At 38.7% G+C, this 57,671-nt stretch carries 56 protein-coding genes and 1 other annotated feature (1 of these 57 running past the window's edge); of the genes, 9 read left to right on the top strand and 47 right to left on the bottom strand.

The annotated features are described in order from the left end of the window. From H7T98_RS08075 to pepV, 21 genes are all read right to left on the bottom strand, one after another. Positions 1–682: the 5' portion of a glycosyltransferase family 2 protein gene (locus H7T98_RS08075; protein ID WP_201061643.1), read on the bottom strand. The gene continues 389 nt to the left of window position 1, outside the view; the window shows 682 of its 1,071 coding nt (coding positions 1–682); it begins with the start codon at positions 680–682; its stop codon lies off the left edge, out of view. Then, the gene (locus H7T98_RS08070; RefSeq protein WP_037600570.1) at positions 675–1,646 is read right to left on the bottom strand and encodes a DUF6625 family protein; all 972 of its coding nucleotides are present in this window, start codon (positions 1,644–1,646) and stop codon (positions 675–677) included. Before H7T98_RS08070 ends, H7T98_RS08075 begins: the two co-directional genes overlap by 8 nt. Continuing rightward, complete coding sequence (locus H7T98_RS08065) at positions 1,643–2,284, bottom strand: DUF1919 domain-containing protein (RefSeq protein WP_021144217.1); 642 nt, start codon at positions 2,282–2,284, stop codon at positions 1,643–1,645. Before H7T98_RS08065 ends, H7T98_RS08070 begins: the two co-directional genes overlap by 4 nt. Position 2,285: 1 nt before the next feature. Continuing rightward, the gene (locus tag H7T98_RS08060; RefSeq protein ID WP_201061641.1) at positions 2,286–3,434 is read right to left on the bottom strand and encodes a glycosyltransferase family 4 protein; all 1,149 of its coding nucleotides are present in this window, start codon (positions 3,432–3,434) and stop codon (positions 2,286–2,288) included. A gap of 2 nt (positions 3,435–3,436) precedes the next feature. Then, positions 3,437–4,609 carry a beta 1-4 rhamnosyltransferase Cps2T gene (cps2T, locus tag H7T98_RS08055; RefSeq protein WP_201061639.1) on the bottom strand — a complete coding sequence of 391 codons (1,173 nt, stop codon included), beginning with the start codon at positions 4,607–4,609 and terminating at the stop codon, positions 3,437–3,439. Between the two features lie 32 nt (positions 4,610–4,641). After that, positions 4,642–6,009 (bottom strand): sugar transferase, encoded by a 1,368-nt coding sequence (locus H7T98_RS08050; RefSeq protein WP_195917970.1) that lies wholly within the window; start codon positions 6,007–6,009, stop codon positions 4,642–4,644. A gap of 56 nt (positions 6,010–6,065) precedes the next feature. Then, a complete protein-coding gene (locus tag H7T98_RS08045) occupies positions 6,066–6,806 on the bottom strand; it encodes a tyrosine-protein kinase (RefSeq protein ID WP_002890888.1) in 741 nt (246 codons plus the stop codon). Positions 6,807–6,815: 9 nt separating this feature from the next. Then, complete coding sequence (locus tag H7T98_RS08040; RefSeq protein WP_048790943.1) at positions 6,816–7,508, bottom strand: capsular polysaccharide biosynthesis protein; 693 nt, start codon at positions 7,506–7,508, stop codon at positions 6,816–6,818. Between the two features lie 8 nt (positions 7,509–7,516). Further along, on the bottom strand, positions 7,517–8,248 hold the full coding sequence (cps4B, locus tag H7T98_RS08035; protein ID WP_002884982.1) for a capsular polysaccharide biosynthesis protein Cps4B: 732 nt from the start codon (positions 8,246–8,248) through the stop codon (positions 7,517–7,519). Next, positions 8,249–9,709, bottom strand: coding sequence for an LCP family protein (locus H7T98_RS08030; RefSeq protein ID WP_201061637.1), 1,461 nt, complete (start codon positions 9,707–9,709; stop codon positions 8,249–8,251). A 340-nt stretch (positions 9,710–10,049) separates the two neighbouring features. Beyond that, positions 10,050–10,760: a purine-nucleoside phosphorylase gene (gene deoD / locus H7T98_RS08025; protein WP_014634439.1), complete on the bottom strand. Its 711-nt coding sequence runs from the start codon at positions 10,758–10,760 to the stop codon at positions 10,050–10,052. A gap of 398 nt (positions 10,761–11,158) precedes the next feature. Further along, a complete protein-coding gene (locus H7T98_RS08020; RefSeq protein WP_037601325.1) occupies positions 11,159–11,872 on the bottom strand; it encodes a type 1 glutamine amidotransferase in 714 nt (237 codons plus the stop codon). Beyond that, positions 11,869–13,116, bottom strand: a complete 1,248-nt coding sequence (locus H7T98_RS08015; RefSeq protein ID WP_201061635.1) for a chloride channel protein — start codon at positions 13,114–13,116, stop codon at positions 11,869–11,871. Before H7T98_RS08015 ends, H7T98_RS08020 begins: the two co-directional genes overlap by 4 nt. 3 nt (positions 13,117–13,119) lie before the next feature. Continuing rightward, positions 13,120–13,929, bottom strand: a complete 810-nt coding sequence (locus tag H7T98_RS08010) for a purine-nucleoside phosphorylase (protein ID WP_037600556.1) — start codon at positions 13,927–13,929, stop codon at positions 13,120–13,122. Positions 13,930–13,947: 18 nt separating this feature from the next. After that, on the bottom strand, positions 13,948–14,493 hold the full coding sequence (locus tag H7T98_RS08005) for a DUF1697 domain-containing protein (RefSeq protein WP_037600553.1): 546 nt from the start codon (positions 14,491–14,493) through the stop codon (positions 13,948–13,950). Position 14,494: 1 nt separating this feature from the next. Further along, the gene (locus tag H7T98_RS08000; RefSeq protein WP_002884873.1) at positions 14,495–15,706 is read right to left on the bottom strand and encodes a phosphopentomutase; all 1,212 of its coding nucleotides are present in this window, start codon (positions 15,704–15,706) and stop codon (positions 14,495–14,497) included. Positions 15,707–15,827: 121 nt separating this feature from the next. Continuing rightward, the gene (gene rpiA, locus H7T98_RS07995; RefSeq protein WP_037600550.1) at positions 15,828–16,508 is read right to left on the bottom strand and encodes a ribose-5-phosphate isomerase RpiA; all 681 of its coding nucleotides are present in this window, start codon (positions 16,506–16,508) and stop codon (positions 15,828–15,830) included. A gap of 159 nt (positions 16,509–16,667) precedes the next feature. Then, positions 16,668–19,682, bottom strand: coding sequence for a GbpC/Spa domain-containing protein (locus H7T98_RS07990; protein WP_201035875.1), 3,015 nt, complete (start codon positions 19,680–19,682; stop codon positions 16,668–16,670). A gap of 461 nt (positions 19,683–20,143) precedes the next feature. Beyond that, positions 20,144–23,932, bottom strand: a complete 3,789-nt coding sequence (locus tag H7T98_RS07985) for a GbpC/Spa domain-containing protein (protein ID WP_175057579.1) — start codon at positions 23,930–23,932, stop codon at positions 20,144–20,146. Positions 23,933–24,305: 373 nt separating this feature from the next. Continuing rightward, a complete protein-coding gene (locus tag H7T98_RS07980; protein ID WP_195918231.1) occupies positions 24,306–24,890 on the bottom strand; it encodes a uracil-DNA glycosylase family protein in 585 nt (194 codons plus the stop codon). A 40-nt stretch (positions 24,891–24,930) separates the two neighbouring features. Continuing rightward, positions 24,931–26,337 (bottom strand): dipeptidase PepV, encoded by a 1,407-nt coding sequence (gene pepV, locus H7T98_RS07975; protein WP_201061633.1) that lies wholly within the window; start codon positions 26,335–26,337, stop codon positions 24,931–24,933. A 361-nt stretch (positions 26,338–26,698) separates the two neighbouring features. Between pepV and H7T98_RS07970 the strand changes: the two genes are divergently transcribed. Then, on the top strand, positions 26,699–26,884 hold the full coding sequence (locus H7T98_RS07970; protein WP_002885057.1) for a 4-oxalocrotonate tautomerase: 186 nt from the start codon (positions 26,699–26,701) through the stop codon (positions 26,882–26,884). Between the two features lie 71 nt (positions 26,885–26,955). Here the strand turns inward: H7T98_RS07970 and H7T98_RS10205 are convergent, their stop codons facing one another. The 7 genes from H7T98_RS10205 to H7T98_RS07935 all read right to left on the bottom strand — a co-directional run bounded on the left by H7T98_RS10205 (position 26,956) and on the right by H7T98_RS07935 (position 30,777). Then, the gene (locus tag H7T98_RS10205; RefSeq protein ID WP_155123991.1) at positions 26,956–27,477 is read right to left on the bottom strand and encodes a DUF2798 domain-containing protein; all 522 of its coding nucleotides are present in this window, start codon (positions 27,475–27,477) and stop codon (positions 26,956–26,958) included. 85 nt (positions 27,478–27,562) lie between these two features. Continuing rightward, positions 27,563–28,036, bottom strand: coding sequence for a GNAT family N-acetyltransferase (locus H7T98_RS07960; RefSeq protein WP_195918229.1), 474 nt, complete (start codon positions 28,034–28,036; stop codon positions 27,563–27,565). 43 nt (positions 28,037–28,079) lie between these two features. Beyond that, complete coding sequence (gene rplT, locus H7T98_RS07955; protein ID WP_195918228.1) at positions 28,080–28,439, bottom strand: 50S ribosomal protein L20; 360 nt, start codon at positions 28,437–28,439, stop codon at positions 28,080–28,082. Between the two features lie 56 nt (positions 28,440–28,495). Continuing rightward, positions 28,496–28,696 carry a 50S ribosomal protein L35 gene (rpmI, locus tag H7T98_RS07950; RefSeq protein WP_002885093.1) on the bottom strand — a complete coding sequence of 67 codons (201 nt, stop codon included), beginning with the start codon at positions 28,694–28,696 and terminating at the stop codon, positions 28,496–28,498. A 38-nt stretch (positions 28,697–28,734) separates the two neighbouring features. Continuing rightward, the gene (gene infC / locus H7T98_RS07945; protein ID WP_002885108.1) at positions 28,735–29,265 is read right to left on the bottom strand and encodes a translation initiation factor IF-3; all 531 of its coding nucleotides are present in this window, start codon (positions 29,263–29,265) and stop codon (positions 28,735–28,737) included. 13 nt (positions 29,266–29,278) lie between these two features. Then, positions 29,279–29,401: a sequence feature (ribosomal protein L20 leader region), on the bottom strand. 23 nt (positions 29,402–29,424) lie between these two features. Further along, positions 29,425–30,105, bottom strand: coding sequence for a (d)CMP kinase (cmk, locus tag H7T98_RS07940; RefSeq protein ID WP_002885119.1), 681 nt, complete (start codon positions 30,103–30,105; stop codon positions 29,425–29,427). A 21-nt stretch (positions 30,106–30,126) separates the two neighbouring features. Continuing rightward, a complete protein-coding gene (locus tag H7T98_RS07935; protein ID WP_145516913.1) occupies positions 30,127–30,777 on the bottom strand; it encodes an SAG1386/EF1546 family surface-associated protein in 651 nt (216 codons plus the stop codon). Between the two features lie 45 nt (positions 30,778–30,822). On the opposite strand from H7T98_RS07935, the gene H7T98_RS07930 reads away from it, so the two are divergent. Continuing rightward, entirely contained in the window at positions 30,823–31,020 is a 198-nt protein-coding gene (locus H7T98_RS07930; protein ID WP_195918227.1) for a ferredoxin, read from the top strand. Here the strand turns inward: H7T98_RS07930 and H7T98_RS07925 are convergent. The 11 genes from H7T98_RS07925 to queG all read right to left on the bottom strand — a co-directional run bounded on the left by H7T98_RS07925 (position 31,004) and on the right by queG (position 42,842). Further along, positions 31,004–31,504 carry an EbsA family protein gene (locus H7T98_RS07925; protein ID WP_145516914.1) on the bottom strand — a complete coding sequence of 167 codons (501 nt, stop codon included), beginning with the start codon at positions 31,502–31,504 and terminating at the stop codon, positions 31,004–31,006. The two genes, H7T98_RS07930 and H7T98_RS07925, sit on opposite strands and share 17 nt — an antisense overlap. 56 nt (positions 31,505–31,560) lie before the next feature. Continuing rightward, positions 31,561–32,784 carry a peptidase T gene (gene pepT, locus H7T98_RS07920; RefSeq protein ID WP_070578536.1) on the bottom strand — a complete coding sequence of 408 codons (1,224 nt, stop codon included), beginning with the start codon at positions 32,782–32,784 and terminating at the stop codon, positions 31,561–31,563. A 79-nt stretch (positions 32,785–32,863) separates the two neighbouring features. Continuing rightward, on the bottom strand, positions 32,864–34,990 hold the full coding sequence (locus tag H7T98_RS07915; protein WP_201061631.1) for an N-acetylmuramoyl-L-alanine amidase: 2,127 nt from the start codon (positions 34,988–34,990) through the stop codon (positions 32,864–32,866). Between the two features lie 157 nt (positions 34,991–35,147). Continuing rightward, positions 35,148–35,705, bottom strand: coding sequence for a signal peptidase I (gene lepB, locus H7T98_RS07910; RefSeq protein WP_201061629.1), 558 nt, complete (start codon positions 35,703–35,705; stop codon positions 35,148–35,150). A gap of 121 nt (positions 35,706–35,826) precedes the next feature. Continuing rightward, positions 35,827–37,056 (bottom strand): tetratricopeptide repeat protein, encoded by a 1,230-nt coding sequence (locus H7T98_RS07905; RefSeq protein ID WP_201061627.1) that lies wholly within the window; start codon positions 37,054–37,056, stop codon positions 35,827–35,829. Further along, positions 37,046–38,224 (bottom strand): AI-2E family transporter, encoded by a 1,179-nt coding sequence (locus tag H7T98_RS07900; RefSeq protein WP_002890855.1) that lies wholly within the window; start codon positions 38,222–38,224, stop codon positions 37,046–37,048. Before H7T98_RS07900 ends, H7T98_RS07905 begins: the two co-directional genes overlap by 11 nt. 9 nt (positions 38,225–38,233) lie before the next feature. Next, the gene (locus H7T98_RS07895) at positions 38,234–38,716 is read right to left on the bottom strand and encodes an NUDIX hydrolase (protein ID WP_037597740.1); all 483 of its coding nucleotides are present in this window, start codon (positions 38,714–38,716) and stop codon (positions 38,234–38,236) included. Positions 38,717–38,870: 154 nt separating this feature from the next. Further along, positions 38,871–39,800, bottom strand: a complete 930-nt coding sequence (gene ftsX, locus H7T98_RS07890) for a permease-like cell division protein FtsX (protein WP_110981213.1) — start codon at positions 39,798–39,800, stop codon at positions 38,871–38,873. Beyond that, complete coding sequence (gene ftsE, locus H7T98_RS07885) at positions 39,793–40,485, bottom strand: cell division ATP-binding protein FtsE (RefSeq protein WP_049545099.1); 693 nt, start codon at positions 40,483–40,485, stop codon at positions 39,793–39,795. Before ftsE ends, ftsX begins: the two co-directional genes overlap by 8 nt. An 87-nt stretch (positions 40,486–40,572) precedes the next feature. After that, a protein-coding gene (prfB, locus tag H7T98_RS07880; protein WP_096833329.1) for a peptide chain release factor 2 occupies positions 40,573–41,671 on the bottom strand; the annotation gives its coding sequence in 2 pieces (ribosomal slippage) (positions 40,573–41,598 and positions 41,600–41,671; 1,098 coding nt in all). Positions 41,672–41,723: 52 nt separating this feature from the next. Further along, positions 41,724–42,842 (bottom strand): tRNA epoxyqueuosine(34) reductase QueG, encoded by a 1,119-nt coding sequence (gene queG, locus H7T98_RS07875; protein ID WP_201061625.1) that lies wholly within the window; start codon positions 42,840–42,842, stop codon positions 41,724–41,726. A 93-nt stretch (positions 42,843–42,935) separates the two neighbouring features. Between queG and H7T98_RS07870 the strand changes: the two genes are divergently transcribed. Next, positions 42,936–43,793, top strand: a complete 858-nt coding sequence (locus tag H7T98_RS07870; protein WP_198463937.1) for a metallophosphoesterase — start codon at positions 42,936–42,938, stop codon at positions 43,791–43,793. Between the two features lie 23 nt (positions 43,794–43,816). Here H7T98_RS07870 and H7T98_RS07865 read toward each other — a convergent pair whose 3' ends face one another. The 4 genes from H7T98_RS07865 to H7T98_RS07850 form a co-directional block, all read right to left on the bottom strand. Beyond that, positions 43,817–44,563 (bottom strand): NADPH-dependent oxidoreductase, encoded by a 747-nt coding sequence (locus H7T98_RS07865; RefSeq protein ID WP_060972410.1) that lies wholly within the window; start codon positions 44,561–44,563, stop codon positions 43,817–43,819. A 109-nt stretch (positions 44,564–44,672) separates the two neighbouring features. Next, positions 44,673–47,357: a cation-translocating P-type ATPase gene (locus tag H7T98_RS07860; protein WP_201061623.1), complete on the bottom strand. Its 2,685-nt coding sequence runs from the start codon at positions 47,355–47,357 to the stop codon at positions 44,673–44,675. Positions 47,358–47,621: 264 nt separating this feature from the next. Then, positions 47,622–48,008 (bottom strand): DUF1934 domain-containing protein, encoded by a 387-nt coding sequence (locus H7T98_RS07855; protein ID WP_002890847.1) that lies wholly within the window; start codon positions 48,006–48,008, stop codon positions 47,622–47,624. Positions 48,009–48,100: 92 nt separating this feature from the next. Beyond that, positions 48,101–48,958, bottom strand: a complete 858-nt coding sequence (locus tag H7T98_RS07850; RefSeq protein WP_201061621.1) for a GNAT family N-acetyltransferase — start codon at positions 48,956–48,958, stop codon at positions 48,101–48,103. A gap of 178 nt (positions 48,959–49,136) precedes the next feature. Between H7T98_RS07850 and yidA the strand changes: the two genes are divergently transcribed. Together yidA and H7T98_RS07840 are read left to right on the top strand one after the other, a co-directional pair. Beyond that, positions 49,137–49,946 (top strand): sugar-phosphatase, encoded by an 810-nt coding sequence (gene yidA / locus H7T98_RS07845; protein ID WP_073686307.1) that lies wholly within the window; start codon positions 49,137–49,139, stop codon positions 49,944–49,946. Position 49,947: 1 nt separating this feature from the next. After that, on the top strand, positions 49,948–51,162 hold the full coding sequence (locus tag H7T98_RS07840; protein ID WP_145516926.1) for an aminoacyltransferase: 1,215 nt from the start codon (positions 49,948–49,950) through the stop codon (positions 51,160–51,162). A gap of 51 nt (positions 51,163–51,213) precedes the next feature. Here the strand turns inward: H7T98_RS07840 and H7T98_RS07835 are convergent, their stop codons facing one another. The 4 genes from H7T98_RS07835 to yycF are packed head-to-tail and all read right to left on the bottom strand — an operon-like array spanning position 51,214 to position 54,491. After that, positions 51,214–51,573, bottom strand: a complete 360-nt coding sequence (locus H7T98_RS07835; protein ID WP_037597735.1) for a YbaN family protein — start codon at positions 51,571–51,573, stop codon at positions 51,214–51,216. Between the two features lie 59 nt (positions 51,574–51,632). Continuing rightward, entirely contained in the window at positions 51,633–52,445 is an 813-nt protein-coding gene (locus tag H7T98_RS07830) for an MBL fold metallo-hydrolase (RefSeq protein ID WP_201061619.1), read from the bottom strand. A gap of 5 nt (positions 52,446–52,450) precedes the next feature. After that, a complete protein-coding gene (vicK, locus tag H7T98_RS07825; RefSeq protein WP_201061617.1) occupies positions 52,451–53,791 on the bottom strand; it encodes a cell wall metabolism sensor histidine kinase VicK in 1,341 nt (446 codons plus the stop codon). Further along, positions 53,784–54,491 carry a response regulator YycF gene (gene yycF / locus H7T98_RS07820; RefSeq protein WP_201061615.1) on the bottom strand — a complete coding sequence of 236 codons (708 nt, stop codon included), beginning with the start codon at positions 54,489–54,491 and terminating at the stop codon, positions 53,784–53,786. The genes vicK and yycF overlap by 8 nt, the downstream gene beginning before the upstream one ends. 285 nt (positions 54,492–54,776) lie before the next feature. Between yycF and H7T98_RS07815 the strand changes: the two genes are divergently transcribed. The 4 genes from H7T98_RS07815 to H7T98_RS07800 all read left to right on the top strand — a co-directional run. Continuing rightward, positions 54,777–55,544, top strand: a complete 768-nt coding sequence (locus H7T98_RS07815; protein WP_037611663.1) for an amino acid ABC transporter ATP-binding protein — start codon at positions 54,777–54,779, stop codon at positions 55,542–55,544. A 9-nt stretch (positions 55,545–55,553) separates the two neighbouring features. After that, the gene (locus tag H7T98_RS07810; protein WP_201061613.1) at positions 55,554–56,387 is read left to right on the top strand and encodes a transporter substrate-binding domain-containing protein; all 834 of its coding nucleotides are present in this window, start codon (positions 55,554–55,556) and stop codon (positions 56,385–56,387) included. A gap of 17 nt (positions 56,388–56,404) precedes the next feature. Continuing rightward, entirely contained in the window at positions 56,405–57,103 is a 699-nt protein-coding gene (locus H7T98_RS07805; protein WP_002886251.1) for an amino acid ABC transporter permease, read from the top strand. Between the two features lie 11 nt (positions 57,104–57,114). Then, on the top strand, positions 57,115–57,671 hold a 557-nt coding region (locus H7T98_RS07800), incomplete at its 3' end, for an amino acid ABC transporter permease (RefSeq protein ID WP_201061611.1).

Genomic DNA, 57,671 nt, shown 5'->3' with positions numbered 1-57,671 from the left:
GATGAAAACTTGTCAATGCAGAACCACTCCTACCTGCAATGTAATTATAAAGAGTCGAATCAATAAAAAGAATGTTATCTAAATGTTGATAAACTTGAAAATTGAATAATGTGTCCTCTCCTACTGATCTGCTAGGAAATTTTATATCGTATTTTAAAATAAACGATTTGTTATATACTCTTGACCAAACATTATACATCATGTCCGTTTTAAATAAATCTACAAAACAACTTCTAAATTCACCTTTATCAAGAATTCCAGTTTGACTATATGTATGAGAACGACAAGATAAAATATTATTATTATTTTCTTTAATCTCATTGTAGCCAAAACAAAGAACATCCCATTTTTTATTAAATTGAGGGGATATCCTTTCAAAGAAATCATCAGACAAAAAATCATCTGGATCCATAAAGTATAAATAATTTCCCCTTGATAAAGAGATGCCCAGATTCCTAGCTTCTGCTACACCATTATTTTCAATATGAGTAACAAAAACATTCGAATAATGTTTTTGATACTCATCACAAATCGCACCACTATTATCACTTGAATCATCATCAATTAATAGAATCTCATAATTTATTAATGACGGTTGCGACAGAATTGAATCCAGACCTCTTCTTAAATAATTCTCAACATTATATACCGGAACAATAATGCTTAAATCTATATTACTCATTAGCTCTCATCCTTAATTTATGGCGAATAAATTCTAACGACCATTTTTCCATTTTAAATTTTTTAAAAAACGTTGACTTGACATATTCCCAATAGAACTTATTTTTAGTGACTTCTTCGATTTCTTGTATCGAAAGTTCTTCTCCAAATACTAACTTATTCGGAATAACATAAAATGATTCTACAAGTTCAAATTCAGGACATTCAATTGTCCTTTTTTGAAAATGTGTATATAGCGGATGTTTGATAACTATTTTACCATCAATTAAATTAATCGATTTCAAGCCATGTTTCTGTGACCAAGAATAATAACGTTTAGGCTCATCTTCTCCATATTCTCGAAATGAAAAATGGCTGATATCAATATCATCAAAAAACTTATCTTGTAATTGTTCAAAACCAGATTTTTTAAACAATTTTTGAATACCTTCTGCCTCATCAAAAATAAAATTTTGCTCACTAGTAAAGACATTATGATAATCTAATCGATAGTTTAAACCTTGCCCAGACATAAATACATGATTAACTTCTTGTGAATTTTTAAATATTTGGAGATGACCTAAAAGACCATATCGAGCATAGTCATTCTCAAAAAAGCTATGTTCTTCCAGAAATTGATAAATATCACCAAGTAAGACATCTGTATCACAAAATCCCCAGTAGTCATATCCCTTCAACTCCTCTTCAAAGATAAACCCATAAGCAACTTTATAGTCACATAATTTATAAGGTGTTTTGAGAGAAATTTCAAAATCAAATTTAGACTGTACTTTTTTTCTTAAATCATCAAACGAAAGAGTCTTAAATTCAATATTCTCAGCGTTCAAAATTTCCAATTGGTCAACATTTTGATCCGTATAAATTAAGAAATCAATCTTTTGATTACGTTTGGCGGTCAGCAAAAAATATGGGAAAAACTTTGGAAGTTTTCCAAAGTATGGAATAATAAGTCTTATCTTTTTCATTTCGTTAAATCCTCTCCACCCTTATTCAACCAGGTAACAGCATTAAAATAGCGGTGGTAAGTTTTCAAATCTATCCCAACATGCCCTTGCTTCTCTGCTGATTTGAAATGAACCAAGGAAGGTAGATCACTATAATTCTTAGAAGAGAAGATGACCTTACTCTTATATGGAAGTTCTTCAAACTCTTTCATCAGCTCGTAAGTACAAGCATCATTATCATTGAACTTGAAATACAAATTATCCCAATGAATTCTTTCTAAACGACGGTTCCATTTTTGAGTTGCTTCTTCCTCATCTGCATAATGCAGGAAATGAAGTTCAATATCATCAAGAAGTGCTAGAGGATAGGCATTATCAAAGTCTTTGATATATTTGGATTCCTTAACAAATTTCAAGGGGATGTTTCCACTCAAATAGTATTTTAAATTATTGAGCATCTTAATGTAATCAGGCGAAAAGACAAACATCCCTACAAATGGAGTTTGATAAGGCAAGCCCAATTCCTGATAGACTTTTCCAGCCCAACAATTATCACAAATAATCGTAAAATTTTTATTCTTAAGTCTTCGTCTAGGAATAAAATTAATAATTGGATAAACGATTGGTTTTAATTTATTTTTTAGTGTTTCACGGTTCATATTAGTACTTCTTATATAGTTCTGAGAAATTACGAATATAACTTTGTAATGAAAAGAGTTCTTTTTGGCGTTTGACAGAGGCCTTGCCAAATTGCTCTCTCTTCTCAGTGTTATCAGCTAATTCTTGGATGGTCTTAGACAATTCTGCAGGCTGATTTGGTGTGGCAAGAAGACCGTTTTCACCTTCCTTAACCATTTCACAGACACCACCATGACGGTAGCCGACTACAGGTTTGCCACAAGCCATTGATTCGAGAACTACGGTTGGTAGGGGATCTGGATTGGTACTTGGCAAAACAAAGATATCAAACATATTATAGAGCTCTGTTGTCTTACTATAATAATCGATACGCTTGATTTGTCCAGCTACTGGTGAGTCTGATATTGCCTTTTCCAACTCATCAACACGCCACTCTTCACCTTCAAAAGCACTCCCTGCCAGAAAGGCTACTGCTTTTGGATTAGCCTTTAAGATTGGAGTCACTGCTTCCAAGAAATCGCCTTGACCTTTCCAAGCATTCACTCGACCAACCATTCCGATAATCAAGGCATCCTGTGCGATACCAAACTGGTCACGAACTGCGCTGGCATCCATTTCATGATAGACGGCATTGTCAACACCATTATAGATGACCTGAACTTGGTCATTTTTTACAAAGCGAGACTTCTTCACGTGGTTGGCCACAGCATTTGAAACTGTCACAATCGTATCAGCATAACGCCCCATCAAAAAGTTGATGAAATCAGAGATTGCTTTTGGTTTGACGATAATCTCGTGAACATGCCAAATCAAAGGAAGTTTCAACTTACGTTTGAGATAAATTCCCTCAAGCACCGCAGTCGTATTGTTGTGAACGAGAGTAATCCCATTATCATTAGCATATTTAGCAATTTGTTTTGAATAACGATTATAAGAGCCAAAATACTCAAGAATTCCCTTAGGATTAAAATATTTACGGCGCAAGATCGGATAATCGATAACTTTTACCTTAGCCCCAACCTTTTCCAATGCACTCACTAAGACACCATCGTTAGGCAAGATGACATGAGCCTCAAAGGCATCTTTATCCAACCCTTTAATAAGCTCCAACAAAACCTTGTCAGCACCATACATTTCGGCACCAGCGTGAAGATATAAAATTTTCTGCATTCCTATCCTTTAAATACTTTCTCGTAGTCTGTAACAATTTTTTCCCAAGTAAAGACTTCAGCAATACGTTTACTTGATTTTTGATTGAGTTCTTCGATAGCTTGTTCATCCAATTGCTCAGCTTGATCAATGACACTTGCCAATTGGTCTTTCTTCCAATAGAGAGCACCATCTTCACCGACTTCACGGTTAAAGCCTACATCCAACAAGAGGTTGAGTTTAGTAGACTCAAGAGCCTCAAGAAGGGATGGATTAGTACCACCTACTTCATGACCATGGAAGTAAGCAAAGGCATTTTCACGAATGTATTTGAGCAATTCTTGGTCATAAACAGTCCCGACAAACTTCACACGAGGATTCTTGTCAAAACCAGTTTCCTGACGCAACTTGTCGTAGAATTTGTTTTCTTCAACATTGGTAATGAGTACAAAGTCCTTGTCAGAGTTAGATGCCATAAAGCCACGAATCATAGCCTCATAGTTATTTTCAGGCACAAAACGTCCTACAACAAGGTAATAATTATTTTCAATGACACCCTTTTCAAAATACCATGTGCGAACCTTATCATCAACCTTAGTCAATCGAGATTTAGTTGTATCTGTCCCATAGGCAATATAAGTTGTTTGAGGACGATACTTCGCATAATCCTTTTGAATATAAGATTCAATGTTTTTACTATCACAAATCAAAAGATCTGCATGTTTTACCATGAGTTGCTCAGAAATTTTCCAATATTTACGAACTGGAAGGCTCCATTTCGCACGAAGCCATTCATGACCGTCCGGGTTAACCATAAGGGTACCACCGATAGCCTTGATTTTCTTTTTAATACCTGAGATAAATGGACCAATTCGACAGGCCAAAACATAAAAGATCGGTGCTTGGTCATTGTTTTCCTTAGCAATTTCAATGGCCTTATTAAGAGCTGCAATGTCATAAGCGATGGCACGTGCAGGCCCGATATTTGGGACGTCGATATTGTAGCATTTAGCACCGTTATGTTCAAAAGTATCTGCTGTTATACCTGATTTAGCAGAGTTTTCACGCATACAAGCTACATAATATTGGATATCTTTGTCTTGTTGGAACTCTGTTAACTTCTCAACAAAGGTTTCAAATCCACCATATTTTGCTGGAATTCCCTTAGAACCAACGATATAAACTGATTTTGTCATTTAATCACCATTAAAAGAAATGGAGAAAGCCATCACTTTGCTCCATCCTTCATTACTACTACTTTGATTGTTTTCAATAAGATTTTGATATCGCGCCAGATTGTCCATCCGTCCATATAAGCAACGTCTAGTTTTACAACTTCATCAAAATCCGTAATTTCACTTCGACCGCTTACTTGCCAAAGACCAGTAATACCTGGTTTAAAGCTGAGGCGACGTTTTTGTTCCGGTGTATAAGATTCGTACTCATCCAATGTTGGTGGACGTGTTCCAACCAAGCTCATATCACCTTTTAGAACATTCCAAAATTGTGGAAGTTCATCAAGACTCGTTTTACGAATGAAATGTCCGATTTTAGTAATACGAGGATCATTGTCCATCTTAAACATACCACCAGACATTTGATTCTGTGCCATCAAATTCTTCTTGATTTCTTCAGCATCTACTCTCATAGAACGGAATTTATAAAACTTGAAGATACGTCCATTCTCACCCACACGGTCTTGAGCAAAAATGGCTGGCCCACCATCTTTACGAATAAGTGGATAAAGGAAGATTCCAACAATCCCACAGAGCACCAAACCAACTAAGGCTCCACAGATATCGAGGAAGCGTTTCGCCAAGATATCTCCATAGCTATAAAAATGCGTTGAAAACGTAACAACCTTGAAAGGACCCAATTGTTGGATACGTTTTTCACCTTGACTCATAAATTCAAGGGCATTCAAATTAATGGATACTGGAATTCCCATGAGCTCAAAAGGTGATGCATAATCCCAAATCTTATACTGCTCACTTGGCAGATTAATCAAAACTTGGTCTACTACTGAGTGAGTCGCATATTCGATTAAATTTTCAGGTTTAACACTCTTGATAAATGGATCAGTGAAATAAGGATTATCCAAGACACAAACTGCTGTAATCCTACCATCCATATTGTCTTTCATACGAGACAAAACATTTTCTAGACGCGCCTGATCAGAAATCAAGAGAATATTCTTGTTACTTTTACGACGTGTATAAATTGATGAACGGAAATACTTAAGAACAGTATTTGTAACGTATAAGAGAACACCTGAAATCAGGGTGACGTAAAGAAGTCCGCGACGTGAGATTGAAAAACTTCCATCTGCAAAAAACGAGAGGAATGTTGCAATTAGAGCAAATATGAAACAATATTTGACAGTTGCAATGAGTTCATCCAAGTAGCCTCTATACTTAAGATTTTCATAATAACTACTGATATAGTAAGACACTACATGTACAACACCTAAAAGAACAATGCTTCCTTGGGTAATCTCTGTATATGGTAATTTACTAGCTACCATGGCTGAGAAAACAACCACAACTAACTGTATGATACCAATTTCAATGCGACGAATTTCTTGTTTTTCTTTCACTCTAAACCCCTTTTTAATCTGTTAAGGTATAAGGAGCCGCATCATCCCCATTAATGCTATCCTTTTCTACGACGATGTGCTCTTGAATGACCTTCTTTTTGGTCTGATTTTTTCCCGTACTCACCATATGATCCGTAAGAACCATATGATCCATATTTATCAACTGTCATGTCAACTTTATTAAGGACGACACCTAAGAACTGTGAACCACTTTGTTCCAATTGTTCAACGGCCTTAGTAACGAAACGACGTTTAATTTTTCCAGCTGCTGTAACCAAAAGACTGGCATCAGCCTGATGGGCAATAATAACAGCATCAATGACCAAACCAATTGGTGGAGTATCAATGATGACATAATCATAACGACTACGAGCAACTTCCATCAAATGTCTAAAATTGTCATTTTGTAAAAGACTTGTTGGATTAGGTGGTACAGGACCAGATGCAATGACATCCAAACCTGAAATATCAGTTTGACAAATCGTTTCATTTAAATCAGCATTTCCAGAAAGGAAATTTGAAAGGCCTTTATAAGGCTCATTTGATTTAAATGTACCTGACAAAACAGAGTTACGAGTATCTGCATCAATGAGAAGTGTTCGGAGCCCGACACTAGCAAATGAAATCGCCAAGTTAACAGATGTCGTTGATTTTCCTTCACCAGCTTCAACAGAGCTAACCGCAATCACTTTCATCTGAGCACCAGAAAATTGAATATTTGTGCGAATGGCATTGTAATACTCTTCTGTTTGTTTGGCAAAGTTTTCTTTAGATTTTACTAACTTTAATAGAGGCATTTCTTCTCCTTAAATTTTATCTGTATCAGGGACAATTCCAAGAAGTGTCATTCCAAGGGCATCTTCCACATCTTCTGGACGGCGAATGCGATCATCTAGGATTTCACGTACCAATACACCAACCACTGCAAGGAATCCTCCAAGCACTGCTCCAAGAAGCACGTTACGTTTGATATTTGGTGAAGATGGTGACTCTGGCAATTTAGCTTCTTCAAGTGTTGTAACATCTTCAACTTTTGTCACGTTCTTGATTTTTTCTGAAGCAACTTCACGAACCTTATTGGCAAGTGTTTGCGCATCTTGACCAGTTTTAGCATTAACAGAAATTGAAATAAGACGAGTATCAGTAGGAATATTAACTGAAATCATTTTAGCAAGTTCTGCTTCTGTCATATTCAATTTTTCATCTTTGATAACTTCTGACAAGACATCGTTTGATGTAATAATTTCTTTGTAGTCTTTTGTCAAAAATGTACCGGCCTGCAAGTCTTGAGCAGAAAGGTTTTTGCCATCATTAGCTTGGTTAACCACATAGATACGTGTAGAAGACGTATATGTTGGTTGAATGAGGAAATAAGTTCCCAAGAAGGCAAAGACAGCGACATAAAAGGCTGTAAATAAAATAAATACTTTTTTAGTCCAAAGTTTTTGCAATAGTGCAAGTACATCGATTTCAACACGCTTCGTGTTTTCCTGAGTCATAGTTTCTCCTATATATATTGATTTTCAAGTAGTGTTTGTGGATTTTCGATAAAAAGGTTACGAGCACGTCTCGTTCCGTAAGTCTTTTCGATAATAGCGTAAGCATCTTTCATAAATGGTGGTCTTGGACCAAGATTATGCATGTCACTAGCAACCATATGAACCAAATTTTTCTCCAAGAAATAACGAACACGTTTTTTTCTTACTTTATCTTTATCTCCAAAGAGCTTTGGTTTTAGAACATGTGAGCTATTAACTTGAGTATAGCACCCCATGTTGATGATTTCTCGAACACGGTCAGCATTTTCTTCGAGGGCATCATAGCGCTCAATATGAGCAACAATAGGCGTTACCCCCGCTCGCAAAACATTACTAAGCCCACTATGAATTTCTTTCCAAGATGTGCGAGCACTAAACTCAATCAAAGCAAATTGAGTGTTGTGCATACGCGGAATAAGATTCTTTTCAAGTTTCTCCACAATGTCTGAGGTGTAATAAAGTTCACCACCATAATAAATAGTTAAGTCTGGATAAAGTGCTTCTGCTTCTTCTTTTACCTTAGAAAAGTTTGCAAAGATTTTATCCTCTGGGGTTTCAAACATTCCCTTGCGACGATGGGATGTTGAAACAATAGTACGCACTCCTTGCGCATAGCTTTCGCCAATGAGGTCAAGACTTTCTTCTAAAGTTTTAGGACCATCATCAACATCAAAAACAATATGTGAGTGAACGTCAATCACTTATTTTTCCTCCATCAAATTTTTGATAGCTTGAGAGGCGCTTTCCACACTAGAATCATCCAGTTTCATCATGTAGAGACTAGAATTTGGCATAGCATAAGAGGTCAATTGTCCGGTTGAACCTGTACCTGTTACTGCTTGAGAAGTCACCGTAAATTTAGAACCTGAATCAAGTTGTGTATTGGCCAGAGCATTAATGGTATCTAGAGACATATTCGTTTGAACAGAGTCTTGAAGATTGTTAACGATTGAAGTAAAGTTTGATACAGAATTTAGTGAAGCTAACTTGTTTACAATCGCAGAAATCACTTTCTCTTGGTTCTTACCACGGTCATTGTCTCCTCCATCCAAACTATAACGCTCACGAACAAAGCCAAGGGCTTGTTCAGAATTCATTTGGATATCTCCAACTGGGAAATCAAACTTCCCGTGAAGACTCGTGAAGGCTTGATCATTATGAACTGTCACACCACCAAGTTGGTCAATCAACTTAAGGAAAGATGTGAAGTTAATACGTGCATAGTAATCAATCTTAATGCCATAAAGATTTTCCAGAGTTTTTTCAGATGTTTCAACGCCATAAATACCTGCGTGGGTTAATTTATCATACTGGTCTGCCCCTCCATCAGGAATCTTAACGTACGCATCACGTGGAGTGGTCGTCAAGAGGATCTTATGTGTGTTCATGTTAACGGTCATAATGATATTGACATCTGAACGTGACACTGTTGAAATTGAACCGTAGGTATCAATACCACTAATATAAATATTGAAGACTTTTGAATCTACTTGTTTTGCAGAGTTGCTATTCTTCTTTTTAATTTTATAAGTATAAATTGTTTTTAGATTTGAAGCATAATTACTATCGACAGACTCTAATAGGCTAGCATAAGAGCCACTCAAGACCATAGCTTTAGATTTGCCAGACTTAAGATTATCATAAGCTTCTTGATATGAGGCAACATCATCAACTTTAACATCAACTTTTTTATCTTTTTTGAGAGCTGACATCAAGGTCTCGATATTGTTCTTATCAACCTTAGTAGGTGCCTGTACGCTAGTAAGCTGGCTCACATCTTTGATGTCACTTTCCTTAGGAACCACGATGCTCATTTCAACTTCAGAAAATGCTGCCGTCTGATTCATACGGTTAGTGATGTCAATCATTTGTTTAAAACCAAAAATACCAACCAGAGAAACTAGCGAGAAGATAACCAGTACAACCGTTGTCACTAGTGCTGATTTCTTAGTCTTCTGAAGGAAGATGCTAATAGCAAGAACTACCAACAAACCAATGGTGATAATGATGTTCAAAAACCTAAAGGATAGGAAATTATAATTGAACATGGTGAATAATAAGACCAATGCTAAAATAGCATACAGAATGGTCAACCCAACGTTGACCATCCCCCACGATCTATTACTCGTACGTTTTTGCTTACGATTCGTACGCGAACTCATATAAATTGCTCCTATAAATTAAAATTAGACATTTCCCATTATTATTATAACATTACTATAACTTCATTTCAATTGTCATTCTTTTTAAAAAAGAAGAAACCGTTTTTCATTATGATATCAAGCATTTAATTTCTATCATTTTTCATTGTTTTGTAAGTTCTTTTTCACATTTTTAGCGGTTGTTTTTTAAATTGTCGGATATTTACTTATTCCTTAAAAGCATCTTTCTTTCGAATATTTTTATTTTTTTCTAGTAGTTTGAAAAATTTTAACCCATTGTCACTTCGAATAGATATTAGCTACAACACAAAAGGACGACCAAATGGCGTCCTTTTACAAACTAGTCTGCAATTAATGTTTCAAGACCAACTTTCATCATATCAGTGAAAGTATTTTGACGTTCCTCAGCTGTTGTGTCCTCATCTGGATTAACCAAACTATCAGAAATAGTCATGATGGCAAGAGCATCTACTTGGTGTTGAGCTGCAAGGTAGTAAAGTGCTGCTGCTTCCATTTCTACAGCTTTCACACCCCATTTACCAAGCTCGATGTTCTTTTCACCATAGTTCGAATAGAAGACGTCAGAAGACAAGACATTACCAACATGTGTAGTCATACCAAGCTCTTTAGCAATGTGGTAAGCCTTATCTAAGAGATTGAAACTTGCAATTTGTGGGAAATCGTATTGTGGCCAATCGTTACGAATAATGTTAGAGTTTGTCGCTGCCGCTTGCGCTAGAACTAACTCACGAACGTGAACATCCTCATTCAATGAACCAGCAGTTCCCACACGAATCAATTTTTTAACCCCGTAGTCAACAATAAGCTCACGAGCATAGATAGAGATAGATGGCATCCCCATTCCAGTTCCCATTACTGAGACACGTTCACCTTTGTATGTTCCTGTGTAACCAAACATATTACGAACTTCATTGAAACATACAGCGTCTTCGAGGAAATTCTCGGCAATGAATTTCGCACGTAAAGGATCTCCAGGTAGGAGAATTTTATCAGCAATTTCACCTTGCTTAGCAGCAATATGGATAGACATAATATAAGATACCAAGGGCGTTAAAGAGGCAAAGTAAAAATAGGAAATCCGACAAAGATGCTTCGCATCTAGGAGGATTTATCTTTTTTACACAGCCTCTAGCCCGGGTTCAGTTTCAAACCCGAACTACCCTTCCTTTCATTTTTTATATACAGGAGAGGCGACAGAGAACAAAGTAATAATAGGAAACTGACGACGCCTTATAAATGCTAGACAGTTTATCTTTTTACTTCGTTCTCCGCCCGTATTCATTTTAGTGAATACAGTTAACCCGTCCTTTCTATTTTTTGATGGTAAAAGAGCAACCTGAACACACTATCTACCATTCTTAATTTTTATTTTTAAATAATTTATCCACTATTATATAGTTGATAAATTATTACTTTTTTAAAAGTGGATTAAGCTTGAGTCAATGAATCAAGAAAATCATATAACTTCTTGTTCATTTCTGAATAATCGTTGGTACGCAATTGTTCAGGTGTTTGAACAAAAGGTAACTCCTTATTTTGCTTACGCAAGTGTTCTTCGCCATCCGCAGCTATGAGCAAATCAATAGCTTGGGAATCAAACTCTAGGTGTGCTTGGAAGGCATAGTGTTTAGGACTAAAGCGAATAATTTGACGTGGACAACCTTGACTAGTAGCAAGAACAACTGCATTATCAGTCAATCCAGGCATATCACCATGCCAGTGGCCAGTATTGAGAGTTGTGCCAAAACCTTTGACATGCTCATCAGCTAATCCATCATCCGTAAGTGTTATTGGAAACACACCAATTTCGCGTTCTGGACTATGCTCATACTTACCACCATAGGCTACAGACAGAAGCTGAGCTCCCAAACATACACCAACAATATAGATATCAGCAGCAATTGCTTTTTGCATAAATGCAATCTCAGCATTTGGGTCATAATAAGGAAAGGTCTGACGATCCTCATCAGGTGACTGAGGACCACCCATCACAATTAGAAAATCAATACCTTCAACGGTTTCAGGAAGGACCTCTTCCTCATATACCTTGGTTGATGTGATATTATGCCCACGGTCTTGAGCCCATTTTAAATAGGCTCCTGGAACTTCAAACGTTTCGTGTAAGATAAAATGAATATTCATTGTTTTTTCTTCCATCTATTATTAATTATCCTTGATAGTAGACCCGCTAAGATTAGAGGAACTGCTACCAGCCCTCCTTGACCGGTAAAACCTAGAACTAAGGCTATTCCCGTCAGAGGAGCATCCAAAGTTGTTACTAAAAAAATGGTTGCGCCAAGTAACATTCCTAGATTAGGATTTAGGGACAAACCAAAAGTCTCAAGACACCTTGTTAATAAGAAACCCGATCCGACACCTAAAGTAAACGAAGGCGTCAGTGTCCCTCCATAAGTACCTGACCATAGCAACAAGCACACAATAAGCCCTTTGATTACCAGCAAAATCGGAAGGTATTCCGAAGTTCCTCCAGAGAACATCCATTGTGCTAGAACCTGACCATTTCCCATGATTATAGGATAGAAAGCTACAATACCACCTAATATTATAAAAGAGACGGGCATGGTCCAGAGAATATGTTTATCTGTTATACGACTTTTACTCGCCTTTTTAGCTAAAACTTTAAATATAAGAGCAAGCGGAGTTACAAACAGCGTCAAAACAAGAATCTGTATCAAACTAGTAGGATGTAAGCTTACTTTATCAACTAAATATATAGCTTTCCCACCAACAATTGGACGAGCACAATAAGCTGACAAATAGGTTGTCACAAGAATGATACCAATGTTTTTCAGTTTCCAAGCAACTCCCAAAGTTTCCAAAACAAACAGTATACTGGCAAAGGGAACTTGGTAAACCGCAGCTAAACCTGCTCCTGCACCACATGCAATCATGAGTTGTCTTTCAGGAATTTCTAAACCCAGTTTTTTTGATAAACTGCCAGCACATAAGGCACCTAATTCTCGTGGAGCTGCTTCCTTGCCTACTGAAGCACCTGCTCCAACGATTGCTACTTGCACCAAAGCATGTAGACTCTGGCCAAGAAAATTTGGACTCTTCTTACCAATGAGTTGCTTAGCCTTACTAATAGAAAGGAGGGACACTCGTCTCTGAAGGAAATACCAAAATAAACTAGCCAAAACACCTACTACAAGCAATACTGCAAATCGTCGAAAGGGACTTACAGAGTTAAACTGTGACAATAAATTCGATTTATCATTACCAAATACAAGAATTTGTATAAACTCCAAAAGGTAATGACAAAGAATGCCTACCAAACCTGAAGCAATACCGGTTCCAAAAACAGCTAAACTTAACCTAGTCGACTTGGGTAATGACGTTATAGGTTTTATTCCCCGAGCTATCATATTTTAGAGTTCAGCAAGAATCGCTTTTAGCAATCCTTTGAAGTCCCCTTTAACACGCTCTGTCACTTCCACCACTTCTTCGTGGTTCAATTCTTCTTGGAAACCAGCCGCAAAGTTGGTAATACATGAAATACCAAGAACTTTCAAACCAGAGTGAGCTGCGATAATAACCTCAGGAACTGTTGACATCCCAACAGCATCTGCACCAAGTGTCTTATAAGCACGGATTTCAGCTGGAGTTTCATAACTTGGACCAGTCACACCGATATAAACACCATCATCCAATTTGATACCAAGTTTATCAGCCACTTTATGAGCGGTTTCACGGTATTCAGGTGTGTAAGCTTTAGACATATCAGGGAAACGTGGACCAAAATCATCCAAGTTTTCACCGATTAATGGGTTTTGACCAGTCATGTTAATGTGGTCAGTGATGGCCATCAAAGTACCTGGGCCAAAGCCGATTCCACCTGCTGCGTTGGTTACAACAACACCTTCACATCCAAGTGCTTTCATAACACGTACAGGGAAAGTAACTACTTCAAGCGGATTTCCTTCATAAAAATGGAAACGTCCTTGAAGAGCCAAAACCTTACGTCCAGACAAAGTTCCGTAAACAAGTTTTCCAGCATGTCCGACAACCGTTGATTGTCCCCAGTTTGGAATATCCGCATAGTCAATGACAACTGCGTCTTCAACTTCTTCAGCCAACTCACCAAGTCCAGAACCCAAGATTAAACCAAACTCAGGTTTTTCAATTCCTTTGCTTTCCAAAAATGCTTGAGTAACTCTAATTTTTTCAAGTAGCGACATGTTATTTCTCCCTTAATTTTATTTCATGCTTAAAAATTGACCAATTTTTGAAAAAGTTCTCGCATTTCGAATGGTTATATCAGGATAAAAAGGTGTTTTCAATAACTTCTTATGATAAGCGGTTTGACTATAAGTTGATTTATCATATTTTACCCAGTAGACCCCAAGCTGACCAAAATGAAGTATTTCATCTTTCAACTCTAAAGTGTTAATAACCTTCTTCATTTCGTTCTTATCAAGTCTTTCAGTGAATAAGAGGACGTCTTTTCTATAGAAATCATCTTCCCACCACTTGGGTAATGAGACCACTTCATTTTGGTAATCTTCCAGAGTAAAAAGAGAAAATACCTTAATAAATGGATAAGCCTTATTTAGAAATTCCTCTAAAACTAAGAGGAGTTCCTCTTTCATCAAGGTAGAATCAAAGAAAAGATTTCCACTATTTATATAGGACGAAACATGTGACATACCGAGTTCTTCTAACTCACGACAAAATTCTTCCATGACGACCTTGTGACGACCACCAACGTTTATCCCACGAACCAAAAATGCATAGCGCTTCATTTTAGACAAGTTTATCCAAGAAGCTTTCACCAATCATGGCTTTATCTACACCAAAGTTTTCAGCGACAGTTGCTGAGATGTCAGAGAAATGACCTACTGGAATAAGTCCATTTCCTTTGAATGATGGGCTATAAGCCAAGAAAGGAATATATTCACGAGTATGGTCTGTACCTGCATAAGTTGGATCATTTCCGTGGTCTGCAGTAATCATCAAGAGATCATCTTCACGCATAGCAGCAATGATTTCAGGCAAACGTTGGTCAAATTCGTGCAAGCAATCACGGTATCCATGTGGATCACGACGGTGTCCATAAAGGGCATCGAAGTCTACCAAGTTTGTGAATGAGAAACCATGTTTGAAGTCTTCAGAAGTCATAGCTTTAATCAAATTATCAATACCGTGACTATTTGATTTGTTGTGTCCCATATCATGGTTGATACCAGCTCCGTTGAAAATATCATTGATTTTACCAACGGCATAAGTATCGATACCAGCTTCATTCAATTTATCCAAAACAGTTGGTGCAAATGGTGAAACAGCCAAATCACGACGGTTAGACGTACGAGTGAAGTTTCCAGGTTCACCAACGTAAGGACGAGCAATGATACGCCCTAGAAGAGCTGGGCGCTCAAGGGTAATTGAACGCGCATATTCACAAATACGATACAATTCATCCAAAGGAATAACGTCTTCGTGTGCGGCAATTTGAAGAACTGGGTCAGCTGAAGTATAAATAATCAATTCACCAGTTTCCATTTGACGAGGTCCAAAGTCTTCAATAACAGCTGTACCTGAGTATGGTTTATTAGCTTCACGAATGACTTTACGGCCTGAAAATTCCTCAATTTTAGTGAGAATTTCTTCTGGGAATCCGTTCCAGAAAGTATCAAAAGGTTCAGTAATATTGAGACCCATGATTTCCCAGTGACCAGTCATCGTATCTTTACCAAGAGACACTTCCTGCAATTTTGTTGCATAACCAGTTGGGTTACTTTCTGCTGGTACTGTTTTCAAAGGTGTTTCACGAGGAATATTTCCTAGACCAAGCTTAGCCATATTTGGCACATTCAATCCTACTGATTTAGAGATATGACCAAGGGTATCTGAAGCACCATCTGGCACACCTGCATTGACAAAGTCATTGGCATCTGGAGCAGCACCAATTCCTACTGAATCAAGAACGACTAAATGCATTCGGTTAAATTTGGACATAATAACACCACAAAGAGATAAAATCTTTTCGAAATTACCTCTTGCCTTTCTATATTATTTAATAGTTTGACAAAAATTAATTAGTCTTCCTCATTAAAAGTGAGGGGAAATCAAAATTGGACTAGGCCTTGACTTCAACGACCTTAACACCGTCTTTTCCTGCAACGATGACTTTGTTAACCATACCATTGAACAATCCATGATCGACAACACCTGTCATAGCTTTTAGTTCTTCACCAAGAGTTACTGGATTTTCAATCTTACCTAAATCAAGATCGATGATATAGTTCTTCATATCTGTAACAAAGCGATTACCTTCCTCCGTAAGTCGGAATGATGGCTTATAGCCCTTCGACTCAAAGACACGATAGAGACGATCAGCACCATATTGAACCACTTCAACTGGTAATTTGAAAGCACCTAATTGATTAACCATTTTTGACTCATCCACCACCCAGATATATTCTTTCGTAGGTGTAGCGACGATTTTTTCCATCAGAAGGGCACCACCGCCACCTTTAATCCCATTGAGTTGAGGGTCTACTTCGTCGGCGCCATCAACAGTAACATCAATACTGTCAATATCATCCACTGCCTTCAAAGGAATACCTAAACCTTCAGCTTGTTTAGTGGTTTGACTGGATGTCGTTACTCCAACAACACTAAGGCCTTCTTCCTTAATACGACGGCCAATTTCCTCCACGAAGAAATAAGCTGTTGACCCTGTACCGAGTCCAACAACCATTCCATCTTCAACGTATTTGGCAGCGGTTACGCCAGCGATTTTCTTAAGTTCTTCCATGCTCGTCTCCTTGCATCTTTCTATAATAGTCGTTCAAAATAATTATAACATGTTTCAACAGTAAATAGAAATGATACGAGGGAGTAAAACCTAGCAAAAATAAAAACTAGATTCTAAATAGAATCTAGTTTTGATGGGGAACTAATTTAATAGCACCACTTAATCTTCTTTACGACGTTTGAAGAATCCTACAAAGGCTGCAAAAATCATTGAAAGAAGTCCAATAAATCCAGCATTGCTAGTGTGCTCACCAGTTTGTGGCAACTCAGCTTGAGGCACTACAGGAACTTCAGTATCTGGAGTTGGTGTAGTTGGCGGTGTCACTGGAGTTGGAGGAGTAACAGGAGTCGGTGGTGTTGGTGGTACCACGTGAGACTCTCTCTCAACGACATAGTTCTTGTGCCATACAACACTTGGTTTTTCAGGAGTTTTAGGTTCTACTGGTTTAGCAGGAACTTCAACTACTTTCGGTGTTGGTGGCGTTGGTGCCGTTGGACCTGTTGGTGGTGTTGGTTCTTGTGGTTTACCAGGTACTTCAACTACCTTTGGAGTTGGTGGCGTTGGTGCCACTGGCTCTTTTGGTGGTGTTGGTGGTGTTGGTTCTTGTGGATTGATACCAACTGTTTTAATAACTGGTTTAACCGGTGCTGTTGGTGGTGTTGGTGCCTTAGGTTCTTCAGGTTTTTCACCTGGATTCTTAGGCAAACCAAGATTAGAGTTGATTGCGAACCAATATACTGTTGGTGCACCATCAGCATTTGCACCTTCAGCAGTAAATACCAAGTGACCATTTGTCATCTTGATACCTGCACCTCCATAATAGAGGTAAGGTGAATCAGCGTTATCCCAACCTGTCAATTCAGACGTTGTCTCACCATTAAAGACTGCACCATGGTCAATGTATTGGTTATCATTGACTGATGTTACTTCTTTAGTAGCAGCATCATAAGTAACTGATGATTTTGGAATAGCGATGAATTGGTTATCACCAATATTTACATATTCTTGGTGACGTGTTGATTGGTATTTTTTCTTAGGTGTGAATGTAATCAAACCAGTTTCAGCAGAAACGCTGTACGAACCAATAACATCATCTTTATCACCAAATGTATAATCTTGGTTACCAAGAGCGTGTCCATTACCACTACCTGAAGCATTAAGAGTTGTTACATCAGATGGAATTTCACGTGAGACAACCCATTCTGAACCATTCCAGTCAGTGATAGGAACAACTACCTTAAGCGGGTTCTCATCAGAAATGTTAACAGTAGCGCCACCGAAATCAGCGTATCCAGATTTAGTAACAACTTCACCGTTTTGGATTGCCAAAGTAGAGCCATCTGCGTAAGGATTATATGTACCGCGGACAGTATTACCATTAACGTCTTTCGCTTCTACTGTAAGTGGACGTGGGCGTTCAGATGTTTCAACATAAGCTGCACCATTCCAGTGGTTTAGTGAGTTAAGTGCTACGATAGCATTACGCTCACTAAGGTTGAACATTTTACCATCTTTATCGTAAAACTCAACATCTACTGCTACTTTAACTGGTTTATCTTGATCAGTTGATGCACCAACTGTCATAGTTACTGTTGGATCCTTACTGATTTTCGCGATACCTTTTCCGTCATTTGATGGAAGGCTAACAATTTCGTAGCGGTAAACAACACGTTTGATTGCTGATGCTTCATTCTCAACAATCATGCTTGATTGGTTCAAACCATCATAAGTAACAACAAATTTGTCACCTTCTTTAACTTGAACCCACTCGTCTTCAGTATTTGTCCAAGGGCTATTTGAAACAATGTCAGATGCTTGTAACTTGTTAGAGTCATATTGGAAAACATTACTTGTGTTAAGACGCTCTTGTGCTTCTTTTGTCAAGTAGTTACTTACACCTTCAACTTTGTGTGTTGCATCGTTTTCACGTTGGAAGGTCAATTCTTGAACAACTTCAGCATCTTTAAGGTTACGATATACAGGATCATTCATGTATTTATCGTAAGCTGTTTTAGCTTCTTGGTATTGTTTAAGCGCTGTTTGGTAGACAGCTAATTTGTTTTGATACTCAAGGTATTCTTGGTCATATTTAGCTTTTTGCTCATTGTAGACAACCAAGGCTGCTTCGTATTTAGCTTTAGCATCTGCATTGTATTTTTCAATAGCTTGTTTTGTTTCAAGATCTGCTTCATAAGCTGTTTTCTTAGCGTTATAAAGTTCAAGATTCTTGTCATATGCTGCTTTTTCTACATCATATTTAGCTTTTGCTTCATTATATGCTGCCAGCTCAGTTTGATATTTAGCTTCAGCTTCAGCGTTACGTTTTTCAATAACAACTTTTTCAGCTACTTTATTATCATAATTAGCTTTTTCAGCATTGTATTTGGCCTTATCACTATTGTACTGTGCAAGAGCTGCTTCATAATCAGCTTTTGCTTGGTTATAAGTTGCCAATTCTGCTTGGTATTTAGCTGCAGAAAGCGCATTTTCTTTATCAGCGGCTTCTTTTTCTGCTACCTTAGCATCATAAGTAACTTTCTTAGTTTTGTACTCTGAAAGAGCTGAGTCATAAGCTTGCTTAGCAATTTGGTATTGCTCTGAAGCTTTATCATAAGCTGTTTTTTCAGTATCATATTTAGCCTGAGCTTCAGCATTTGTTTTATCAGCAAGTGCTTTCTCAGCTAATTTGGCATCATAGTTTGCTTTTGCTTTATCATAGTCAGCTTTATCTGACTTGTATTGTTCTTTAGCCGCTTTATAATCAGAAACGACTGTATTGATTTTCACTGCTTGTGCTTTATTATCTGCAGCAGCTGCTTCAACAGTTTCTTTGGTTTGAGCAGGTTCTTCCTTAACCTCAACCCCTTCGTTAGTTGCAGCTGTTTTTGCAGCTTCTAAGCTTGTATTTGTTACTTCACTCGTTGTAACAGTTGTGTTGCCTTCTTCAGTAACGTTAACAACTTTCTTTTCAGTTGAATCTGCTACGGCAGAAGTGTTTTCTTCAACAGCATCTGTTGCTTCAACTGCTGGTGTTGCTGAATCTGTAGTTGTTGCTACTTCATCAGCCCTTGCATTTGAAGCGCCTACTGCAAGAACTGCAGTCCCCAAAAGAACAGAAGCCGCACCAAGGCTAGACTTTCTGAGTGAATAACGTTGTAATTCCTTTTTCCCCATTTAAATTACGTCCTTCTATATTTAGTTATGTTCATATTCTAACAAAAGAAAGAACCATGTCAATTTGAGATATCTCATAAAAACAACCATTCCTTTAAATTCGATTAGATTCTTAAATTCAAATACTTTTTAATATCAAAATATTTGATAGACAAAACCCTATTATTAATAGTGTTTACGATACAAATAGGTGGTTTAATTTTATAATATCTAGTCCAATTCGCTTTAATGTTTTTTTATTGAAAAGATTATGAAAAACAATCAACTATAAGCTTTCATTTTACTTTTCATTGCGATATTTAGCTCTGGGATAGCTCTTTCACCTAAATCATGTCCTCTCCTTTCCCCTATTAGTTTTAACATTCAAACTTATTTATACCGATAATATGCAAAGAATAGGTAACAAAAAAAGACTAGATTGTCTTGCATGGCAAAACAACCTAATCTTTCATTTTATCTTATTAATGTTTACGTTTGCGAGCTGACCATAGACCTGAAAGGGCCATTGAAAGCAAACCTAGACCTGTTACAGATGCTAATTTTTGGTTAGAGTCACCTGTTTCTGGCAATACGGCGCTATTAGTTCTTTCTGTTTCTTGCTTAACAACTACAGAAGAAGTTGGTGTAACACTTGGTCCTGTAGGTGTTCCAGGAGTTTTCGGTTTTTGAGGAGTTGGTGGCGTCGTTGGTACTGGACGTGTTACGCGCTCAACAAGATAATTTTTATGCCATTTGACCTTAGGAGCTACAAGTTCTTTAGGTGAAACAGGTTTATTAGGAACATTAACTGTGACCATAGTTGGTGGTGTTGGAGCTGTTGGCTCTGTTGGTGGCGTTGGTTTTGTTGGCTCACCAGGTACCTCTACAACTACTGGTGTAGGTGGAGTCGGAGCCTTAGGTTCTACTGGAGCCGTAATCTTACGTGGCTCTACTGGCACTTCAACTAAAGCTGGAGTTGGTGGCGTTGGAGCTTTTGGTTCTGTTGGAGCCTTAGGTTCCTCTGCATCAACTGTAACCACAGTGTAGTTAGGTTCTGTCGGTGGTGTTGGCGCTTTAGGTTCTTCTGGTTTGCTTGGCTCCGCTGGAACTTCAACAACTGTCGGAGTTGGTGGCGTTGGAGCCTTAGGCTCTGTTGGAGCTTTTGGCTCCTCAGCATCAACTGTAACAACTGTATAGTTAGGTTCTGTTGGTGCCGTAGGGGCTGTTGGCGGAGTTGGTTCTGTTGGTACTGCTGGAAGAACTTCCAGTGTAATCGTTGGTGGTGTTGGAGCCTTTGGTTCTTCAGGAGCTGTTGGCTCTTTTGGTGCCTCACCTGGATTTTTTGGAATACCAACATTTGAGTTAATCGCAAACCAATATACTGTTGGTTGACCAGATGCATTAGCTCCATTGGCCATAAATACCAAGTGACCATCAGCCATCTTCAAGCCTGCTCCACCATAATAGAGGTATGGAGAAGATGGATTGTCCCAACCTTCAAGAGTCGTTGAAGATTCACCATTAAAGATAGATCCATGTTCAATGTATTGGTTATCTTTAAATGATGTCACCTCTTTTGTAGCAGAATCATAAGAAACACTTGAATTTGGAATTGGAATGTATTTATTGTTTCCAACATTTACAGATTCTTGGTGTTCTACATTTTCAAATTTCTTCTTAGGAGTAAAGATGATACGTCCTGAAGTTGAATCAATCGTATAAGAACCGATAACATCATCTTTACCATCTAATGTGAACTCATCTGTTCCAATAGAGTGACCGTTCCCAGCACCTGAAGCATTGACTGAAGTTGCGTCAATAACAGTTTCTTCACTAACTGTAAATTCACTACCATTCCACGTTGCTTTTTGTGCCACAATCTTGATTGGGTTTTCAGCAGAGATAGTGACATCAGCAGTACCAAAGTCAGCTGTTCCATTTTTAACAACAACCGCATTGTTTTCAATGCTCATTGATGAACCATCTGCATACGGATTCCAAGTTCCACGAACAGTATTACCATCTTTATCCTTGGCTTCTACTGTAAGGGCACGAGGTTTATCCCCACTATCTACATAAGAAGCACCTGTCCAGTGGTTAAGAGAGTTCAAAGCAACAATCGCATTGTGTTGTGTCAAATCAAACTTATTGCCATTACCATCATAGAATTCAATATCAACAGCAACTTTAACGGGTTTATTTTGGTCTGTTGAAGCACCGACTGTTAGTGTTACAGTTGGATCCGAGCTAACAGCTGCAATTCCTTTACCGTCATTTGATGGGAGACTCAAAATCTCATAGCGGTAAATCACGCGCTTGATTGGATGCATATCCGTATCTTCACGCATGCTTGACTGATTCAAGTTATCATAAGTAACAACAAATTTATCGCCTTCTTTAACTTGAATGTATTCAGTCTCATTATTAGCCCAAGGACTAGTTGCTACAATATCTGAAGCTTCCAATTTATTGGAATCATACTGATGTACATTGCTTGTATTCAAACGAGATTGAGCATCACGAGTGAGATAAGCACTAATACCATTGATGGTATGAATGGCTCCACCTTCACGTTGGAAAGTCAAATCTTGAACAGTTTCTACATCTTTTAAATCTTGGAAACCATTATCATTCATGTACTTATCATAGGCTGCTTTAGCATCTTTGTACTGTGCCAAAGCTGTTTGATATTCAGCAAGTTTTGTTTGGTAGGTAGCAAAATCTTTGCCGTATTGCTCTAAATCTACATTGTATTTGGCAAGCTCAACTTCGTACTTAGCTTTAGAAGCATCTTCTTCTGCTTTAATAGCAACAAGTTTATCATAGGCTGCTTTATCTTGGTCGTATTGCGTTTTCTTAGCTTGATATTCTTGTAAATCTTTGTCATATTGCGCTTTAGCTGTATTGTAAACAGCCATTTCCGCATCATACTTGGCTTTAGCATCCGCATTTGCCTTATCAGTAGCTGCTTTTTCTGCTACTTTAGCATCGTAGGCTGCTTTAGCTGTATTATAAGCTGCTAAATCAGTTTGATATTTTTCGTAAGCAGTATTGTAAGTAGCAAGATCTTTTTCATATTGTTTTTGAGCAGCCTTATCCGTAATTTCTGCTTGTGTTTTCTCAGCTACTTTCACATCATAGGCTGCTTTTTTTGTGTTGTATTCAGCTAGAGCTGCATCATACAGAGCCTTATTTGCCTTATATTCAGACAAAGCTGCGTTGTATGTGACCATTTCTGCATCATACTTAGATTTAGCTTTTGCATTAGCTGCATCAGCGGCTACTTTTTCTGCTACTTTAGCATCATAGGCTGCTTTAGCAGTCTTGTAGGCAGCCAAATCGGTTTGATATTTTTCGTATGCGGCATTATAAGTAGCTAAATCTTTCTCATACTGCTCTTGAGCAGCCTTGTTTTCAATTTCTGTACGAACTTTTTCAGCTACTTTAGCATCATAAGCTTCCTTCTCGGCATCATATTTTGCCTTGTCTTTGGTATACTGAGCCATAGCAGCTTCATAGTTCTTTTTAGCAGTTTCATAAACAGCCAGCTGTACCTTGTAATCGGCTTCTGACTTAGCATTAGCTGCATCAGCAGCTGCTTTTTCTGCTACTTTAGAATCATAAGTCAATTTTTGAGTATTATACTCTTCCAATGCTGCGTCATAGGCTTTTTTATCAGCTTGATATTTAGCTAATCCTTTTTCATAAGCAGCTTGATCAGTATCATACTGTGCTTTAGAAGCAGCGTTTGCTTTATCAGCTGCTGCTTTTTCAGCCACTTTAGCATCGTACTCAGCCTTAGCTTTCTCATACTCAGCTACATCTTTTTTGTGGTCTTCTTTTGCTTTCTGATAATCATAAACAACTGTATTAATCTCTTTTGATTGAGCTTGATTGTTAGCAATAGCCCCCTCTAGGGATGTATGCGTTTGAGGTGCAGTTTCTTCAACTTCTACCCCTTCTTTTACCGCAGAAACTTTAGCTTCCTCAAGGCTATCAGTTGTTACAACACTTGTTGTTACAGTGGTATTTCCTTCTTCTTTGACAGAAACAACTTGCTTCTCTGAATGGTCAACAGTTGTTGCCGGATCGACAGCAGAATCTGTTAGCACAGAAGCACTAAGTGGTGTATCAGTAGCAGCTGAAGTTGAAACCTCATCTGCATGTACACCAGTTGCACCCATCGCAAGAATGGTTGTACCCAAAAGAACAGAAGCAGCCCCAAAGCTATACTTTCTGATTGAAAAACGTTGTGAATCTTTTCTTCCCATATCACAAATTTCCTTCTATATTTTCTTAACACCTAAAGTCTAACACTTTTAAATTTTCTGTCAATAGAATTATCTTAATTTTCTCAAAAATTTACACTCATTTTCAATTTATAAGTATTATTTAATTGATTATTTAATTTAAAAGGATAGATAGCTTAATTTTATATGTTACTTCTTCTGAAAATTAGAATTAAGCGGCTATAGATAAGTCTAATATTAGATTTTTTATTAATTGTTTTTCCCTAATAATTTATTAAAGCATCAAAAAAAGCCCCAAAGGGCTAAAATCTTTACAATATTTGGGTATTTTCTGATAGTTGCTTCATTGATTTGAAACAATACCTAATAACAATCCGAGTGCAGATATCAGACATCATCGACTTAAGATTTTTTTAACCAAAGCCTTCAACTCTGGAACTACTTCTTCCATAAACCATGGATTTTTGGCTTGCCAAATATTATTTCGAGGAGAGGGATGAACGAGAGGGAAAAACTCTGGAAGGTAATCTTTGTAATGCTTAACTGTATCCGTTAATTTTGCCGACGATTTTTGATGTAAATAGTAACGCTGTGCATAGTTACCTACTAAAATCGTCAATTGAATATCAGGAGCTAAAGCAAGAACTTTCTCATGCCACTTGTCTGCAAATCCTTTGCGAGGAGGTAAATCACCTGATTTACCATGACCTGGGAAATAAAAATCCATTGGTACAATAGCAAACATGCCAGATTCATAAAATTCTTCGCGTGAAACCCCCATCCAATCCCTGAGATTATCACCGCTAGGATCATTCCAGTAAAGGCCGGACTCTTGGGCACGAATACCAGGAGCTTGGCCTACGATATTAATTCGTGCCGTTTTTGGAATGGTAAACAAGGGTTTTATACCTTGTTCCGTAAAAGCTTTATTTTGTTCATCGGACATGATTGCTTGTGTTAATTCTTCAAGTGTTTCCATATTTTCCTCCTCAAAAAAGAGACAAAACTGTCTCTCTTTTTTATTTGATTAACTCATAGATAGCTTCTGCATAAATGGCAGCTGCACGGTACAAGTCTTCAACCTCAGTAAACTCATTGGCTTGGTGCATAGTGTTGACATAACCAGGGAACATAGCTCCATAGGCAACACCACGTTTTAGGAGACGTCCAAATGTCCCACCACCAATAATTTGTTCATGACCTTTAAGCCCTGTTTGTTTCTCATAGACTGAAAGAAGGGTCTCTACCATAGGATCATTAAGTGGTACATAGTGTGGCACATGACCATGTTCTGAGAGACTAACAGCCTTAGGACCTTCAAGTTTTTCAAGGCCGGCCTTAATACCGTCTACATCAACGCCTTGAGGGTAGCGGAAATTCAAAGCAATTGTATTATCTGCTGATTCCTTATTGAAATGAAACACCCCAGCATTCATGGTCAATTCACCCATCTTAGGATCTGTGTAAGCAAGACCTACTTTTTCACCAAAGAAATCTTTATGCAATGTTTCAGCAATTATATCCAAATACGTTTTAGCATTGCCTTGGAAATCAAATTGACTAAGGAAGAGTGCCAAGTAGGTTGCCCCATTAATACCATTTTGTGGCATCATACCATGAGCTGATTTCCCATGAATAGTCACATGGAAAACACCTGCTTCTTCGGTCACTTGACCAGTTACTTCTTGTTCGGCGACAAAGTCTGCTAATTTGGCCTCGAGTTCTTTCAAAGTGATAGGTCCAGTAAAATCTGCACTTGCTGATTCAGGAACCATATTTTCACGTAAACCACCATTAAAGGACACAAGACTAAAGTCCCCATCATTTTGACCTTCAAAATGGAGATAGGCTGTAATATTACCTTTTTCACCATTAATAATTGGGAATTCTGCATCAGGTGAGAAACCAAAATCAGGATCTTTCAATCCATTATGAGCGAAGTAATATTCCATATCGCCCCAACCAGATTCTTCATCAGTACCAACAATGAAGCGCACACGCTTAGATACTGGAAGCTCGAGTTCTTTAATAATTTTCAAGGCATAGTAACAAGCCATTGTTGGGCCTTTATCATCTGATGACCCACGGGCATAAAGTTTGCCATCTTTGATTACAGGTTCGTAAGGATCTGTATCCCAACCGCTACCAGCTGGAACTACATCCAAGTGGGCAAAGATACCCAAAACTTCATCACCTTGACCAAATTCAAAGTCACCAGCATAATTATCAATATTACGAGTTTTATAGCCATCACGTTCTGCTAAAGCAAGAAAATGTTCCAAAGCTTTTACCGGTCCAGGACCAAATGGGTGCTTATCATCAACCTTACTGTCATCACGTTCTGAGTTAATACGCAAAAGACCAAAAAGGTCCTCCATCAAAGCATCTTTGCGCTTATCAACTTCGGCACGAAAATCAATTGTCATAATTTACTCCTTACTGTCTCTAGTTAGCATTATTTTACCATTTTTAGTAAGAGTTTTCATCCCTTATAAACAAAGCCAATAAAAAATGCAATCACTTACCTATCATCACAAGATGCCTTACCATTTTGAATAGCATGTGAAATATTTCTTAAATCAGGAATGATCGAATCAAAAGTAATACTATTGCTTTCGACTAGGAACGCTTTCTCTTAGCTACCTGCCTCTTTTTATTTTAGGCTTTACTATTGAAATCACTCACATTGTAGCATTGCGATATTATCATTTCAAGAATTTCCAAAAACTTTAGAATATTCTCTTAATTAATGCTATAATAGGACTATCAAAACTAAGGAGATGCATTATGCCATTTGTAAAAATTGATCTCTTTGAAGGTCGTACTGAAGAACAAAAAATCGAACTTGCTCGTGAAGTTACTGAGGTTGTATCACGTGTTGCAAAAGCCCCTAAAGAAGCTATTCATGTTTTCATTAACGATATGCCAGAGGGAACTTACTACCCACATGGTGAAATGAAAAAGAAAAACTAATCATCATTAAGCAGTCACATCTGTGGCTGCTTTTAATATTAAAAAACTGGAGTTTCTCTCCAGTTCTATACTTAAATTATAGTTGGTAATTCATCATCGTCTTCAAAATTCTCTACGACTTCTTCACCAGGCAATGGATTTTGCAATTTTCCCAAGATAAAGCGTGAGATGGGACCAACTACTAGAAAATTAAGTGGTAAGGCCATGATCACATTTGTCAACCAAGCACGACCATAGGATAAGAGCGTCACCGACTGACCGTTGTACACTAATCCATAGAGCGACATAAAGGTTACCATGAATAGCGCCATGGTTCCAGAAATCGCCAAAATCTTCGCCCATCGTTTATCATGGGCTTTTACTTTATGTAAAATTGCAAATGCTATTATCTTAGCTAGTGGTCCCACCAAAAGCATATCCAGTAAGAAAGCAACTACAAATCCCGGAAGATAACCTTGGAAAAAGTGACCCCAAGCAAAGGGAACAACTCCAGTCCAATCAAGGATGAGAAGATTCCAGAGACTCATCCCACAGACCATCATTCCACACATTAAAATCGTAAAAAGCAAAGGTTCTTTAAAATTACGAGGCATTAAAATTCTCCATTTCAAAAAGTTCTCTTTCAGCATATCAAAAATTTTTATTCCTCGTAAGTTAAATTTTTCTCATGAAAACGTATTATTTAAGGATAGTTTCCATTTCTGTATATCTCGGTTTCATACCTAAACGTTCGTAAAAACGTACAGCACCCGCATTATCATTCCATACGTGAAGTGTCAGATTATAACAACCTAACTCCTTAGCATAGTCCAAGGCAAATTGATAAAGCTTCTCTCCCAATTTTTGACCTCGAGCATCCTTATCAACGCATAAATCATCAATAAAAAGAGTCTTAACAGCCTTTAGTGGACCATTATTATCAGATACTTCTTTAATCATTAAGAATAGATGACCTAAGATATGGCCTTCTTCATCCTCATATACAAAAATAGGTTTATTTGGATCATTAATCACTGCTTCTAAGTCTGCATCTGTAAATTTACTGCCCTCTGCCTTAAAAACATCAGGACGTGCATAATGATGCACTAGAAGAATCTGCCCCAATAACTCCTGTAATCTTGGAATATCTTCTGCTCTTGCTAAACGAATCATAATTACCTCCATAAAAAAAGATGGGTAAAACCCATCTTAATTCTTATTTACCAATTTTTGCTTTAGCTGCATCTGCAAGAGCTGTGAAAGCTGCTGCATCGTTAACTGCCAAATCAGCAAGCATTTTACGGTTAACTTCGATTTCAGCCAATTTCAAACCGTGCATCAATTGTGAGTATGACAAACCGTTCAAACGAGCTGCTGCATTGATACGTGTAATCCAAAGTTTACGGAAATCACGTTTCTTTTGACGACGGTCACGGTATGCATAGTAGTAAGAGTTCATTACTTGTTCTTTTGCAGTACGGAACAAGATGTGTTTTGCACCATAGTAACCTTTAGCAAGTTTCAATACACGTTTACGACGTTTGCGTGATACAACGCCACCTTTAACACGAGCCATTTATATATTCCTCCGAATTAATTCTAGTTTAGTTAATTTGTAATGCTTGTAGCGGATTAACGCATTTGTGAAAGCATTGATTTGATACGTTTAAAGTCACCTGAATGTACCATTGACGCTTTACGAAGGTGACGACGTTGTTTTTTAGTTTTACCGTGGAAACGGTGAGATGTGAAGGCACGGAAGCGTTTCAATCCACCTGAACCTGTACGTTTGAAACGTTTAGCTGATGCGCGGTGTGTTTTTTGTTTTGGCATTTTAAAATTCTCCTCTTAAAATAGTGTTAGTTTGACAATTATTTTTTGTCAGGAATTGGTGCAAGTTGCATGAACATTTGACGTCCATCCATCTTCGCTCTTTGCTCAATAATCGCAATATCTTGCGTTTTTTCAGCAAATTCCGCCAAGACCTTAGCTCCGATTTCTTTGTGAGTAATCATACGACCTTTGAATCGGATAGAAACTTTAACCTTGTTTCCTTTTTCAAGGAACTTACGGCCGTTACGAAGTTTAGTTTCAAAGTCACCTTTATCAATAACTGGACTCAAACGAACTTCCTTAACGGTAACAACGCTTTGTTTCTTACGTTGTTCTTTTTGTTTCTTTTGATACTCAAATTTGAACTTACCATAGTCCATAATCTTCGCAACAGGTGGCGTAGCTTGTGGTTGGATGAGAACCAAGTCAACATTTGCATCATCTGCAATAGCTTGCGCTTCTGACAATGGTTTAATTCCCAATTGTTCACCATCAAGACCAACAAGACGAACTTCGCGAACGCGAATTTCATCGTTAATGAATAGATCTTTCTTAGCTATGATCTTCACCTCTTTATTTTTTTAGAGAAAAACAAAGCGGACTTGATATACAAGCCCGCACACATAATATCCCTATAGGGATTTGACATGTTGGGCCAGACAACCTAAGTCGCAAGGCGAGAAGTTCTCACTTCTGCTTTTCTCATTGTTAATAGTATAACAAGTGAGTCATCCTTTGTCAATAATTTTTTTTGCTTTTTCTTGAATAAATTCCACAACACCATCAATAGATACACCTGTAGTGTCAAAAGTGATGGCATCTTCCGCTGGTTTAAGAGGTGAAACCTTACGATGGCTATCTTTATAGTCACGTTCAGCAATTTCTTTTTTTAGAGTCTCAAGGTCAGCGGGAATACCTTTTTCGATATTTTCCTTATAACGGCGTTCCGCACGTTCATCAACTGAAGCAATCAAGAAAATCTTAAGTTCTGCATCAGGCAAAACCACGGTCCCAATATCACGACCATCCATGATAATAGCACCATCTTGAGCAATACGTTGTTGTTGGGCAACGAGTTCTTGACGCACTTCAGGAATAGCTGCTACCCAAGAAACATTATTTGTGACTTGGTTATCACGAATGGGGTGTGTAATATCAACATCACCTACATAAACTTGCTGACTACCATCTGCTGCTTTTCCGAATGAAATCGGATGTTGAGATAGTTGCTCCAAAATTTCTGGTACATTTTCTTCAGTCAAACCATTCTGCAAGGCCAAATAAGTTGCAGATCGGTACATAGCACCTGTGTCAAGATAAGTATAGCCAAGATTTTTTGCAATAATCTTGGCTACTGTACTTTTTCCACTTGACGCAGGACCATCAATAGCAATTCTAATATCTTTCATGATGTTCCTTTGCTTTTAAAATTATTGAACGTTAACGACGTCACCTGGGTTAGCATACCAGTAACCACTTGTCATGTGATCAGGGTTAAGACGTTCCAACTCATCTACAGAGATACCTGCACGTGCAGCGATAGAACCAGCACCTTCACCAGATTGAACAACAATTGATGAACCATCTGCTGCTGCCGTAGCACTTGATGGTGCTGTCTCAGCTGACTCAGTTGCATCTTCTTTTTCTACATGTTTAGAAGAGCTTGATGCTTTAGTTGAAGATGATTTCTCTTTTGAAGATTTTTCTGTAGTAGATTTCTCACTTTCTTCATCTTTGTTTGAGTCTTTCTCGCTAGATGAAGATTTAACAACTTTGCTAGTTGAAGATGAGTAGAATCCAGATGATTCCTTAGATTCCGCAGTTTTGTTTCCACCGACATTTGAAGTATAGAAAACAAAGAACAAAATACATACAACAATAACAAAGAATAATCCAAGTAAGACTGTCAAGAATGATGAATTAATGAAGCCGCCACCTTTTTCGCGTTTTTCATCTGAAGGAGTGACATCCTCTTCTTCTTCATAATCCTCAAACTCATCTTCATCATCTAGAAAATCAGCGTCAACTACTTCTTCCAACTCTTCGTCAGAAACCTTATCTTCCCATGGTTTTTTACTCATGATATTCTCCTTGTAAAAACAATAAATCTATTTTAAAATAATACTATGAAAGTATCATTAATTCCAGAAAAATGTATCGCTTGTGGTTTGTGCCAAACCTACTCTCCCGTCTTTGATTATAATGACGAAGGTATTGTTAGGTTCAGAGACAGCGACCAACTCAATCAAATTATTGAAAATAGCCCTGAGACTTTGACTGCCGTCAAGTCTTGTCCCACTAAAGCCCTTATTTGCGAAGTTTAAGCTTCAGGGCTTTTTTTGATTCCTCATAAAAGGCAAAGTAATCAAAGTTTGTCATGTGATCCAATAACTCTACCTCACCTTTGAAATCAGGGTGAAGGGCTAATGCATCTAAGAAATATTTTTTAGGCCACTTCCTCATATAAAATTGACGTTTCTTGCCATTTTTAAAGATGAGACATAGACCAGTTTTGACAACTTCTACCTTTTCGATGTCACTAATCTTTACCTTGCGTGGTTTAAAAATGTTGAATGAAACAATTCGTAGAATTCCATGGTCTTCAATAATGAAGTAACGATGGAAACCTAAACCAAACAAGGCAACGAAAATAGTGAAGAGCATCAAAATATGTGAGGGCACCGAGTACAACTCGAACAGAAGGGCCGCCGCAATAAAGATTGGCGTGACGGCTAAAGACCAGTAGATAATCAGCCAAGATAATTCGGGTTGCCAATGGTAACGATACTTGCCGAAAATTTTAATCATCTCAGCACCTCCATTACTTCTAATTTTACCATAAAATCAGTATTTAGCAAGCTCAATTAAGGTTTACTGACAATTCCAAGAATAACATCTACGGCTTTTTCCATTGTCTGCAAGGAAACGAACTCATATCGACCGTGCATATTTTCGCCACCAGCAAAAAGGTTTGGAGTTGGAATACCCATAAATGAAATCTTGGAACCATCTGTTCCGCCACGAATAGGTTCAATAACTGGCGTAATATCCAATTCCTCCATAATACCCTTAGCCAACTCAACAGGCGTCATATCTTTTTCAATCACCTGACGCATATTATAGTATTGATCTTTAAGTACCAAATCAACTCGTGTCTGACCGTAAGCTTTATTCATTTCATCGGCAATTTTTTGGAAGACTGCTTTACGATTTTCAAAAGACTCTGTTTCAAAATCACGGATGATATAAGAAGATTTTGCTTCCTCAACAGTACCTGTCATGGTTTGAAGATGGTTGAAACCTTGATAGCCATCTGTCAACTCAGGGCGTTCTTCTGCTGGCAACTGATTATGAAAATCAATTGCCAACTGCAGGGCATTAACCATTTGGTCTTTTGCTGTTCCAGGGTGGACATTGCGTCCGTGGAAGGTAAGTTCTGCTCCTGCTGCAGAGAAGGTTTCATACTGTAATTCACCCAAAGGTCCACCGTCAACTGTGTAGGCAAAATCGACATCAAAATCATCAACATCAAATTTATCTGCACCAATCCCAATTTCTTCATCAGGACCAAAACCTACACGAATCTCACAATGTTTGATTTCAGGATGTGCCTTCAAATAAGCCAAGGCTGTCATAATCTCAGCAATACCTGACTTATCATCAGCCCCAAGAAGAGTAGTCCCATCTGTCGTAATAAGCGTCTGACCGACATAATTCTTAAGATTTGGAAAATCAGCTGGGTCTAGGTTATAACCTGAATTTCCAAGGGGAATGATACCTCCATCATAAGAGTCAATGACTTGTGGTGACACTCCCTCTGCATTAAAATCAGCAGTATCCATATGAGAGATGAAACCAATCTTACGTGTTAACTTGTCATCGTTGGCCGGAAGGGTTGCCACTAGGTAACCATTACTTTCCAAATAATGAATGTTACTTAAACCCAGTTCTTCTAATTCTGGTTTTAAAACCTTCAAGGCAAAATCCACCTGGCTTTGTGTTGTTGGCGTTCTTGTTGCATTTTCATCACTACGTGTATTGATTTTGACGTAACGTAAAAAACGCTCTAAGAGTAAATCGTAAGCCATAAGCACTCCTTTTGTTGTATTTAGTATTTACCTCAATTATAGCATAAAAACCCATCATTATGATGGGTTAACGTAAAACTTAAACTTTAGATTCTTTTTCGTAGTAAGACTTAATCCCTGCTACAATTGCGTTAGCTAAAGTCTCCTGGTAAGCAGAGGTATTCAAACGAGCGGCTTCTTGAGGATTTGACAAGAAACCAAGTTCAAGAAGGACTGCTGGAGCTGTTGTCTCACGCAAGACCGCAAAGGTTTGACGTTTCACGCCTTGGTTCTGAGCACCAGTCGCATTAATCAAGCTAGACTGGATGGCATTGGCCAAGGTATCACTCATGCTCAATCGAGTTGAATTGGCATGGTAGGTCGCATTAATACGTGATGGATATTCTGCATAAGGTTGGTAATAATAAGTCTCAATACCCTGTGCTGCAGAACTTCCTGAAGCATTGATGTGAATACTTACGAAGATATCTGATTCAGAAGCATTAGCTGCACGTGAACGATCCGTCAAGTCGACATAGGTATCACTTGTACGTGTGGTTACAACTTGATAACCTTCTGCTTCTAATTTAGCTTTCACACGACTTTGGATAGCCAAGGTCAAGCTCTTTTCAGAGATACCAAAGTAAGAAGCACCTGGATCATAGCCACCATGCCCAGCATCGAGATAGACAACCTTATTTAAAACATCGTAATTTCCTCTTGATGCCGAACTGATTTTCTTAGGGGCTACCACATCAGCTGAAGTTGCCCCAAAGCCAATATTCTTACCTGAAGCATCAACAATATAGCCATGAACGATGTACTTGCCTGAATTCCACTTGTGTTGGCTTGCTGAAATAGTTACTTTATAAGAACCATCATCCTGTTTTGTCGCATTATGCCAAACAAGATCATCCTGACCATTTTGTTCAGACCAGACTGGGATTACCACACCTGAAATACCACTTGGATTTGTCAGATTGGTGATAAAAATATCAAAGGTTCCACGATTTTTATCGTTGTTTGTGATGGCCAAAGTTCCTTGAGTCTTAGTGATATCAAGTGTCACTTGTTTGCCACCTAAGCCAATGAATTTACCATCATTGTCAACCAAATAGACATGAGAATTATAAAGGTCGCTATCACCTTTATGGACGCTTGAACGAACAGTTACCTTATAGTCTCCATTAGCTTGCTTAGCTGCCTTGTACCAAATGATATCATCTTGACCATTCTTTTCTGACCAGGTTGGAACTAGGACTTCTTTGAAACCTCGTGGCGCAATCAAGTTTGAGATAACAAGATCATAGCTACCAGTAGCATTGTTGAGACCAGTGATAGCAAGGTCAGCTTTAGGATATTGACTCTCTACTCCTTCATTTTCTACGGTAGAAATGGAATTATTACACATTGCATCCCATTCATAAAGTTTATAGGCTTCGATCAAACGGATAAGTTTTCCGGGATAACTTGGATCTGTCGCATATCCTGCATTCTTCAGTTCTTGAGCCGCAATGCGATAATCTGTTTCATTCACAACTTTTCGGTAATTGTCTTTTCGCCACTCGGTACTCGTGAAAAATTTTGCATGGTCTACTACGCTATCATTCCATGAGGCATATTTTCGAAAAGCAGCATTGACTGTGATATAGTCACCATTAAGATATTCCTGTGTAGGTACAGTTACTATTTCTCCATGCCAATCCTCTGAATCTTTAATGCCAAAAAGATTATTGTTGGGAACCTTAGCAAGTTCAGAGCGTCCCCAACCACTTTCTAGAATAGCTTGCGCTGCCGTGATAGATGGAAGGATTCCTTCCTTGGCTCCATCCATAGCTCCTTGCTTAATGGCACTAAGAAAATGACGTTGATTCTGGTCAATTTCGCTAAGATCATCTGCCTCTTGATAAGAGCTTGTGGTCACAGAACTATTGGTTAAGACAGCTATTTTTGAAGAATCTTCCAGACTTGTTTGCTTCTCCTCTAATACCTCTTCACTTTGTAGATTCATTTGACTCGTTGAATCATCGTGTACTCCTACTTCAGAATAGCTTGCCGCTTGATTATCAGTACTTTCTTTCAAAGATGAAGATGTATCAGTTGGCGACAACATTTCATCTGCTTTCGCCGAATGACCAGACATTCCCAAAAATAAGATTGTCAGCATGACACCGCACAGTCCATAAGCTTTACTTTTCTTAAATCCAAAATGAAATCCTAATTGCATCTTAATTTCCTTCTCTACTTACAATTTCTGCTAATTCATTTTAAAACGATGAAACTATCAGTATCATAACGTCATAATATGAACCATCACCAATTTATTCGCAAAAAAAGCTAGAAACTTATCAAAAGTTCCTAGCTTTTTTAGTAGTATTGAAATATTAATCGACATCAACAAAACCAAAACGTGATAGAGGATACAATCTGAAAGAGATAACACCTTTAATTTGATCTTTGTCAATGAGACCAAACTTACGACTATCATCTGTATTACGACGATTATCGTTCAGTACAAGGTACTGCCCCTTTTCAACCTTAGTTTGTTTATTATCTGTCAATGTTGCAATGGAAAAATCATCAGTGAAGAAATTCCCAGGTGAAACTGTCGCCAAATAAGCTGATTTACCCTTACTAATATAGGCTTCATCAACTGACTTATCATTAACATAAAGGAAATCATCCATAGCTGTCACGCTCTTACCCTCATCAGCAATAACACGCCCAATATATTCTTTACCATTAACTGTATAAAGAATAAAATCTTTTTTCTGAGGCTCAACATTTTTATTGAAAGTAACATAGTCACCAGCATGAATATAGTCATTAGCCTGACCTTCAGTCACACGGTGTGTTGAGAAGACAAAAGCTCTCAACAACAAAATCACTACAATGGCAAGAACTGCTATGATAATATTTCGAATTAAATCTCTCTTAACCATACTCACTCCTTATGGGTTCTAATAAAATCATAACATAAATAGAGAAATAAAAAAAGAGGGAGTGAGCAAGCTCGATATATCTCTCCCTCTCTTAAAACCAATGATTAAAACGTTTCACAGCTTAATAGTCCTCAAGAAATGTTTGCATATTGACATCATCTGGAACTAAAGCAAGGTATTTTTCAGCTGTTGCACGCGCCTGATCCCTGTAACCAAATTCACGCAAAATATATGCATAATCATGGAGGAATTCAGGATTTTCAGATAAATCTTTAGCCAAATCTTGATAGATTTGAAAAGCTTCTTCTTCATCATCAAGTGCTTGGTAGGCCTTGGCAATGTTCCAACGAGCCAAAACAGAATCAACTTCATAATCGGCTAAAGCCACTAGATCCTCGTAACGTTCTTCTTCCAAATAGAGCGTACTTAAACGTAAGATAATCTCATCTTGGTCCTCAGCCAATGGCAAGGCTTGCTTCAAATAAGATTCAGCAGATTGAGTGTCATGCAACTCGTAGGATAACTGTGACGCCAGCAAAAGTAATTGAACATCAAAGGCATTTTTAGAAATCCCTTGTTGTGCCATTCGTAAAGCTTCTTCGGTCTTAAGTTCTGCATGTAACGACAAGGCGTAAATATACTCATAACCTTCGAAGTCAGCAGACATGGTTTCTATCTGCTTAAAGTAAAAATTAGCTTTTTGATACTCTTCTTGATCATAGAGCAAAGTGGCTAACTCAAAAGCAACGGTATCATCGTACTCAATTTCAATAGCTTTTTCCAAAAATTCACGAGCAGCTTCAAACTTTCCAAGACTGGCATAAGCCTTACCAATGCGTTCATAAGTTGAAACGCCAGTCATCGCAAGAAGGTCACGATTATCTAATTTAGTATAGTAGTGAATTGCTTGTTCAAAATTTCCAAGTTCAAACTCCATCTCAGCCAAACCAAAAATAATCAATGAGTCATCTGATAATTGACTTGCCTCCAACAACTTATCACGTGCCACATCAGTTAAGCCCTCCATTTGGTAGAGGTCAGCCTTTACAATTAAAGCAGACAAATAGTCGTCAGAGTCTTCAGGTATGGCATCCAAATAGAGAAAAGCCTCTTCAATATCACCATCTTCGGCAGCAATTTGTGCTAGATTGACATTAACCTCTGGAAAATCAAAGCGAACTTTTTCGTAAATTTCCTGTGCCTGTGGTAAGAAACCAATAGATTCTAAGTATTGGCCCAACTCAACAAGAACCTCTGCAGGGTCCTCTCGTAAAGCTTTTTTAAAATATTTGTCTGCGTGGTCTAAATCTTGGTTTCCAATAGAGGCAACCATTTTTTCACTATTTAACATCGTCTTTTTGTCCTTCATTTTCTAAATCATCTTGATAAAGATTACTTACAGAACGGTACCAATCAAAAATCTCTCTAACAACAACCTTGACAGAGGCATAAATTGGAATCCCCAATAAGACGCCCCAAACACCGTAAAGAGAACCTGCTGTCAAGAGAATGAACATAATGGTAATCGGGTGAATACTTAGTTTATTTCCCAAAACGAGTGGAGAAACAAAACGTCCCTCAATAGTTTGCTCAATGAAGAAAATGATGAGGACCTTGATCAACATAGCGGGTCCTTGCACCAGTCCCATGATTATAACTGGTACCATAGCAAGAAAGCTTCCCAGATAAGGAACCATATTTAGAAAACCTGCCATAATACCGAAAGTCATACCATATCGAAGACCTACAATCTTAAACATAATACAGAACATGATGGCAACAACAATAGCGACTGTAACCTGGCCTTGAACATACCCTTCGAGCTGACTATTAATATCTGAAAGCATACGAACAGTAGTTTCACGAAAGCGAGTTGGTAAGGCTGAGACAAAGCTATGTTTCATCTTTTGGCTATCTCTTAAAAGGTAGAAGAGAATGAAAGGTGCCAAAATGATAGCTACTGTCACCCTTGCTACTGTGCTCGCAAAAGTTCCAACCCATGTCAAAGCCGATGAAGAAAAGTTCTCAGCATAATTGACCATTCTCGCTGAGAAATCACTAAGCATGGACTCTAAATCACCATGGAAGTTAGAAAGAATAGGGAGATTAATCCAACGTTCCGTTTCACTATTGGCACGTGCAATATATGATGGTGCATTTCGTATCAAGATCAAAATTTGATTTTGTAAGCTTGGAATGGCTGTTGAAATCCCCCAAACCAAGAGCAATCCAAGGATAGCGTATATGACCAAGATAGACATGGTTCGACTTAATCCCGTTCTTTCTACAAGTAGTACCAAAGGTTTTATTAAATAATAAAGGAGCATGGAAATAACCAATGGCAACATAATAATGGTCATAAACTGGATGACGGGTGAAAAAATGGGACTAATCTTGGTAAAAATCAAAACCGTCAAACCAATCAAAAGTAAGATGAAAAAAGCTACGACAGCCTGATTATTCAATATCCACTTAAAAAACCATGTTTCTGAAAAATTTTCTGTTTTTTTACGCTTCATAGTTCCTCCCTATTTATCATAAAATGTTACAGTTTTATCTACCAAGTTCTGGTTACGATCGTAGCTAAATTTTGCAGAGAAGAATGGTCTATCTTCAAGGATCCACTTAAAAATCTCATAGTCACCTTCCCAAGTTGGTTTAGATAAAACCTCATCATATGGTACCCATTCAAGCGTTCCTTCACGAGACTCCTCATCTGAGATGAGTTCTCCTTCAAAACCAGTTACCTTAAAGACATAGGTGTACCAATCATGACCAGGGGTAAATTCTGGAAAGGTAATCATACCTTTAAAATCCATCTCAGTCACTGTAAAATGTGTTTCCTCGAGAATTTCACGACGAGCACATTCATCTGGTGTCTCTCCAGCTTCTAGTTTTCCCCCGACAGAAATCCACTTTCCTTCATGAACATCATTAGGCTTTTTATTACGATGTAGGAGCAAAAGCTCCTTTCCATTGTCAATATAACAAATGGTAGCTAACTTTGTCATAATGCATCTCTTTTCCAATGTTTTTTAAATATTATACCAAATATGGGATTGGATTTGGGCTTTGAGCAGACGATTTTGAGATATAGTTGAAAATCTGCTTTTCTGAATCTCCGGACAAACAAAAAGAGAACCAAAATAGTTCTCCTTTAATCTCTTAGTATTTCAAATAACGGCGCATTGCCATACGTGACCCAATCGAACCGATAATAATACCGACTGCGAAGAGGGTTCCGATAACCGCATAGACAAACCACTCTGGATCATACATCGAAATACCACCTTTGACAAAATCTGGATTCAAAGATGAGTAAACCATGTGATACAAAAGATAAATGAGCCCAGAAGGAATGATGGCACCAAGTGCTCCAATCCAAGCACCTTCCATCAAGTAGGGACGACGAATGTATGAATTCTTAGCACCTACCAAACGCATGATTTGAATTTCAGTCGCACGTGACATAATGGTAATACGGATGGTATTTGAAATCAATAGGACAGCCACAATAGTTAAAAGTGCTGTGGCAATGATTCCCCAAAATTGAACACGTTTCATAGTGGACATTAGAATTTCAGTATCTGAGCCACCAAAGTTAGCATTATCAACACCCTGAATGGCTTTTGCTTCCTTGGCAACTCGACTGACATCATCTGGTGATTTCGTTTGGACGATGTAAACATCTGAAAGAGGGTTGGCATCTCCAGTAGCTGTCTCGAAACTTGAACCCATTGTTTCAATCAGTTGTTTCTTTTGTTCTTCTTTACTAGAGAAAGTAACCTTATCTACACCTTTGATTTTGGTCAAAGAATCATAAATCTTATGGTAGTCTTTATTAGCAACAATCTGTCCAGAAAGTTCCTTGACTGTTTTCGAGGCATCTGATGAATCTGGATCCAAGTAGACATTGACCTGAATATTCTTTTCAATATCTGAAGCCAATTTCTGCGTATTTAAAATAACAGAGCCAAAGACACCTAAAAGTGAAAGAACAATCATTACCGAAAATACTGCCGTAAGTGTCGACAATAGATTACGTTTGAGATTCTTAATCGATTCTCCTAAATGGCGGAAAAAGCGTCTAATCATGGTAACCGTACTCTCCTTCCTCTTCATCACGAACAATACGTCCTTCTTCAATCGCAACGACACGATGACGAAGGTTATTAACGATAGTTGAGTTATGGGTTGCCATTAAAATGGTAGTCCCTTGCAAGTTAATACGTTCAAGGACTTGCATAATTTCCCATGAAATCTCTGGGTCCAAGTTCCCTGTTGGTTCATCCGCAATCAACACTTTTGGATTATTGACGATAGCACGTGCAATAGCGACACGCTGTTGCTCACCACCAGACAATTGATTTGGGAATGAACGCATCTTGTGTTTAAGACCAACCAACTCGAGTACTTCTGCCACTCGTTTCTTGATATGACGAGGTTTCTCACCAATAACTTCCATGGCATAAGCAACATTTTCAAAAGCTGTTTTCTTTGGAAGAAGTTTATAATCCTGGAAAACAACTCCAATGGAACGTCTCAAGAGTGGAACATCTTTCTTACGAAGTCGGGTTAAATCGAACTCTCCAACCTTCATAGAACCACTCGTTAATTTTTCTTCTTGGTAGAACAAGCGAATTAAACTTGATTTACCAGCACCAGAAGGGCCGACTAAGTAAACAAACTCCCCAGAGTTAACAGACAAATCAATGTGTCTAAGGGCTGTTGTTGACTTATCATACTTCTTAGTAACATCTTTTAATTCAATAAGAGCCATAATGTCAGTATTCAACTACTAAAGTAGCCGAACGTCTTCCTTTCATTGAGATAAAGTATCTAAATACTTAAAAATAGTATATCGTTACTATTCTTCCATACGCCACTTGAGGTAGGCATCGATGAAGCCTTCAATATCTCCATCCATTACCTTATCAACCTGGGCAACTTCATAGCCTGTACGGTGATCTTTAACCATGGTATATGGCGTGAAAACGTATGAGCGAATTTGGCTTCCCCAAGTGATTTCTTTCTTATCACCTTTCAAAGCATTCACTTCTTCTGCTTTCTTTTCTTGCTCCATTTGATAGAGCTTAGCTTGAAGCATCTTCATCGCACGGTCACGGTTCCCGTATTGTGTACGGTCAACCGTTGAAGCTACAACAATACCTGTTGGAATGTGGGTCAAACGCACACCTGTAGAAACCTTGTTGACGTTCTGACCACCAGCACCACCTGAGCGGAATGTATCCATCTTGATATCATCGTCACGAATCTCTACTTCAATGGTATCATCCAATTCAGGCATGACTTCCACTGATGTAAAAGAGGTATGACGACGTTTGGCAGAGTCAAATGGTGAAATACGAACCAAACGGTGGACACCCATTTCTGACTTGAGGAAACCATAAGCATTAGGTCCTTCAAAAGCAAGGGTTACAGATTTGATTCCAGCCTCATCACCCGCCTGATAATCCAAAGTTTCGACCTTGAAACCTTTGGCATTTCCATAACGTTGGTACATACGGAGCAACATATCAGCCCAGTCTTGAGCTTCTGTCCCACCAGAGCCTGGGTGAATTTCCAGGATCGCATTGTTATGGTCATAAGGTTCAGACAAGAGCAATGTCATCTCGTAACTTGTCATAATCTTATCAAGTTTTTCGAGTGTTTCTTCAAGCTCTTCTTGAACACTATCATCTTCTTCCAACATTTCTAAATAAAGCTCTGTCTCGTCAGAGAGTTCTTGCATATTGTTGAAAGTTTCGTATTTCATTTTTAGCTCATTTAACTCTTGTGAGGTCTTTTGAGCTGCAATATTATCATTCCAAAAATCTGGCTCAGTCATTCGGTTTTCGAGGAGTGCAATGTCCTCTTCCAAACGATCTAAGTCAAAGAGACCTCCCGAAGCTCACGAGCTTCTCTTGATTTTCAGAGATTTTTTGGCGAATTTCTGCCACTTCCATGGATAGGTTTCCTCCATTTTATAGTATTATGCTTAATTCTAGCATAAATCACTTAAATTTGCCATTTTGCACACACAAGCTCCCACTCTGCTTGGGATTCTTCATCCTTAGGTGACAGTTCCCTCATGTAATCTAACATAGCCTCATCGGGTTTCTTAACAATCTCACCGAGAGCCCAAATGGCAGTCGCCGTATGGATGGGATTATTATTCTTATCAATTATCTCCATCAGTTTGACAATAGCATTGCGATCATGTAAGTTGGCCAAGGCAATAATGGCATTACGTTGAAGAATATTCTTCCCTCGCCATGAACCGGCAATCATACCAAATTTCTCCTTAAAGGACTTATTGCTCAGCTCAAGAAATGGAAGCAATTCGGGCATGGCAAGCTCAGGATCTATGTCTGAAGCCAAAGGATTGTCGATACCTCTGTTATATGGACAGGAAATCTGACAAATGTCACAGCCATAGATAACAGTCTTTATTTTCTTTCGAAACTCCATATCCATCATCCCCTTATCTTGGGTCTGGAAGGATAGGCAACGACGGGCATTCATAGTCCCATCGCCAATGAGACAGGATGTCGGACAGGCATCCAGACAACGACGACAATCCCCACAGCCATAGTCTACTTCATGATCAGGTTCTATCTCTAGATTAGTGATAAGCTCACCGAGATACATGTAGGACCCGTATTCTTTCGAAATCACTAGTCCATTCTTTCCGATAAAGCCAATACCAGCTCGCTTAGCCACTGCTGTATCGACCAATGCTCCAGTATCCACCATACCTTTATATTCGAAGTTTTCCGTCAGTTTTTCAATGCCTTCTGCCAGGCGTTTTAGTTTGTCCTGCAAAACATAGTGATAATCTAGACCCCATGAATTTGGAGTGATTTTGCCACGCTTATATTCTGTTTTTTGGGGTTGTTGTGGCAGCTTATGCGGATAGGCAACTGCAATGGAAATGATGGTTTTAGCTGATTCCAAGGTCAACTTAGGATAAATACGCTCTTCAATATTTTTATGTTCAAAACCTGTTGTTCGCCCTTCTTCGACACCAAGTCGAAGGGATTTTTCCAGATAGGCGAAATCATCGGCGGTTGTAAAACCAATTTTTGAAATGCCAATCTCCTTGGCCATCTTTTGTATTTCTAATTTGATATCCATATTCTTATCATAATGAAATTGTAGTCTAAGGGCAAGTATTTTCCACCATCTTCATTTACAGACAAGCCTTAACCTTTTTGTTACAATGTTTCTATGACGAGACTTGCAGTAATGAGTGATTTACATATTGATATAAATCACTTTGAAACATATGAAATTGATACTCTTATAAAGTGCCTAAAAAATCAAGAGGTTAGCCATCTCCATATCGCTGGTGATATTTCTAACCATTATTTTATCGACACAAAACCTTTTCTACGAAAACTGTCTAAGGAGGTCAAGGTCACCTATAATTTAGGCAATCATGATATGCTTGATTTAGAAGATAACCTTATTGATAATCTTGATTTTCAGGTGATAAATTTAAGTAGTAAGACATTATTGGCTTTTCATGGGTGGTATGACTATTCCTATTCAGATGAAACGTTAGATAAGATTCTTAAACGTAAGAAACAACTTTGGTTCGACCGACGACTTAAACGATTGGGGACTGATCCTGATATCTGTCAAACTAGTCTTAAAAGGCTAGATAATGTCTTAAGTGAGTTAGACACTAGTAACCTTATAGTTGCCATGCATTTTGTTCCTCACAGCCGCTTTACCATGACGCATCAGCGTTTTGCACCTTTTAATGCCTACTTAGGCTCGGAAAAATTCCACCAGATTTTCGCCAAGCATGGCGTTAAAGATGTTGTTTTTGGTCATGCCCACCGCAGTTATGGGACGGTAACTATTGATGGCGTAACCTATCACTCGCGTCCTCTTGGATACCGACGAGAATGGGATTTAACCATCGACTTTGTTTCCAATCACCCTGAACTCAATCCTACTGGAACATGGAACCTCTCCAAACGTTACAACCTGGTCAAGAAACGGTCGGAGTTTTTAGAATATGAAAAAAAGGAACTGGCAAATGAGTTCCTTTCATCCATGACACTATTTGATTTGTAGAACGACTCTTTAGGAGTCGTTTTTTAGTCGGTGAAAAATCCCTGCTTTTGAAGGTCCTTCAAGGTATTCGCACGATTGGCAACGGATTGATCCATTGTCTTTGCAATCTGTGTTGTAAATTCATCAACTCTGTTATTGAGATCACGAAGGTCATAATACTCATGAACTTCAGCGTCGTAATTTTTTAGCTCCTCTAAGGGATGTTCTAAGTCTCGATAATAATTTTCCATATGGATGACGTGACGGGGTAAACGAGGTTTAAGCTGCGGTTCTTGATCTGGCCAACCAACTGCTAATCCTACTGCTGGATAGACATACTTTGGCAGTTTGAGAAGCTCTGAAAGTTTAGCGTTATCATTCAAGATACTACCAAGGTAAACTGTTCCCATACCTAAACTCTCAGCAGCTACTACCACATTTTGAGCAGCAATCATAGCATCCGAGAAGGCCGAAATAAAGCGTTCAGGACTACCTTGGACCAAGGCTTCAGCGCCTTTTGCCTCTGCAATCAGTGTGTTACGTCTTTGGTCCACAACAAATACAAAAAGATGCCCAGCATTTGGAATATAGGGTTGATTAGCAATCTCTGCAATTTCTTCCTTCAATGTTTCATCAGTAATACTGATAATCGAATAGGACTGTCTAAAATTACTCGTTGCTGTATGTCTTGCAACATCAACCAAAAGGTTAACTTCTTCTCGTGTCAAAGCTAGAGGTTTAAATTGACGGATGCTACGGTGATTGAGTTGTGTCTTAATAGTCTCGTTCATGGCCTTCTCCTTAACTTGTGATCATTTCTCTTCAATTATAAACAAGACTCCTCCTGAATTCAAGATGTGATAAGAAAAAGCCAGAGACCATTATCTCTGACTTTATGTCTTAAATAGCGTCCTTATCCTTACCAAGGGCACGTTGAATAGCTTTGACTAATTCAACCAATACCACAATCAAGAAAGAACCTACAATAACTGCAAGCCATTGTGTCAAACTAAGGTGTGACACATGGAAGAGGTTATTAAACCCAGGCACTACAATAGTTGCCATCAAAAGAACGAAGGCTACTGGAATTGCCCAGTTGAAAGTCTTGTTTCTAAAGAGACCAACTTTAAAGACTGATTGATACACAGATTTAACGTTAAAGGCATGGAGCAACTGGATTAATCCAAGTGTTGCAAAAGCCATTGTAAGGGCATCCGCATGAATTTCTGCTTGTGTATGGTGCTCTGGGAAAATAAGACCCCAACCATATACTGCAAGAACGAGGATAGTTTGGAAAACACCTTGATACATGATAGCACCGAAGACACCACCATCAAAGAAGTTCGATTGACGTCCACGAGGTTTATGAGTCATAATACCTGGCTCTGCTGGCTCAACACCAAGAGCGATGGCTGGAAGGGTATCTGTTACCAAGTTAATCCAGAGAAGGTGTACTGGTTGAAGCACATCCCAACCAAACAGTGTGGCAAAGAAGATAATAAAGACTTCGGCCATGTTGGCTGACAAGAGGTACTGGATTGATTTTTGAATATTTGAGAAGACCTTACGCCCTTCTTCTACGGCAACAATAATTGTCGCAAAGTTATCATCGGCAAGGACCATATCAGAAGCTCCCTTAGAAACCTCTGTACCTGTGATTCCCATACCGATACCAATATCAGCTGTTTTAAGTGATGGTGCATCATTAACCCCGTCACCTGTCATAGCAACAACCTTGCCATCATTTTGCCAAGCCTTGACGATACGAACCTTGTGTTCAGGAGACACACGCGCATAGACAGAGTACTGTTTGAAGACTTTCTGGAATTCTTCATCAGAAAGCTCATTAAGCTCAGCGCCAGTAAAGACATGATCTTCCGTATCATTTGGATCGATGATTCCAAGACGTTTGGCAATAGCTTCTGCCGTATCTTGGTGGTCACCTGTAATCATAATTGGACGGATACCCGCTTCTTTAGCGACACGAACAGCTTCTGCCGCCTCAGGACGTTCTGGGTCAATCATACCTACCAAGCCTGAGAAAATCAAATCAGACTCAACAACCTCAGATTCCAAGGTAGGAATATCATTCGTTGTCTTATAAGCCATCATCAAGACACGAAGAGCTTGTTTTGCCAAGTCCTTATTAGTCGCAAGGATAGCTTGTTTATCTTCATCCGTGATAGGACGAACCTCACCATTGATTTCAATACGAGTCACACGTTTGAGCAATTGGTCAGGCGCACCCTTGACGGCTACAAAGTATGTACCATCCGCTTCCTTATGGATAGTAGACATGAGTTTACGGTCAGAGTCAAATGGCAACTCTGCCACACGAGGCTCTGATTTCAAGACGTCACGAACATCAAAGTTGTGGTCCAAACCAAATTGAACAAGGGCTGTTTCCGTTGGATCCCCAATTAGCTTACCATCTGGGTCCACCTTGGTATCATTGGCAAAGTTCATAATACGAAGGGTTGTATTGTCAGCACCAAGTTCAGTAGTAGCGCTTTGCAATTGACCGTTTGTATAGACTTTTTCAACAGTCATTTGGTTCATGGTTAAGGTACCAGTCTTATCTGATGCGATAATCTCAGTTGAACCAAGAGTCTCAACAGCTGGCAATTTACGCACAATTGAATTGCGTTTGGCAAGAGTCGTTGTTCCAAGTGACAAGAGAATCGTTACAATGGCAGGTAAACCTTCAGGAATAGCTGCGACGGCAAGAGCAACAGCAACCATCAAACCTTCAAGGGGCTGTTCACCACGAATGAAGACACTAACCAAGAATGTCACTAAGGCAATAGCAATAATAAGATAAGTCAAAGTCTTAGACAATTGCTCCAAGCTTTGCTTCAACGGCGTTTGTGATTCGTCCGCATTAGCTAGCATATCAGCAATCTTACCAACTTCAGTATACATACCAGTATTGGTAACCACTCCAGTACCACGACCGTAAGTAACGTTTGAGTTTTGGTACCCCATATTCACACGGTCACCAATTCCGGCTTCTGCTTCAACCGTCTCAGTAATATCCTTTTCAACTGGAACGGATTCACCGGTAAGGGCTGCTTCTTCAATCTTAAGTGAGGCAGCTTCGAGCAAACGCATATCCGCAGGGACAACATCACCAGCTTCAAGCAAGACGATGTCTCCGGGAATCAACTCGCGTGAATCAATTTCAACCACATTGCCATCACGACGCACACGAGCCAGAGGACTTGACATGTTTTTAAGAGCTTCAATAGCCGCTTCTGCTTGCCCCTCTTGATAAACACCAAAGGCTGCATTCAAAACAACAACGGCTAAAATAATGCAGGCATCGGTCAGACCATGCATACCTTCTGTAATAACAGAAAGTGCGGCTGCGACAAGCAAGATGATAATCATCAAATCTTTAAACTGATCGATGAATTTTGACAAAAGGCTGCGTTTTTCACCTTCATCCAACTCGTTATAGCCATAGGCATCCAATCGTTCCTTGGCTTGTGCAGTAGACAAACCATCAATGGAAGTGTCCAAGCTTTTTAGGACTTCTTCCTCTCCTTGTGTATAAAACAAGGCTTTACTTTGTTCTTTCAACAAAATAATCTCCTCCTTCTCTATAGGGAAAAATGGCTAACAAGACTCTTTTTATATAAAAAATTTTACAAAAAGAGACTTGTTTAATTAAAAACAAGTCTCGCTGTTTAAGAATATGCCGGAAATCTAAAATTTCGTAATGACGACATAATCGCAACTGTTAATCAAATCTCATGATTAAAGTCGCCTGCTACTCCCTTATTTGTACTTTACATTTTATCATAAATTATTCTTTATTCAAGCAAAATGATTCTATTTTTTCAAAAATTAAAACCAAGAAACTTCTAATTCATAATCAGCAAAAACGTCTTCTGTTTCTGGATGTTTCAATTGATAATGAATATCAACTGTTTGGCCATTCGGGTCATGGGCGAATAGACTAGTATCTGTCAGAAAATGCTGGGTACCAAGTGGTGTCGGTATGTGGACCAAGGCAGGGACCTTAGCCGAAAAACGCATAATGGATTTAGGATTAGAAAAGCGTGTCATCACTAGCTCATCCTGATTCAACTTAATAACCACTTTTTCTTTCTCGGAATTATGGTGAACAAGATAAGTAAAGTCTCCTTTTTCCATAACCTCACAAGTGTGGATTTCTTCGATAATCTCCGTTTGATCGCCTACTTTTATTTTGTTTTTAATTTTAATTTCCATTAAGTATTCCTTTCTGTTCTAAAACTATTTTTCTACTTAAGATAATAGCAACTCTATACTAAAAGAGAGTATCAGTATTGCGTCTACCATTTCTATTTCAAGTAAACCACCTGGGTTTGTTTGACAAAGCCGATATTTTCATACAAACGTTTGGCTCCAATATTACTATCTTCTACTGCAATTTGAAAGGGCTTGTCGTTATGCGCAATGAGTTGATTGACGACTGATTTTGCCAGATAGCTGCCATAGCCCTGTCCACGATAAGCTTCAGCAATCGCAAGTCCATAGAGGTAGTTGCTATTCCCAGATAAATCGACCGTACAAACTCCAATGACCTGAGCTTCTTCGAGGAGAATGTAAAGTAGGCCATCGGAATCCTTCAAGGCCTCTGTAATGTATCTGCGACTCACATCGAGCGTTTCCTCTGGATCAGAAAAGGCTTGGTGGTGGAGTTGGGCAATTTCATCTAGGTAAGAAGGTTCAGCTAAGAGCACCTTGACATCTGAACGAGAATCCAGAGCATATGGTGTTTTATCTCGTCCTAGCCAGGTTTCGGTCTCTTCATCCTCAACCACCCCCCAATGACTTGCCAGATTAGGATGACGATCTAGAAAAACACGCTCTGACTGAAAGGTCACTGATCGAATAGGGTAAGGTGCCATATCTTTTTCAAAGCTTCTATACATAGCACGACCAACCCCCTGACGACGATGACTCGGATCCACAAGGATGCTTACTTCAACGTCTTCGTCATCCGCATAAACCGTTAATAAACCAAGCAACTCTCCCTCTTGATAATAGAGGAAAAAGGCCGGCATATTGGGATCAAAATTAAGCATATTGGAGAGATAAGGTTCTCGAAAGGTTTGGTCATAGGCTTGACAGCTAGCAATCAATGCTTTTGCTGCCTTTCGTTCTTTTTCCGTCAATTGGTTGGTTGCTCGAATCACTCTTGTCTCTCCTTTATTTATCTGACCTTATTTTACCAATTAAAAAGCATTTGGGCAATTTTTACCTAAACTACTTTTTTAAAGAGGCAATAATACTTTTCTCAGGAAGAACTATGACAAAGCGCCTAAATTTTAGTAAAATAGAAGGGAAACTAACTAAATGAAACAGGTAATTATTATGTCTATTAAACTTATTGCAGTTGATATTGATGGAACGCTTTTAAATAGCCAACGTCAAGTTACACCGGAAGTCTTTCAAGCCATTCAAGATGCCAAGGCTGCTGGTGTAAAGGTTGTTATCGCGACTGGTCGTCCTATTCCTGGGGTGCTTCCTCTTCTTGAAGAACTTAACCTCAACCAAGACGGAGATTATGTTATCACCTTCAATGGTGGGCTTGTCCAAGAAACTTCTACTGGTAATGAATTAATTCGTGAGACACTCTCATACGAAGACTACCTTGACATTGAAGTTTTAGCTAACAAGCTTGGTGTTCATTCTCACGCCATTACTAAAGATGGTATCTACACAAGTAATCGCAACATTGGACGCTACACGGTTCATGAGTCTACACTTGTTCATATGCCGATTTACTATCGTACACCTGAAGAGGTAGCTGACAAGGAATTCGTTAAGGCCATGTATATCGATGAACCTGAAATTCTTGATGCAGCTATTGCTAAACTTCCACAGGAATTTTATGACCGCTATACCATTGTAAAATCAACACCATTTTACCTAGAAATTCTCAAGAAAACAGCCAACAAAGGGATTGCTGTAACCCATCTTGCTGAGAAACTCGGTCTTTCTAAAGAAGAGACTATGGCTATCGGTGATGAAGAAAATGACCGTGCTATGCTTGAAGTCGTCGGCTCTCCTGTTGTTATGGAAAATGGTAATCCTGAATTGAAGAAAATTGCGAAACACATCACAAAATCAAATGATGAATCTGGTGTCGCTTACGCTATTAGAAAGTGGGTTCTAGAATAATATGTATACCTATAAAACTGGACTCAGTACTTCTGAGCATGACCGCTTTGTTATAGACAGTCCTCAAACGAATTTATTACAGAGTAGTTCATGGGCAAAAATCAAAGATAGTTGGGGAAATGATCGCCTTGGTTTCTACCAGGACGGTAATCTCGTTGCTGTCGCTAGTATCCTTATTCAGCCACTCCCTCTTGGCTTTTCTATGATTTATATCCCTCGTGGACCTATTATGGACTATCAAGATAAAGAGTTGCTCGCCTTTGTTATGGCTTCGCTTAAAAAATATGCCAAAACAAAGCGTGCCCTCTTTGTGAAATTTGACCCTAGCCTCTTTGTGACTAAAAACTTGATTTCACAAGAAGCTGAAATCCGTAAAGAGACTATGGCAATTGCCAAAGACATCCAAGCTCTTGGTATTGAATGGACAGGCCTCACTGAAGATATGGCTGAGAATATCCAACCTCGCTTCCAGGCTAATATCCATAAGGAAGATTTCACTGAGGAACAACTCTCTAAGAGTACCAAGCAGGCTGTTCGTACTGCTCGAAATAAGGGGATTTCAGTCCAATTTGGTGGTACTGAACTTCTGGAACAATTCGCATCTTTGATGAAGAAGACAGAGGCCCGTAAGAACATCCACCTTCGTGGCATTGATTATTATGAAAAGTTGTTGACTACCTACCCAGAATCTTCTTATATTACACTTTCAACTCTTGATTTACCAGCTCGTCTCAAAGACCTCAATAAGCAACTCGAAAAGAACATTGCTGATGCAGCTAAGTTCACTGAAAAAACTAAACCAGGAAAAATCGAGAACAATAAACAAGAGCACAAAAGACTTAAAGAGGAAATTGACTTTCTTCAAGAAAAAGTTGATGCTGGAAATAAGACGGTCCCACTCTCTGGTACACTCGTTCTTGAATTTGGCAAGACGTCTGAGAATATCTATGCAGGAATGGATGAAGACTACCGTCGTTATCAACCAGCTATCCTGACATGGTATGAAACAGCTAATCACGCTTTCGAGCGTGGTGCTGAGTGGCAAAACATGGGAGGAATAGAAAATTCACTAGATGGTGGCTTGTATAATTTCAAGTCCAAATTTAACCCACGTATTGAACAATTCATTGGAGAATTCAACCTTCCAGTTAGCCCTCTTTACGGACCAGCCAATTTTGCCTATAAACTCCGTAAGAAATTACGTAGCAAACATTAATAATATATAAAATGAGACTCCATCTTGGAAGTCTCATTTTTTGATGATATCTTAGTCTTTATCAGGAATAACCTTAAATAAATAATAGGTGATGAAGACTGTCAAGCAAAAAAGTCCGATTTTCACCCAAAGTATAGGTGCAAAAAAGATTGAAATTCCCATCAAAACATAGATTTGAATGATAATCTTTTTCTTTCGTTCTTTGGCAATTGATTTGGTTTCTCTAAAATCGGCTACATAACTTTGATATAGCTTAGTATGATATAACCATTTCTCAAAACGTTTAGAACTTCTAGCAAAGCAAGCAATGGCTAAAAGTAGAAAAGGTGTTGTGGGTAAGATTGGAAGCGGAATTCCAAGAATTCCCAAACCTAACGACAACATTCCTAGAGAGAGATAAATTACTTTCATGAATACTTTCCTTTTAAAAAGCTGCACTAAACGCATTAGTGTAGCTCTTTTGCTATGTTTTAAATATCTGTCAGTGGTGTCGCTGTGTCTGGTGAGGTATCATAAACCTTGAAGTCAGTTCCAACACCAAAGTCAGCACGTGCCAGCTGATTTTCCATCGTCATGTGGGCCAACTCCTTGATATTATTTTCTTTAGAAAGGTGACCCAAGTAGATCTTTTTAGTTTTGTTACCTATGGTACGAATCATAGCATCCGCTCCATCTTCATTACACAAGTGACCTTGATCAGAGAGGATACGTTGCTTAGTTGACCAAGGATATGAACCTGCTCTGAGGATTTCAATATCATGATTGGACTCAATCAGATAGCCATCAGCATTCTCAATAATACCTGCCATGCGATCAGAAACATAACCCGTATCCGTCAGCATGACAAAACTTTTTCCATCTTTCATAAAGCGATAGAACTGTGGATCAATAGCATCGTGACTAACTCCAAAAGACTCAATATCAATGTCTCCAAAGGTCAGAAGCTTGTCACGAGAAAAAACATGTTTCTGGCTATTATCAATCTTGCCAAGCATATTTTTACTATCCATAATTTGCCAGGTTTTCTCATTGGCGTAGATATCCATGCCATATTTACGAGCTAAAACGCCTACACCATGGATGTGATCCTTGTGTTCATGAGTAACTAAGATAGCATCCAGATCACTCGGATTACGATCGATTTCAGCTAGCAAACTTGTGATTTTCTTACCAGACAAACCAGCGTCCACAAGAATCTTCTTTTCTGGAGTCTCCAAATAAAAGGAATTACCAGTTGACCCTGAAGCCAAAATACTATATTTAAACCCTAAATCTGAGGTCATTTCTACTACATCTCCCATTCATCAACCATCATGGCATCCTTGTCATATGGAAGCACAATTGTAAAAGTTGAACCCTTACCATACTCACTCTTAGCCCAAATAAAGCCCTTATGTTGTTTAATAATTTCTTTTGCAATGGACAAGCCAAGACCAGTTCCACCCTGAGCACGACTTCTAGCCTTATCAACACGGTAAAAACGGTCAAAAATTAACGGCAAATCCTTCTTAGGAATACCCAAACCTTGGTCAGAAATAGAAACAATCAACTGTGAATCAGTTGTCTTCATAGACACTGTAATCTTACCACCATCAGGCGAATACTTGATAGCATTATTAAGAATATTATCCACGACCTGGGTCATCTTATCTGTATCAATCTCCACCCAAATCGAGTTTACCGGATAATCTCGAATAATTTCGTAAGTTTTACCTGTATTGGTTTCTTGGCTCTTAATCTGATCGAAACGATTCAATATATAGGTCATGAAGGCCGTGAAATTAGTCATTTCAACGTCAAGGTTGGTACTCTTATTGTCAATACGAGACAGTGCCAAGAGGTCAGAAATCATTCGCATCATACGATTGGTCTCATCCAAAGAAACTTTGATAAAGTTAGGGGCAATTTCTTCGTCAAGAGCACCATCATCAAGTGCCTCCAAATAAGATTTTACAGAAGTCAAAGGTGTACGCAACTCATGACTAACGTTTGATACAAAGAGTCGGCGTTCCCGTTCTTCTTTTTCCTGCTCAGTGGCATCGTGAAGGACGGCAACCAGACCTGAGATAAAACCAGATTCTTTACGAATAAGGGCAAAGTTAACGCGTAGGGTCACAAACTCATCGTTGGCATCTCGACGAGACAAATGAATCTCAGGAGTCTTAGATAACAATTCATTATAAGTATAGGGATTTTCGCCATCTAATAAATCTAAAATGGACATCTGTGTCGCTGTTTCAAAATCTAGATTCAACAAACGCTGAGCTGTGCTATTAATCATGGTAATTTGACCACGTCGATTAGTCGCAATGACTCCATCACTCATATAAGAGAGGACTGATGATAAGCGGTTTTTTTCCTGGGCTAGATTTTCATGCGTCAAACGAAAAACGTCCGATAAATCATTCAAGCTGTCAGCTAGCTCTAAAAGCTCTGAATCACCCTTTAAGCGTAACTCCTCATTATAGTTACCTGCCATTAGGGACTTGACTCTCTTGGTCAACTTTCGAATATTTTTGACTCGTCGATAATCACGATAAGCAAGAAAAATAAAGTAGAAAGCCACAAAAAGGAGCGTAAAGAGTAAGGCTAGTTCAAAGCTTGTGATGTTTAAGCCAATACTAGTCATAATTCTTCATATAATAACCAACACCACGACGCGTCAAAATATATTCAGGACGACTAGGTGTGTCTTCAATTTTTTCACGGAGACGACGAATGGTTACGTCAACCGTACGAACATCACCAAAATAGTCATAACCCCAAACAGTTTCAAGCAAATGTTCACGCGTCATCACTTGTCCCATATGAGTTGCCAAATGGAAAAGCAACTCAAATTCACGGTGTGTGAGTTCGACTTCATTTCCACGTTTTTTAGCAACAAATGCATCTGGAACAATAATCAACTCACCAATTGAAATCTCCTGCTTGCCTAAGTTAGAGCTTTCTTCTGCTGCTGTTTCAATAGTCTCTGTACGACGCAAGTGAGCTTTGATACGTGCCAACAATTCACGATTAGAAAATGGTTTCGTCACATAGTCATCTGCCCCAATTTCTAGCCCGATAACCTTATCAAACTCGCTATCCTTAGCTGAAAGCATGATAACTGGTGTATGACTTGTCTTTCGAATTTCCTTAGCAACTTCTAAACCATCTAGTTCAGGCAGCATCAAGTCCAGGATGACCAAGTCTGGTTTTTCAGCTTCAAACTGCTCCAATGCTTCACGACCATCAAAAGCCGTAACCACTTCATAACCCTCTTTAGTCAGATTAAACTTGATGATATCCGAAATTGGTCTTTCATCATCAACAACAAGAATTTTTTTCATATAAACACCTCATCGGTTTTCTTAAGTCATTCAATTTTGTAAAGTAAAAAACTTTACATATCAAACATATTATACCAAAAAATAGGTTAAGGACCAAGTTTCTACTATAGATATTAAGCTAATATACAAGCTTTCCTTGTTTTTTGAGATACCTTTGCTATGTGTAATCGGTTAAAAAACGAACCTTATGATTGAATTTTCAAACATTTTTGACATTTTCCTACATATATAGTAAAATACACTCTTGTTATTACATATATTAATGTAAAATTTTTGGAGGCTCTTATGGCACTTATCGAATTTAAAAATGTTAATAAATACTACGGAGATTATCATGCACTTCGTGATATCAATCTAGAAATTGAAAAAGGACAAGTTGTGGTTCTCTTGGGACCTTCTGGGTCTGGGAAATCTACCCTTATCCGTACAATCAACGCCTTGGAATCCATTGATAGCGGTACGCTTATCGTTAACGGACATAATGTGACGGAAGCTTCTGCCAAAGATTTGGTTGAGCTTCGTAAGGAAGCGGGTATGGTATTCCAACACTTTAACCTCTACCCGCACAAAACCGTTCTTGAAAATGTAACATTGGCACCAATCAAGGTTCTTGGAATCAGTAAGGCAGACGCCGAAAAGACTGCTGAAAAATTCCTTCGCTACGTTAACATGTGGGACAAAAAAGATTCATACCCTGGTATGCTTTCTGGTGGACAAAAACAACGTATCGCAATTGCCCGTGGTCTTGCCATGAATCCTGAGCTCTTGCTCTTTGATGAACCAACGTCAGCCCTTGACCCAGAAACTATCGGTGACGTGCTTGCGGTTATGCAAAACCTTGCCAAAGGTGGCATGAACATGGTTGTCGTAACCCACGAAATGGGCTTTGCCCGTAGTGTGGCTGACCGTATCATTTTCATGGCTGAAGGTCAAGTTCTTGTAGACACTACGGATGTGGATGGTTTCTTTGACAATCCAACTGAACCTCGTGCGGTTCAATTCCTTTCTAAGATTATCGACCACAACTCTGATCGTGTCCAAGTGGACGCCTAAGGAGGACTTATGTTAATCAAGAAACTTAGTCGCATTTTAGCTATCTCTGTTATAGCTTTTCTAGCAGTTCTCCTCTGGAACACTAAAAGTAGTCAGGCAGATGAAAGCAGTAAACTACTCAATAGTGCTGCAATTCAAAAAATTGTCAAAAAAGGGACTCTAAACGTTGGTGTCAAACAGGATGTCCCAAACTTTGGTTACTATTCAGCCGAAACTAATACCTATCAAGGGATGGAAATTGACCTCGCTAAGAAAATTGCCAAAGAACTTAAGGTTAAGGTGAATTTTACAGCGGTTACCCCACAAACTCGTGAAGCCCTTATGGATAACGGAACTATTGACATGCTTATCGCTACTTATACCATTACAGATGAGCGTAAGGCTTCATATGCCATGTCAAATCCTTACTACTACGACCAAATCGGTTTCCTCGTTCAAACCAAATCTGGCTATAAGAAACTTTCTGACCTAAACGGTAAAACTATTGGAGTGTCTCAAGGGTCATCTGCCAAAGCTGCTGTTGAAGAGTACGCTTCAGCTAATAACCTTAAGTTTGACTACGTTCAACTTGGATCTTATCCTGAGTTAGCCGTATCACTCTATGCTTACCGTATTGACGCCTTTGCTGGTGATAAATCAATCTTGTCAGGTTACGAAAGTGATAAAACCAAGATCCTTGATGAAGGTTTCAAAACACAAGAGTACGGTATTGCTTCAAGTAAGTCTAACCAAGAGTTGATTGATTATACCAACGATTTGATTGCTAAATGGCAAAAAGATGGTAGCCTTCAAAAACTCTACGATAAGTATCACTTGAAACCAGCTAAGGCTGAAGATAAATAGAAAGGAGTCCTGAATTTATGTATCTTTTAACTGAAACGGCTAGTCCTTTCGCTCTTGAACGTTGGGCTGCTTTCTTCGCTAACTTTGGGCAATTTGCCAAAGGTTTCTTTTACACCCTTGGCATTTCAATTGGTGCCTTGATTGTAGCTCTTCTTCTTGGGCTTATCTTTGGAGCTATGAGTTCGACTCACAACAAGGTCCTTCGTGGCATTTCACGTGTTTATGTCGAAATCTTCCAGAACACACCCTTGCTTGTGCAATTCGTGGTTGTCTTCTATGGGATTTCAATCTTGACTGATGGTCATGTCATGATTCCAATTTCATTGACAGCTATCCTTTGTGTGGGTGTCTACACAGGAGCCTATATCTCTGAAATTATTCGTACAGGTATCGAGGCAGTTCCTAAAGGTCAAACCGAAGCCGCTTTGTCTCAAGGATTCACCTACGCTGATACCATGCGTATCATCATCTTGCCTCAAGCAGTCCGTACTATCTTGCCACCATTGACTAACCAAGTGGTTAACTTGATCAAAAACACTTCTACAGTTGCCATCATCTCTGGGGCAGATATCATGTTCACGGCTAAGGCTTGGGCTTATGATACCACTAACTATGTGCCGGCCTTTGCTGGGGCTGCCTTCCTCTACTTTATCATGTGTTTCCCTCTAGCTACTTGGGCACGTCGTAAAGAAGAAGAGAATAAGAAAGCTTACTAAGGAGGTCCACTATGTCAGAAGTTTTATCAGCTACTAACCTTAAATTCTTGGCACAAGGGATGTGGACGACTCTTTACTTGTCTTTCTTCATCATCGTGCTATCTACCCTGTTCGGAACTATTCTGGCGGTAATGCGTAACGGAAAGAATCCTATCCTTCGTTGGATTGCTTCTATCTACGTTGAGTTCGTCCGTAATGTTCCTAACTTGCTTTGGATTTTCATTATCTTCCTGGTCTTCCAACTCAAGTCAACCGCTGCAGGGATTACCTCTTTCACGGTCTTTACTTCAGCTGCCTTGGCGGAAATCATTCGTGGGGGATTGAACTCTATTGACCATGGCCAAACGGAAGCCGGCTTGTCTCAAGGATTTAACAACAAACAAATCTTTATTTACATCATCTTCCCACAAGCTATTCGTAAGATGTTGCCATCTATCATCTCTCAATTCGTAACAGTTATCAAGGATACTTCTTTCCTTTACTCTGTTATCGCCTTACAAGAATTGTTTGGTAAGAGTCAGATTTTGATGGGTGGTTACTACGAACCTAGTCAAATCTTTACCTTATA

This window comes from Streptococcus sp. 23.2 (genome assembly GCF_016648665.1).
Lineage (GTDB): Bacteria > Bacillota > Bacilli > Lactobacillales > Streptococcaceae > Streptococcus > Streptococcus salivarius_E.
The sequence above is the reverse complement of the archived record's forward strand: the minus strand, read 5'-3'. Positions and strand labels throughout refer to the sequence as shown.

Bases quoted from the DNA above. Each gene is read 5' to 3' on its own strand.
- H7T98_RS10205 (WP_155123991.1), bottom strand. From the start codon at position 27,477: ATGCCTCGTAATTTTAAAGAACCTTTGCTTTTTACGATTTTAATGTGT.
- H7T98_RS07855 (WP_002890847.1), bottom strand. From the start codon at position 48,008: ATGGAAATTAAAATTAAAAACAAAATAAAAGTAGGCGATCAAACGGAG.
- H7T98_RS07830 (WP_201061619.1), bottom strand. From the start codon at position 52,445: ATGACCTCAGATTTAGGGTTTAAATATAGTATTTTGGCTTCAGGGTCA.
- H7T98_RS08065 (WP_021144217.1), bottom strand. From the start codon at position 2,284: ATGAACCGTGAAACACTAAAAAATAAATTAAAACCAATCGTTTATCCA.
- cps2T (WP_201061639.1), bottom strand. From the start codon at position 4,609: ATGACAAAATCAGTTTATATCGTTGGTTCTAAGGGAATTCCAGCAAAA.
- H7T98_RS08005 (WP_037600553.1), bottom strand. From the start codon at position 14,493: ATGAAGCGCTATGCATTTTTGGTTCGTGGGATAAACGTTGGTGGTCGT.
- pepT (WP_070578536.1), bottom strand. From the start codon at position 32,784: ATGGCTTACGATTTACTCTTAGAGCGTTTTTTACGTTACGTCAAAATC.
- H7T98_RS08010 (WP_037600556.1), bottom strand. From the start codon at position 13,929: ATGTCGCTACTTGAAAAAATTAGAGTTACTCAAGCATTTTTGGAAAGC.
- H7T98_RS07970 (WP_002885057.1), top strand. From the start codon at position 26,699: ATGCCATTTGTAAAAATTGATCTCTTTGAAGGTCGTACTGAAGAACAA.
- H7T98_RS08000 (WP_002884873.1), bottom strand. From the start codon at position 15,706: ATGTCCAAATTTAACCGAATGCATTTAGTCGTTCTTGATTCAGTAGGA.
- H7T98_RS07990 (WP_201035875.1), bottom strand. From the start codon at position 19,682: ATGGGGAAAAAGGAATTACAACGTTATTCACTCAGAAAGTCTAGCCTT.
- H7T98_RS07870 (WP_198463937.1), top strand. From the start codon at position 42,936: ATGACGAGACTTGCAGTAATGAGTGATTTACATATTGATATAAATCAC.
- deoD (WP_014634439.1), bottom strand. From the start codon at position 10,760: ATGTCTATCCATATTGCTGCTAAGCAAGGTGAAATTGCTGATAAAATT.
- rplT (WP_195918228.1), bottom strand. From the start codon at position 28,439: ATGGCTCGTGTTAAAGGTGGCGTTGTATCACGCAAACGTCGTAAACGT.
- H7T98_RS07930 (WP_195918227.1), top strand. From the start codon at position 30,823: ATGAAAGTATCATTAATTCCAGAAAAATGTATCGCTTGTGGTTTGTGC.
- H7T98_RS07840 (WP_145516926.1), top strand. From the start codon at position 49,948: ATGTATACCTATAAAACTGGACTCAGTACTTCTGAGCATGACCGCTTT.
- H7T98_RS07915 (WP_201061631.1), bottom strand. From the start codon at position 34,990: ATGCAATTAGGATTTCATTTTGGATTTAAGAAAAGTAAAGCTTATGGA.
- pepV (WP_201061633.1), bottom strand. From the start codon at position 26,337: ATGACAATTGATTTTCGTGCCGAAGTTGATAAGCGCAAAGATGCTTTG.
- rpmI (WP_002885093.1), bottom strand. From the start codon at position 28,696: ATGCCAAAACAAAAAACACACCGCGCATCAGCTAAACGTTTCAAACGT.
- H7T98_RS08015 (WP_201061635.1), bottom strand. From the start codon at position 13,116: ATGATAGCTCGGGGAATAAAACCTATAACGTCATTACCCAAGTCGACT.
- H7T98_RS08020 (WP_037601325.1), bottom strand. From the start codon at position 11,872: ATGAATATTCATTTTATCTTACACGAAACGTTTGAAGTTCCAGGAGCC.
- vicK (WP_201061617.1), bottom strand. From the start codon at position 53,791: ATGACTAGTATTGGCTTAAACATCACAAGCTTTGAACTAGCCTTACTC.
- H7T98_RS08030 (WP_201061637.1), bottom strand. From the start codon at position 9,709: ATGAGTTCGCGTACGAATCGTAAGCAAAAACGTACGAGTAATAGATCG.
- H7T98_RS08070 (WP_037600570.1), bottom strand. From the start codon at position 1,646: ATGAAAAAGATAAGACTTATTATTCCATACTTTGGAAAACTTCCAAAG.
- H7T98_RS08045 (WP_002890888.1), bottom strand. From the start codon at position 6,806: ATGCCTCTATTAAAGTTAGTAAAATCTAAAGAAAACTTTGCCAAACAA.
- H7T98_RS07985 (WP_175057579.1), bottom strand. From the start codon at position 23,932: ATGGGAAGAAAAGATTCACAACGTTTTTCAATCAGAAAGTATAGCTTT.
- ftsX (WP_110981213.1), bottom strand. From the start codon at position 39,800: ATGATTAGACGCTTTTTCCGCCATTTAGGAGAATCGATTAAGAATCTC.
- ftsE (WP_049545099.1), bottom strand. From the start codon at position 40,485: ATGGCTCTTATTGAATTAAAAGATGTTACTAAGAAGTATGATAAGTCA.
- H7T98_RS07805 (WP_002886251.1), top strand. From the start codon at position 56,405: ATGTATCTTTTAACTGAAACGGCTAGTCCTTTCGCTCTTGAACGTTGG.
- H7T98_RS07900 (WP_002890855.1), bottom strand. From the start codon at position 38,224: ATGAAGCGTAAAAAAACAGAAAATTTTTCAGAAACATGGTTTTTTAAG.
- H7T98_RS08060 (WP_201061641.1), bottom strand. From the start codon at position 3,434: ATGCAGAAAATTTTATATCTTCACGCTGGTGCCGAAATGTATGGTGCT.
- H7T98_RS07865 (WP_060972410.1), bottom strand. From the start codon at position 44,563: ATGAACGAGACTATTAAGACACAACTCAATCACCGTAGCATCCGTCAA.
- H7T98_RS07935 (WP_145516913.1), bottom strand. From the start codon at position 30,777: ATGAGTAAAAAACCATGGGAAGATAAGGTTTCTGACGAAGAGTTGGAA.
- H7T98_RS07905 (WP_201061627.1), bottom strand. From the start codon at position 37,056: ATGTTAAATAGTGAAAAAATGGTTGCCTCTATTGGAAACCAAGATTTA.
- H7T98_RS07960 (WP_195918229.1), bottom strand. From the start codon at position 28,036: ATGATTCGTTTAGCAAGAGCAGAAGATATTCCAAGATTACAGGAGTTA.
- queG (WP_201061625.1), bottom strand. From the start codon at position 42,842: ATGGATATCAAATTAGAAATACAAAAGATGGCCAAGGAGATTGGCATT.
- H7T98_RS07815 (WP_037611663.1), top strand. From the start codon at position 54,777: ATGGCACTTATCGAATTTAAAAATGTTAATAAATACTACGGAGATTAT.
- rpiA (WP_037600550.1), bottom strand. From the start codon at position 16,508: ATGGAAGAACTTAAGAAAATCGCTGGCGTAACCGCTGCCAAATACGTT.
- yidA (WP_073686307.1), top strand. From the start codon at position 49,137: ATGTCTATTAAACTTATTGCAGTTGATATTGATGGAACGCTTTTAAAT.
- cmk (WP_002885119.1), bottom strand. From the start codon at position 30,105: ATGAAAGATATTAGAATTGCTATTGATGGTCCTGCGTCAAGTGGAAAA.
- lepB (WP_201061629.1), bottom strand. From the start codon at position 35,705: ATGGTTAAGAGAGATTTAATTCGAAATATTATCATAGCAGTTCTTGCC.
- H7T98_RS07895 (WP_037597740.1), bottom strand. From the start codon at position 38,716: ATGACAAAGTTAGCTACCATTTGTTATATTGACAATGGAAAGGAGCTT.
- H7T98_RS07980 (WP_195918231.1), bottom strand. From the start codon at position 24,890: ATGGAAACACTTGAAGAATTAACACAAGCAATCATGTCCGATGAACAA.
- H7T98_RS08040 (WP_048790943.1), bottom strand. From the start codon at position 7,508: ATGACTCAGGAAAACACGAAGCGTGTTGAAATCGATGTACTTGCACTA.
- H7T98_RS07810 (WP_201061613.1), top strand. From the start codon at position 55,554: ATGTTAATCAAGAAACTTAGTCGCATTTTAGCTATCTCTGTTATAGCT.
- H7T98_RS07925 (WP_145516914.1), bottom strand. From the start codon at position 31,504: ATGATTAAAATTTTCGGCAAGTATCGTTACCATTGGCAACCCGAATTA.
- H7T98_RS07835 (WP_037597735.1), bottom strand. From the start codon at position 51,573: ATGAAAGTAATTTATCTCTCTCTAGGAATGTTGTCGTTAGGTTTGGGA.
- yycF (WP_201061615.1), bottom strand. From the start codon at position 54,491: ATGAAAAAAATTCTTGTTGTTGATGATGAAAGACCAATTTCGGATATC.